The sequence below is a fragment of the Celeribacter sp. ULVN23_4 genome (genome assembly GCF_054788345.1).
This window is the reverse complement of sequence record NZ_JBTVYO010000005.1, coordinates 220,524-263,516: the sequence shown is the minus strand read 5'-3', so window position 1 is coordinate 263,516 and position 42,993 is coordinate 220,524. Positions and strand designations below refer to the sequence as shown.

Genomic DNA, 42,993 nt, shown 5'->3' with positions numbered 1-42,993 from the left:
GGCCGTTTCCCAGAAATCTCTTTTGATCGCGCTTTGCTTGATCCTCTCAGCCACGGAATTTCCGGAGCCAATATAGGTGCGGGTTGCACCGGCTTTTTCGGGATCAGGACCCGATAGGATATAGATACCGGTCCGATCAACTTCTTCACGAGTGGTCAGGTCGCCGAAAGCTGAAGCGCCGCTTACAAAAAGCAAACCTGTCCAACCATGGATTGTCGCTTTTCGCAGCCCAGTTGGCTTTCCGTCGACGAGAAAAAGCTGGATTGTTCGGCCGAATGAACCCTCTGCTTGCACGATTTTTCCCCTGAAAACATTATTCTAATAATTTCTTGTACAGCACACTTTAACCACGAAATTACATGATTGTCGTCCCGTCGGGACGGCTTTTGAAAACGGACTGCACCGGAGCTCAACGGGCTGTTGGCCCGCTCACCCCGATCCAGACATCATTCTTTTTGTTTGGTCCGCCCAACATCCCTGACCGTGGCGGTCAACCTTAGTCCATCCCCAAAATCAGCCACCAATTTCCCCTGTCTCACAGGCGAGCCATTCCTCGCGAGGCAAATTGGCGTCTGATTTTGGCGCAGACATTTTCTTCGCAAATGTGGCCGATTGACAGCCCCGTTCAGGGCCGTGGGTCGGGCTTTGCCCTCTCCCACTCTGTTCCGCCGAATACATGCGTATTCGGTCAGATCAGGTGGCCGAGGCGCAGCCCATCGGCGGTAGGGGGCGCGAAGCCTCACCCGCGTCACTTTGATCGAGGAGGCCACAAATGGCACCGAAGTTTGATGTTTATGCCCATGTCACCGACACTATTATTGCAGAGATCGAGGCGGGCACGCCGCCATGGCGCAAGCCGTGGACCGGGAGTGCGTCCGGCATTGCCCTGCCGACACGGCACAACGGCGAGGAGTATCGCGGGATTAACATCCTGATGCTCTGGGTCATGGCGGCCAAGCATGGTTATGTGTCCAGCCGCTGGATGACCTACAAGCAGGCCCAAGAGCTGGGCGGCCAAGTCCGCAAAGGCGAAACGTCGTCGACCGTGGTCAAATACGGGACGTTCACCCGAGAAAACGAACTGGGCATTGAGGAAGAACTGCCCTATGCGCGCGCTTACCGCGTCTTCAACGCGGATCAGATCGAAGGTTTGCCGGAGGATTACTACATCCGGCCCGAGGCCCCGCGCGATCTTGGCACTGAGGCCGATCCCGAGCTTGAGGCGTTTTTTGCTCGCACGGGTGCGGAGATCGTGACCACCGATGAGCCGCGAGCCTATTACAGCCCGGCCAAGGATCACATCCATATGCCGCCCGTGGCGACCTTCCTTAGTGCGAAAGGGTATTTCGCGACCCTTGCCCATGAATCAATCCACTGGACCGGTAGCAAAAAGCGGCTTGAGCGGATCACGAAATTTGCGAACCGCGAGGCCTATGCCTTTGAAGAGCTGGTGGCGGAAATCGGCGCTTGTTTCCTTGGGGCTCAGATTGGTGTCGCGCCGGAATTCGACCAAAGCGCCGCCTATGTTGAAGGGTGGTTGAAAGCGCTCAAAGAGGACAAACGGGCGATTTTTCGTGCGGCGTCCGAGGCGCAGAAAGCTGCCGACTTTGTTTTGAACGCTGCAGGTCAAAGCAAGGAGGTGGCAGCATGACCCCTGATTTTCACAGTGATGATTTTGTGACCGCGCGACTGGAAGACACCGTGAGTTTGGGAAGCGCCGCCCGTGAGGCCCGCGCCACGCTTTACGCGGTGTTGAACCGGCTGGAGTTGAACGATCTCGACGGCGAGGAGCAGCCCTATATTGACGATTGTCTTGGGGCGCTCGCAATCCTTGAGGAGGCGTTGCGATGACCTTGGAAGAGATCAAAAAAGCAGTGGACGCGGGCAACCGCGTTCATTGGGTCAACAGCGGGTATGTGGTGACACGTGACGGCCTCGGGCAATACCTCATCACCTTCACCCGGAATGGGTCAGCTATCGGCTTGACCAGTCGGGATGGCACTCGCCTGAACGGCGAGCCTGACGAATTTTTCATTAGGGAAAGTGCAGAGGTTCAACATGAAGTATTCTGACATCAGGCAGGCGGCCCGAGAGGGCCGCGCCAGCGTGCATCTTCACGGGTTCTGCAATCTGCCTGATGGCGGGCAGGAGTATTGTGATGATCCAGAACTGATTGATGGCTGGGCAATCTATGTCCGAGTTGAGACCCCGGACGACCCGCAACAGCCCTTTGATCTGCAAGAGCTGCCCGATCATCAAACCTATGCCAGCGCTGAAGGCGCGGCCCGCGCAATAGCGCTGCAATTGCTTGGCGATGCTGAGGCATGGAACCACGATTAGTGGTGCCATGCCTAGCGCATGTGGCCGGGCTTTGCCCGGCGGTCGCAGCCTATGGCTGCTCCAAACGGAATACAGGCAGTTGATGCAATATTATAATATTGAATCAATTATGTCGAAATGCCATAACAGAGCTGCCTGTATGATGTTGGCAAGAAATAGGGGTGATTACTTCACATGGGCCGACCGCGCGCACCACGGCACAAGCGACTGACGCAGAACCAGCGTTTTGCCATCGTGCGCAAGCGTGCCGAAGGAGTGCCAATCGAGGATCTGGCCCATGAATTCGGCGTCACGACCCGCAGCATCTTCTACACGCTGAAGGCCGATCAAAGCCGAAAGCTCGACGCGCGCGTGCGCTCTGAGCTGGTGAATGTCCGGCTGACGCCTAAGGAGTTGGCGAGCTTTGATGCGGTGCTGACGCGGCATGATATCGCCAGCCGGGCGGAGGGGCTGCGGCGGCTGGTCCAAGCGTCGAACGATCTCTTCGTCCCCGACGATGAGCTGGCTAATCAGATGCAGGGGCTCTCGGCCTCGCTCAATCGCACCGGCAACAACATCAACCAGATCGCGCAACGCCTGAACGAGGCAAAGCGCCAGGGAAAGACGCCGCCCTATGGCAATTCTGCCCAAGCTCAAGTCCGCGCCTTGGCCGGGCTGATCTTCGACATCGCTGACCAAGTCCAAGACATGGCGCAGCGCCGCCGCAGCGCGCTGTCCGGCGAGGTTGCTCGCGTACTGGGAGGCTTTGCCGATGGCCCGGAATAGCGCCGTTGCCGCCGCGCAGGAGGCCTTCTTCGATCGCGACTGGAGCCGCATTCGCGGCAGCGTGCCGCGTGCCCATGCCAAGCAAATGGCGCGCGCCGCCATGGGCCATTCACCCGCGATTTTCAAAGCCATTCGCGGCGGCGGCACACACAACAAAGCGCAGCTGCGCAACCAGCTGGAATACCTAACCACCAAGTCGAGCTTCATCATCGACAGCCGTGGCACCTATGACGGCCAAAGCGTTCTGTCAGCCAAAGAAATCGAGCAGGTCACACGCCGGTTTTCTGCGCAGTGGAATGAGGGGTTCCACCCCAAGCTGGGGCACACCTCCCATCTCTTGATGGCTTTCCCGATTGGCACGCGCGGCGAGGATGTTGCCGAGATCACGCGTGAGATTTGCGAGCGGTTCTTTCAGGGCGAAGGCAGCCACTTCGACTACATCGCGGCCGTGCACGAAGACCGGGACCACCCGCACGCGCATATCGTTTTGAACCGGCGCAGCAAGGATGGCGAGTTCTTTTTTCTGAAGGAAGGCCACCACTTCAACTATGACGGTTTTCGCGAGGCCATGGTCGAGGTGTCGGATCGCTATGGGCTGCGCCTTGAAGCGACCCGAAAGCTCGAGCGTGGGATCACGACGAAGAGGCCAAGCGATGTTGACCAGCGTCGCGCAGAAGCCACGGGGCAGAAGCTGACCGCGCGTGACCGCGTGGGGCCGGAGCTCGACCGCGCTTTGGCTGAGGTGGCGCAGAACGCGCGGCTTTTTCGCGGCCTGGCTGCCGAGGCCTCGCGCGAGAACCAGCATGACATTGCAGCTGCCTTGGACAAGGCCGCGACTCTCTTGGCGCAGGGCAAACCGATTGAAGCAGATGGAAAGGTATATGGCATGGCCGAAGAACAGCATTCCTTTGATGAGGCCGTGGATGCCTTTCACGACAAGATCAACCAAGCCGAACGCATTGTTGCTGAGGCACCGGTCGATCGGCGCACGGCGCTCGAGCATGAGCTGAACGACATCTATCGTTCACTGTCACATCTCAGCCCCATGGGAGCGCAGTCCCACACCTTGCTTGAGGATGCGTCCAAGAGTGGGATTTATTCTGCCGCGAATATAAGGGCCGAGGCCCAAGGCGCTTTGCAGGATCCAGCTCTTTCCGAACGTCTTCAGCAGGCTTTAAAAGGCACCGGAATTGACGCGCAAGAGGTGACGCGCCGCGTTGAAATCGGCGCGGGCAATGCCGCGCTGGAACGGCAATGGCTTGGGCAGGATTTGAAGGCAATTGCCGAGAAGGACGGCTTTGACTTGTCACGCGCCGATGAGTTGGAGAAAGCGATCGACCGCCTTGACCAGGTGCACAGTGATCTGGGCCGTATGTTGGCCGATGCTGAAGTTCTCAAGGACAGTGGAGCGGTGGAGGCCGACCGGGAGGAAGCCATCATCGACGGGTTGCCGCCAACCACCTCTGACATCCTGAGCCGTTTGAGAGATGATCCAACCGCAGATCCATTCCGAAACGATCTGGAGCGCGAGACTTTGAGGGCCGAACTGGAGGGTCTGGCCGGTGAAGAAAATACCCTGGACTTGGCAATTGGCGATGAGACCGCGCTGGAGGAACATATCGAAGACCGCCTGGACCGGCTCTATGCGGCCAAAGCCTATCTGCAGAGCGATGCCGCTCTGGCGAACAGTGTGGCGATGGAGCATGTCCTAGACGAGATCGCCAATGAAGAAATAGACCTCCAACGCGAGCGGCATGTCGATAGCGATGGCGAAAAGGGTGTGACGCATGGGTAAGACGCGGATCGCACTCGGCGTCATGAGCTTTGCATTTCTCGGCGCGGTGCTGGGGTATGTTCTAGCGTCAGCCTTTCTGACCTTCCGCTGGTTCGGGGTTGGGGCGGATATCGACTTCCTGATGCTGGCGCGCGGTTACGGGGATCTTCGAACGACCCATCCGAGCGATATGCAGATCATTCACTTGATTGTCGGGATCAGCACCGGTGTCGGTGTTTTGCTCAGCGCCGTCTTGATGAACGATGCGCTGACCAAATTTGGGGAAACCCATTGGCAGCAAATGTCCGAGATGAAGCGAAACGGTTTCTTCGGCAAGCCTGGCCACGGCTTTGTCCTCGGCAAAATGGGAAAGCCCAAGAGCCGCAAACCCTTTGTCATGTCCAAGGTTTTTCCCCATGCTTTGATCGTGGCCCCGACCGGACGCGGGAAGACCACGGGTTTCGTCATTCCGAACCTTCTGACTTACCAGGGCAGTGCCGTGGTGCTGGATGTGAAGGGCGAGAATTTCGAGGCGACGGCGCGCCACAGGGCAGCGCAGGGCGACAAGGTGTTCCGGTTCGCGCCAACAGATTGGAAGGATGGCCGCTCGCACCGGTACAATCCTTTGCTGCGCATATCGGCGCTCGAAAACGTCGACCGCCAGCAGATGGAGCTGCAGCTCCTGGCCTCGCTGTTTCTGCAAGCGGATAACGACCGGGTTCAAGGGCTCCTCGATGGCGGTATTGATCTATTCGTGGCGGCGGGACTTTTGGCGTTCGAGCGCAAACGGCCGACACTGGGCGAGATTTACCGCATCACCGCATCAGGCGGGGACAAGCAAAAGGAATATCGCCGCCGCGCCGACGAAGTGGTCAACCCGGCTGCCAAGCTGATCTTCATGCGAATGGCCTCGACCAACAACGACACGCTGACCTCTTACCTGTCGCTCTTGATGACATCTGGTCTCAAGCAGTGGTCGAACCCTGCGATCGATAGGGCAACCGCAACGTCTGACTTCGATTTTCGCGACATCCGAAAAACGCCGTTTTCGGTTTACCTCGTGGTCGAGCCGCTGATGGCGAAACCCCTGGCTCCGCTGATCCGTCTGTTCTTCTCGGACTTGCTGGCATCGCTGCAGGACCATGAACCTGGCAAGGACGAGCCTTGGCCGGTGATGATCATGCTCGATGAGTTCAATCGGCTGGGCAAAATGCCAATCGTTCTGGACAGCATCGAAACCCTTCGATCCTACCGGGCTAATCTGGCGATCGTCACCCAGACCATCCCGGCGCTAGATGAAATCTACGGCGAAAATTCCCGCCGCGCCTTGCAGGGTAACGCGGGCATCAAGCTCTATCTGACCCCCTCAGATGAAAAGACCATCGAAGAGCTCAGCAAAGCCGTCGGCAAAACCACCAAACGCGTTGTGACCCGTTCGCGCTCGGTCGGCCGCAACCCATTCGCGGGGCGCAGTATGTCTGAACGGACGGAAGAGACGCCTTTGTTACCTGAGGATGAAGCCCGTCGCATGGATCTTGATGACATTGTTCTGGTGGTCGACGCGCAAATGCCCGTGCGCGCCAAGCGGATCAAATACTATGAGGATCGGTTCTTTAAGCAGATCTTCGACAAGCAAACCGGCGATCTGCCATATCCGTCAGCTGGTGACCAGATGCGCGGGCTGCAAGGGCAGATCAAGGCACTGGAAGCGAAGATTGGAGCGCTTGAGATGCCGAGGGCGGTTTCAAATGAGGGCTCTGACGATGGAGGGAAGCGGCGCGAAGAGATTGAAGAATTGGCGTCCGGCAATCAAAATGCACAGTCAGGTGATCAGGCCAGTTTGGGCGACTATCAGGCAGGAACTGAAAGGGTGGAAAGGTTTATGGAAGAGGCTGCTCGGGGATGAGGGGGCAGGCAAACTTTTCTGCGCTGAGATCTAAGATACTCGTTTGAACAAATCGTCTTCTCGGTCGCGGCAAAAAAGTTCGCCTACAGTGAACTTTTTCCCTTGAAAGCTGACGCCCCCGTTCCCACATACCTAATGTGTAACAACGGAAGAAGTTCCTCATACCCAGCTTGGACTTGTTCAAGCGCGGAGGGTTTTTCCCCTCTACCACTTCTACCGCAGACGGCCTGGAGGCCCCCGGAGGGGGACGAGGGGACGGCGGCGGGCGAAGCAGACGCGATAGCAAGGACAGCTATCGCGTCTAGGCAACGGGTTTAGTCGTCGGTTTCCGTTTTCTGTTGGGTGAGGACCCTTGGTTAGTGGCATCCGCTGTGGATGTTGCGCCGGGGCCAACAGAAAGGAGGAGCAATATGGCTCTCTCTGAAGATACACACCGACGGCGGCGGCGACGTCGGTTTTGGAGGAAACTCCGGAACCCTCGCACCGTGATGGTCATCCTTAGGGTGGCTATCTTCATCTACCGGCTTATCCGGTGGTTGATGGCGATTTTCGGATCGCCCGGCTAATCGCCGCCCGCCTAATGTCTAAGCGGGAAAGGCAAACGGGATGAAACTATGATACATGAAGCACTAAGGTTGATCCGAGTGTTCCATGACTTGAAACAGGTCGAACTGGCGGAAAAACTCGGCGTCTCGAAGTCCCATATTTCGGAGATCGAAAAGGGTAACAAATCCCCCTCGCTCGATCTGATCCAGAGATATGCGACAGAGTTCAAAATTCCGGTTTCTTCTATCATGTTCTTTGCGGAAGAGCTGCCTAACGCCAAGTCTGGCGACAAAATCCGTTCAAAAATTGCAGGCAAGGTCATCGACATTCTGCGTTTCGTTGAAAGGAAAGCAGATGCCGAAGACGCAGCCTAGAGAGGGTTACCAACTCAAGGATAGCCCGTTTTTCCGCCTCAGAAGCCGGAAGCAACTGGCCAAGCTTCTAAGAGTGTCCGCCGATACCTTGGATGAGATCAGCCACCGCAATGACCTCTACGTCCGCCGCTGGAAGCACAAGAAGCTAAAGGATGATGAAAAAGGCGCGTGGCTGAAACACCCTCCAACGCCGGAACAGGCGGAGAACTACCGCCCTATCGGCATTCCCGACCCGAAGCTTAAAGCGATGCAAGGCCGCATTGGTGATCTTCTGGGGCGTGTCAAAGCCCCAGAGTTCCTTTTCAGCCCTGTAAAAGGACGCTCATACGTCGAAAACGCAGCGCACCACAAAGAGGCCAAGGCGTTCTGGCTACTGGACGTCGCGGACTACTTCCCAAGTTGTTCAGCCAACAACGTCGCCCGATTTTTCCATCGGGAGCTTGAATGCTCTCGGGACGTAACCGCCGTTTTGGTTCACGTCGTAACTCTGGGTGGATGCCTGCCCCAAGGCTCTCCTTGTAGCCCGATCCTAGCCTACTACAGCAACAGCCATATTTGGCTTGCCGTCGAAAAGATGGTGAGGGCGAAAGGGTGTAAACTAAGCCTCTATGCAGACGATATAACGATTTCTGGCGACGTAGTGCCTAAAGCGCTGATCTGGGAGATCAAAAAGCTCATCTTCAGCAACGGGCTTCGATTGAAGGACGCGAAGGAAGTGAGTTTGATCAATGCTCCCGCCGATATAACAGGAGTTATTGTAAAGGATGGAGCTACCCATCTACCGAACCGTCAACTAAAACGGCTTGCCGAATTGAAGCAACAACGCGCGTTGATTAGAAATCCAAAGGTCCGGGAGCGAATCGAAAATCAAATCGCAGGGCGCATTTCTCAACGGAAACAAGTGGAAAACCCGAAGTTCTGACGGGCTCACAGCTAACCTTTGTTTGGCGGCTTTTGAAGGCCATTTCGGGCTGAGAGCTCTATTCCAACCGCTTCGCACGCTCAGCCACCCGCTGAACCATCGAGACGGTCGCACCGCTCGCCTGGCGTAGTCCAGCCCCGGCGATCTCAGCATTTGACCTCGTCCCAAACCGCGCCCGCGCCCGTGAGCCCTTGGTTCCGATCAAACCCTTGGCGAACCCGCCAGGACTGGGAATGCTCGGCGTTCCGGCCATCATGAAGTTGCCTGAGATTGAGCGGACGATCAGCGGGGTGGCGATGATCATGCCGCCTGCGAGGAACATCATCATGAAGAAGGGCACCAGCGCGCCGATGTTGCTCGCGCCAGAGGGGTCTCCTAGCTCAGTCATGAGCGAGCGGGACATGCCAACGACCGTGGAAAACACCCCGGCGATCACGAGGGGGTAGAGAGCATAGGATACCGTGCTGGACAGCCAGCGATGGAAATAGTCCTTGCTGACATCAAACAGCGACAGTGCGATCATGATGGGGGCGATGCCGATCATGAAGGCCAGCATGATCTTGGCGAAGATCAGGACAAGGCCGCAGAGCGCGCCGATCACGCCGAGGAGGAAAGCGCCGATCGCGCCGATCAGGGCTCCGGCCATCCAATGCATGTTGTCACCGGCCGCGTTCAGATAGTCACCAAATTCTTCGATAAGATCGTCGAAGGCCTCTGCAAAATAGGATGCACCTGCACCGCCGCCGCCAAGCCCCGCCACCATGCCGCCTGCGAGTTGGTCGAGCCCATCGATCAGCGCGCTCGCTACCGCATTGAATTGGACCCAGTTCATCGCAAAGAGGGAGATCAGCATGAGCTTGAGGGCGAACCAGAAGGCAGTCCGCCCATCCATGGATTTGTACTGAAACACCATGTTGAGGAAGACGCCGATCACAGCCAGCGTCGAGGCTACGGCAATGACGCCGCCGAGCTGACCCGCGACGTTTCCAAAGGTGGTTTGGGCCGCGTCGTCCAGAAAGTTGTCGGTTGTCTCAACCATCCAGGTGACGACGCCCATAGGATCCTCCTCAGTTAGGTTTAGGCGCTCGCGCCGGTGCGACGTTTCAGGAAGGCCTTCAGGATGTGCTCGCCGTCAAAATCCGGCACGACGGAGACCAGCTCCCAGCCATCTTGGCCAAGGGTGGTCAGCTGCGCTTCGATCTTCAGTGGCTTAGTTTTGGCGGTGTTGATCAGTTCAATTTTGTATTCAAACATGGGCTGTTTCCTTTGAATGGGCCGGATCAACCGGCAGGTAGAATTCGGTGATGCCGCGCGCGCCTTCATGGCGACCGGCTTGGATAATCACATCGATCGAGCGGGTGATGTAGTCGTTCATGTCCTGGTAGGTCATGGGCACGTCCGTTTTCAGGGCGGCGATGGCGAGACGCTGGACCGCCAGCTGCGGCGTCTCAGCGTGTAGCGTAGTTAGCGAGCCACCATGCCCGGTGTTGATGGCTTCAAGGAAGGTCATGGCCTCTTTGCCGCGCACTTCGCCCAATACGATACGGTCCGGTCGCATGCGGAGGGTAGAGGTCAGCAGGACATCAGCGCTGCGCGTGGCTTCATCGCGATCAGACATCAGCGTGACGACATTGGGCTGCGTCGGACGCAACTCGGCTGCCTCTTCGATCGTGATGATGCGCTCCTCGGCGGGCACGAAAGAGAGGATCTTGCGCGCCGTGACGGTCTTGCCGGTCGAGGTGCCACCGGACACGATCATGTTGAGCTTGTGCGTGACGCAGAACTTGATCGCAGCGTCGATATTGCCGGTGGCCACGACACTGCGCAGCTCGGCATTGCGCTTGCGCCGCGCGCCCTCGTTGCTGCGCTCTTTTCCGAAGAGATAGGACAGCTTGATCCGATCCAATGGCAGTTCCGCAAAGAACCGCAGCGAAATCGCGTAACCGCCATCAACGGCGGGGGGCTGGATGACTTGCGCGCGGATTGGGCGGTCACGGTAGGCGATGCTGACTGAGACGATGGGTTTCATCCGGCTGAGCGTGGTGTTCGCGGCTGAAGCAATCTGATTACCCAAGTCTTTGATCTCGTTGGGCGAGAGCCGACGACTGAGGGACCGCATGAAGTGATCGCCCTGAAACTCGGCCCACAGCGTGCCGTCAGGATTGATGCAAAGCTCGATAAGCTTTGGGTCACGCGCCTCGGGGATCTTGTCCATCGAGCTTTGCAGGTAGCTGGCTGCCATAATCAGAAGATCTCCAGATCACGGTCGACCATCACGGTAACGCGGGCACCTTGATCGACATAGATCACGGGCGAGACGGAGAGGTATTCTCCAATCACGCTTTGCGCGCTGTTTTGCAGGTCTTCACCAATGCTCTCGAGCACATCAGAGGCAATCTCATCTTCGGTATTTTGGGCGGCGACGGCAGGCAAGGCTCCGATCAGCGATATGAGAGCGGCTGACCCGAACCGCGTGCCAAAACGGCTGTCGACAAAACCGGTTGTGCCGGACCGCCCCAATTCATCACCACCGAAGGCGCTGATTTCGACTGTCTGGTTGCTGGGCAGAATGATCCGGTCCCATGCGATGGTCACGCGTTGCTGCGCAATATCGAGACCAGATTGATACCGCCCGATCAGGCGGGCCCCGCGCGGGATCAGGATCCGCGAGCCGTCATAGGCGTGGACATCTTCCGATACCATCGCGCGGACCTGACCGGCGAGCGAGCTGTCGATCGCTGTCTCGAGCACGGCCTGGATCATCGTGCCCTGAACAACGGTGTTTGACGGGTTCACGATCAATTGGGCCTGCGTCACCTCAGCGGGTTGAGCGCCATTGCGGACAAATTCGGTGTCCCCATCAAGCCGCCGCTGCTGCGCGGCGGTTTCATTGTTGCCGCCTCTGGTGCCGCCAAAGGCGATGATAGGACTGGCGATGCGGGCTTGGAGTTCCTCAAGTTCGGCTTGCCGCCGCCGCTCGAGCTCCTGAAGGCGCAGTTCTTCGGCCGTGGGGCCGGTTGGTGCGGGCGAGCGCGGCGTTTCCAGGCGTGCAAGCTCTAGATCGTTCTGCAGTCGCTGGATTTGTCGTGCACGTTCTTCCAACTCTTCGCGCAAGGCGGCTTGCGTTGCTGCTGCCTCGCTGCGCAGGGCATCGATCTCTGCGCCCAAGGTATCCAATGCTTCTGTGTCGACGGCCGGTGCTTCGGGGGCTGGTGCGTTTCGCAGGGCTTCAAGCTCGGTGCGCATGGCGTCCATCTGGGCGCGCAGCTCCTCTGTTTCGCTGGCCGGTTCCGGCTCCGGCGGTTGGGATGTGTCGATCGGTGCAGGCGCGGGCTCGAGCGCACCAAAGCCCGGTCCCGCCGCTTGGAACTCATCAGGGGAGGCGGTTTCCAGGCTTTCGGGTTCAGAGCTGCCAGAGAACAGCAGCAAGAGACCACCAAGGACTGCGATTGCCCCAATGCCCAGGGCGATGGCGACAAAAGATGGCCGCGCTTTTAGGTTTTGTGGTTTTCCTTCAAGCGCTTCGAGGCGCTTCTTAAGCTCAGCTGTTTCACTCATCGTGGTTTGCCTCGCTCATCTCTTGGACGCAGATCTCGTCCTCCCCAAGCCTGAGAACCCATCGATCGCTGACACCCGATACGCGGATCACGCCGTCTGGCCGGGCTAGAGCATTGACACTGCGCTCATTGCCAGCAGACCAGCGAAAGATCGCGGGCAATGGTGCGTTTGCGGCAAAGCGGAAGTAGGTGAAGGTGCCGTCGTCCCAAATCTCGCGCGGGGTGATCTCGGATCGCGCGCAGACGCCATAAGCATGGTTTGCAGGTTGGCTTGCGGCTACTCGGGATTGCCGAGGGGTTGCATCCGGATAGGTGAAGCGGATGACGTAGAAGGTCGGTGAGCTCGCCTCAGTCACGTTGAAATAATAGCTGCGCCGGTTGGTGTAGACGGTGATGTTGGTATGCACGCCGCGCGTGACGGGCTTGATGGCAAAGGCCTGGCCGCCGGGCACGCCGTCCAGAAGGAAGCCTTCGGTATCGCCCGCGATGATCGAGCGGATGGTCTCGCCTTGGCCGAATTCAATGCTGGTCACATGGGTCAGGCTGGTGCGGATACGGTAGACCTGCCCATCCTGATAAGTAGCCAGCCGGACGCGGGCATCATAGGGGCCATGGCGCGGCTGCGTTTCGGCATAGGCGGTGCCAGCAAGCGGAACCAGGAAGACGAGGATCAGGAACAGGCGGCGCATGGGTTACTCCAAACGATCCGAGCGGATCGCGTATTCGGTGACAGTGAAGCCAAAAGGGTTTTGCCAGACATCGTCGATCGACCGGCTATTCTCCGGCCGAAATTCAAACATCAGCGTTGCAGTGAAGAGCCCATTTTGAGAGCCGCGTGGCGAGTTGAGCCGCTTGCGAAGGCGCACCTGAGCACGATTTGCGCTGATATGGGTGATCGAGAGCACCTCGACCTCAAGCCGCGCATCTGTGCCGTAACTGTCGGGCGGATAGGCCTCATGGCCGCTGGTCCATAATGCACGCAACCCTGCGGCGGCTGCGCCGTTCGACTGGTCCAGGACCCGCCGCACACGCACATCATTGTCGAGCTGGTTGTATGTCTCTCGATCGATGACATAGCGGTAGACCTGTGCCTCGATGATAGCGGGGCGTTCCGTGAGTGAGACCGCTTCAACCACGGCATTGGGGAGGGCCATGCCGGTTTCGCTATCAAAGGGCACGATCATGGGCGGCGGGTCCACGTCGAGCAGGGCGACAAGAGCAGCGGCGAGGCAACCTGCCATGCCAAACGCCATGCCTGTCAGCCCCAGTTTCTGCCACATGAGCTCGCGTCGTCGTGCGCCGTAGACGAGCTCTTCTTCGATGATTTCTGCCTCGCTGTTCATGGGGTCAGTCCGCGCGAAGCTCTGGCAGGGTGAAATCCATATATCGGCGCTCTTCGGCCAGCGTGGCGGCATCCACCACGCCAGATTGGCCCGCGCTGACGGTCTGAATGGCTTCGAGCTCCCACATGCGGGTCATGGCGATGGCCAGCTCGGCCGTAACGCGTGTGTTGTGATCGACGGCTTCCTTCAGCGTTTCCATGTCCGGGATCAGGGAAACCAGCTGTTCGACCCGTTTAAGGGATTGCGCGGCCTCTTCATAGCTGTTCTCAGCCGCAGCAGACATCACCGCTCCGGTGCTCGCTTGGCTAGCGATGCGTTCCGCGCCCGGATTGCCGCTGCTGGCCATGTCGGACAGGCTGTCTTGGTCAAAGCCTGCATCCTCCAAGGCTTGCGTCATGCGACCTTCCATCTGAGGGGCCGCGTTGCCGATGAGGCCGCTGAAGTCGCCGCTTTGGATTTGCCGGATGGTGCCCAGGAGATCGCCGAACTCCTGATCGAGAAGCCCGTCGAGATCGCCGCCCATGGCCATCTCGATGATATCCGTCGCGCCGGTCAGGGCTGCGTAGGTCTCATTGAGTGTGTCGAGTTGCTGCTGCACCAGGTCGAGCTGCTCGAGAAGCGTGTCGAGCTGGTCGGTTTGGATCCCGAAATCCTCCAGCATCTGCTGCAGCTGGCGAATTTCCTGGGCGATGTTGCGCGTATCGACCGTCGGAACGCCTTGGGCAGATACGGGTGAGGTGACCAGCAACGCGCAGGTGGCAACGGTAGAGAAAAAGCGGATCATCGGAGTGCCTCCAGATCGAATTGCATGAAGTCTTGTTCGCGCGCCTGTGCGGCCGCCATGGCCAGTTCTGCCGCGCTAAGCGGGCGGGTATGGGCGGCCATGAGGCGCGTGCGGATGGCGATCAAGCGGGCGAGTTCGGCCCGCGCATAGGTGTTGAGCGACATGGCAGCGTGAATGTCATCTGTCTCGCCAATGCGGGTGATGATGTCCTGCACGCGCTGCGCGGCCGCTTGCACCGAGACCATGGAATAATCGCCATAGACCCCTGCGCCGAAGGAGGTGAGGCTCATGGTCGAGTTTGCGAGCGGAACCGGATCAATCGTGCCGAGTGCATCAACACCGCCGACGCGGGCAAGGTAAAGGTTGTAGCGCTCCGGGATCACCTGAACGTAGTGCTGGGTCTCGGCAAAAGGGGGTACACCGCCGTAGCGCTGCACATTGCCGGGACCGGCATTATAGGCCGCGAGCCCGTGAATGATGTTGCCATCAAACATGGCCAGCATCTGCGCCAGATAGCGCGCGCCGCCCGTGACCTGGATATAGGGATTTTCATAATAGGCGGGATAAATCCCGAGATCCTGCGCCGTGCCAGGCATAATCTGGGTCAGGCCGAATGCGCCGACAGGGGAGCGCGCGCCGATGGTGAAACGGCTTTCTTGCCAGATCAAGGCCTGCAACAGGCAGCGCCATTGCTTGGGGGACAGGCCCGCTGCGCGAACGCCGGACATATGGTGTGTTTCTTGCGCGGCACGAATGATCAGCTCTTCAATCGATCCCGAGGCATCACCGAACATCTGGGCTGCGCCTGGGTTCGGGTCGACCGAACCATAGAGCGTGTCTGCGGCGCTTTCAGGTGATGAACCAGCTTCCAAGCTCGCGACCAGCGCGCCGGAACTCCCACTGGCCAACGACGCGGCATCAAGGATGTCTTCCAGGGCTCGAAGTTGTTCTTGTTCGAGCTCTTCAAGCTCTTCTTCTATGGTCAACCGGTCCCGCTGGAGCGCCAGATCCTGTTCGCCTTGCTGCAGCACGCGCTCGCGCTGCAAAAACATGCCCGCATCAAACGTGGGCACGCCTTGGGCATAGGCCATTGGCGCGGCGAGCGACACCAAGCCCGCAAAGATATGCAGGCGGTTCCTACTCACCGAGACCACCAATCGGCCCGAGCAACTCGAAATTGCAATTGCTGCGGCTGACCTCGGCAAAGGAGTTAAAGCATTCGGCTTCAGACGGCCGATATTCCGCGCAGGCTGTCAGGGTCAAAAGGGTGAGGGTTAGCATGCAAAGTCTACGCATCAATCTGTCTCCAAAAATCGGGGTTCTGGCGATAATCCGCGCCGACGAGCGCCTCGCCTTTTTCCATGCCGCCAAGGATCGTGAGGTAGGGGCCGAGCGCGCTGAGATCGGCGTCGATCACGACCGAGCCTTGATCGTCACGTACCAGCGCCAGGCGAGAGTTGCTGCCCGTGCCGAGCAAAACGCTGAGCTCTTTCTCAGAAAGTCCCAGCATGGTGTAATCGCTGGCCGAAGCGCGGATGTTGGGAAGCAGGAGCTGCGTCGGCACGGCCTCGACAATCGTTTTGCCGGTGCGGGTCTTTTCAAGCTGGCTTGCGTATTGGGTCATCATCACGACGACGGCATTCTGTTTCCGTGCCGTGACCAGCCAGTTGCTCAGCCGGTCGGCAAAATACGGGTTGTCGAGCGCTTTCCAGGCTTCATCAATGATGATCAGTGTCGGCTTGCGGTCCTCGATCACTCGTTCGACCCGCCGAAACAGGTAAGAGAGGACCGCCATGCGTTCCTTCTCGCTTTCGCTGTCGAGAATGCCGGTCAGGTCGAACCCCACGACATCTCCGTCGAGCGAGAAGGTATCCTCAGCGCTTTGACCGAAGATCCAGCCATAGCGACCATCTGCGGTCCATTCCTGTATCCGCTCGAACAGATCCCCTTCGTCAGCTCCCGCTACAAATAGCGACGCCAAATCCTGCCAGTTACGAAGGGCGGCATCGCTCGCCCCGGCGTTCTGGCGCACTACCTCTTGGACGCGGTTGATCTGAACCGGGCTCAAGGGCTTGTCGGCGCGATGCATCAGCGTGGCGAGCCAATCGGAGAGCCAGGCTTGGCCGCGCCCGTCGATTTCAGTGCGCAGTGGATTTAGGCCGGTTGCTTCACCCGCCTTGATGGCGCTGTAGCGCCCGCCATTGGCCCGCACGGCCATTTCCATACCCGCGCGGTAGTCAAAGACAAATACGCGCGCTTCACAGCGACGAGCTTGGGTCATGAGGAACGCCGACAACACCGACTTGCCAGAGCCAGGGCGGCCCAGAATCAATGTGTGCCCGCCGGTCGGTTCTTTGTCCGGTTGGCCCGTCTCGTGGTAGTTGAACATGAAACCCGAACGCTCAGGCGTCGGGAAGAGAGTGATCGGCTTGCCCCAAGGCACTTTGTGTCCGGGTTTGCCCAGTTGACCGCGATGCAGCGCTGCGAGATCGGCAAAATTCGTGTTGGTGATGGCGGCCTTGCGGCTGCGCATCTGCCCATTGCCCGGATGCTGCGCGAAATAATGCGTCCGAGCTGCAAAGCTCTCGTTCACCAGATTGACGCCTTCACTGGCCGCGATGTTGCGCACTTCTGCGGCAATTGCTTCCAGCTTTTCCTCGGTCTCGGCGAAAACCGTCACCGTCATGTGATGATCGCCAAAGCTGAGGCGCTTGGATTCAAGATCGTCAAGCGCGTCGACCAATTCGTCAGCAAGAGAAATAGCACCATCATCACTGGCCTTCATCAGACGCTGTTGGCGCTTGATCCGGCTGGCCATGATGTTGCTGTTGATCGGTGTGAAGGAATGCGTGACCACCATGTCGACGGGCAGGTTCAACTCATCGAACATGGTGCAGTTGGTTTTGGCCGGATAGGTCTTGATCGCAAAGCTAGTGCCAAACCGCTTGCCCGTCGTCCCATCGTCGAGCGCAAAACCTCGCCCCTGAAATGTGACACGCGTATTGGCCACATCATCGGCAATGACGCCAAAGCGGGATTTCGCGAAGAGCGGTCGCTCTTGGCCAATATTGAGTGCCCCGAGGAACCCGAGTAATTCGCCGCTTTCAGCTCCAAGAGGGCGCGGGCTCATCTCTGCGAAAGACGAGAGCAGAAAACCGACGACCTCCTCGAGTTTGCGCAGCTGCTTGGCTGTCTGGTCTTTCAACTGTGCGATCGAGTCTGAACGCTTCAGGCGCAGCCGCGCGCCGAGGGGCGGACGTTTCAGCACTGTGAGCGTGAGCGTCTTGTCCCGCAGGCCCGCCCGTGCCATGGCCGTTTGCCATCGGCTATCCAGCTCTTGCGCAAACCCCTCATTGGGCACCGGTGACAAGGCGTTCTCGATCGCTTTTGAGACCTTGTGGACGTAGAAACTGTACTCTGGTCCGATCTGCGCGATGATCGCTGCGAAGAGCGCGCGGAACTTCTCCAGATGCGCGTCATCGCTGGTCATGCTGTTGACCCCATCGAGGCGGATGCATTGGAACAAAGAATTGCCGCGCGTGCGGATCGTCACATCATTCACCAGGCTGACATAGGGCAGCATGCTGGCCATCTGGCGCTCTTTGCGGGCCCAGTCTGGCAGCGTTGCAAGATCATCCGAAGGATCACGGTGCATAGCTATCCCCCGAATGGATCTTGCGGTTCGGAGTGGGTGGCGTTTCCTGCAAGGCGGTGACCAACACCTCAAGAAAGGCGGGATCCCAATCTGCCGCTTTCCACAGCGCGGGATAGGCCAGAGCGGCGATGATGATCACCGGCCAGCTCTGGACCCACAGAAACAGCAACACAAACCCGAAGAGCCAAACCATGGCATACATGATTGGTAAGCCGATGAGCTTTGGCGGCCGGATCAGGCCCAGGAAGAGGCGGGTTTGCGTTGCCATGCCGGATTTATGCGCCCCAGATGGCGGTCACGATGGTCGGCGCAGCTGCGATGCCTGCGATAGCGACCAGCACCCAAAGAGCCTGGCGGAAATCCAGAATGCCAAAGAGCCAGGAGAGGAACACGCCAATCAGGGCCAGGGTGCCGATCACAATGCCCAAGGGGCCGGTGATCGTGTCGACAATGCCTTGAAGAAGGTTCTGCACCGGGGAGAGATCGATGCTCTGTGCAAGGGCCGGGTTGGCAATCATCAAACTGGCCAGAGCCAGCGACAGGATGGTGCGGAGTTGTGTTTGCATCAGGAGGCTCCAGTCAGTCGGTCACGCACGGCCATGACCCGGCGCACGTGATTTTGGGTTTCTCGGTAGGGAGGAATGCCGCCATAGCGCGTGACCGCGTCTGGTCCCGCGTTATAGGCAGCGAGCGCGAGTTCGGGCGTGCCGAACTGCGCCAGCATCATCAGAAGGCAACGGGCTGAGCCGTCGAGGTTGGCCTGCCAGTCATGCGGATCCACGCCGAGCTGCGCGGCCGTCGCGGGCATCAGCTGTCCAAGGCCAATCGCGCCTGCGGAACTGCGCGCATTTGGGCGATAGGCGCTTTCGATCTCGATATTGGCTTGGAACAGCGCCTGCCATTCGGAAACGGAGAGGCCAGCACGGCGCAGCGCGGGGTGCCCGCCATAACGATGCGCAGTGCTTTCAATGGCTGACAGGACTTCGGGGCGGGGAACGGCGCGGGCGGGTGCAGGAGGCGGAGCTTCAGGCTCAGGCGCTGCAAAAACGATCAGCTCTGGCGGGTTTTCACCAATCCCGTCGACATAGCTTTGCGCAAAACCTGATTGGGGGGATTTGGTCTCCAGCTGGCCATCGGCTCGCATGGAAAGCACGAAGCCTTCGGAATAGGCCGGGGCAGCTAGGAATGCTGCGAAGACGGCAAGTGGCTTAGCCCGCGTCGTCCAACTTGTGAGAGGCGATCTTGCCTTCGAACATGGGGATCGAGACGATCGAAACACCAAGCCCGGCGAGGAAGCTGGATAAGCCGTTGATTGTCTTGAACTCTCGGGCCGCCATGTTGTTACGCGCGGTGACGAGCAGGCGACGCGTCTCGCCATCTGGCGAGACGCAATGCACGGTCCAAACTCCGGACCACTGAGCACCTGTACGTTTGGGCGTAACCCGGCACACAACATCCGCCGAATGACCCTCGGCAAGTAGTGTGCGCAGCCCGTCTTCACTGACAACATTAGGGGCGTCTTGCATCAAATTCATAGGATCGAGCCTTGCAGAATTGTGCATTGGCCCGGCAGTCCCTCATGGACTACCGAACCGATACAATATTATAATCTTGCAATCAATAGGTGCAATTTGAGTTGTTGCGCCCTTCATGCGTTGAAACAAATTTACTGCAACGGAGTGGCTGAGCCAAGATAATATGGGGCTTTTGAAACAAACATGCGTGGCTATGGTCGTTCTGAGCTGGGGATCTGCCGCGATCGCGGGCAGTTGTTTGCCGCCTGCGCCGCCGTGGATGCCGACCGATGCCGATGACGTGCAGGCCTATGCGGATCTGTTGAAGCGCGATGCGGAGGCTTATTTTGCGGATGTCGAGAATTATTTCCGTTGCCTAGATCAGCAGAGGCGAGAGGTCTTCGAGCAAGCGCGCGTGGTCAGTGGAGACTATGCGCGCGTTCTGGAATTCCTGAACGACATGAGGAAATGATACCCGTCCTCAAGTAGAGAAAACTGCCGTTCAACAAAGCTGCCGCGAAGGTCGCCAACGCGGGACGAAGCGCCACTTCGCCGCGGTTGCGCCGATGGTCGCTTTCGAACGCAAAGCGGCCTACACGAGCAGTTGGGGCGGCAAGCCCATCTCGTTGCGGACGGATGGCAAATCGACCATACTCCGTGAAAAGAAAAGCACAGCCCAAGTGAGGAATAAAACGGTGGTTTCCAGCACATCCTATAATAGAGGGACCATGATGGCTGTCGTTACCACCGGCAACGGCGACTATGACAAGCTCGAGTATCGCGAAGTTCCCATCCCGACCGCAGGTGACGATGAAGTTCTGATCCGAGTGCTGGCTGCGGGCATCAACAACACAGAAATAAACACCCGACTTGGTTGGTATTCCTCTAGCGTGACAACCGATACCGATGCCATGTCGCAAGCACAGGCGGCTTCGGCGGAAAGTAAGGCCGATGGCGGCTGGAGTGCGGCGACGCCTTTCCCGCTGATTCAAGGAACCGATTGCTGCGGTGAAGTGGTTCATTCAGGTGGCTCCGCCGGAGCCGACCTGATTGGTAAGCGCGTTTTGGTGCGAGCGTGCATGCGACCGAACGGTTTTGACGACATGGAGAGTATCTGGATGGCGTCCGACTTTGATGGGGCGTTTGCGCAGTACGTAAAGGTGCCTGCCAGCGAGGTCTTTGCTGTCGAGTGCGACTGGTCGGATGCGGAGCTTGCGACGATCCCTTGCGCCTATGGCACCTCGGAAAACATGTTGCACCGCGCGGGGGTTGCTGCGGGCCAGCTTGTGCTGGTGTCAGGTGCCTCGGGCGGTGTGGGGTCGGCGACGGTGCAACTGGTCAAACGTCGCGGCGCGCGGGTGGCCGCGATCACCAGCGCGGGCAAAGCCGATGCCCTGCGCGCGCTTGGCGCGGATATCGTCGTCGAACGCGGGGCCGATCTGGTGGGCGAACTTGGAGAGAAGTCCGTCGATGTGGTCGTTGACAATGTAGCTGGCAACAGCTTTCCCCAGATGCTGAAGGTGCTGAAACGCGGCGGGCGGCTGGTGTCGTCGGGGGCGATTGCGGGTCCGATCGTCGATCTTGATATGCGGGACATGTATTTGAAGGACATCACCCTGATCGGCACTACGGCGTGGGATGAACCTGTGTTCCCCAACCTTGTGTCCTACATCGAGCGCGGAGAAATCCGCCCTGTATTAGCCAAGGTCTTTCCCTTGGGCAACATCGTCGAAGCGCAGAAAGAATTTCTCACGAAAGCCCATATCGGGAAGTTTGTTCTGGTGCCGCCGGAGGTGTCGGGCGAATGAGGTTTGTGCTCGCGTGGGGCGATGGGCGGTCTATTTCGCGGCGCTCAACATCAGCAACTTGTCTTTATAAGCCGCAAGGCGGGCGCTGGCTGTGCTGTCGACGGCGATGATGACGGCCAGCATGATGATTGCCGTGATCAGACTGGCCTGCCACACAGGCCCGTTCACAACGAGGATCAGCGCGGCACAGACGAAAATGATCGCTGGCATCACCTTGAACGCAGCCACAGCATACTGCGCCAGAGTGCTTTCGACGCGCACAATTTCTCCAGACACGAAGGCTGACGGGTCATGCGCAACGGCCGTGCCAAAACCCGCGAGGCTTTTCCATGTCCCGTAGAGCAGCCCGCCCCCAAGGATCAACAGCAGCCCGCCCGCCACGAGGGTTGGGGTCACAAAGGCGCGCGCCATATCAGTTTTGCCCATCCGTGACACACCAAAGCTGACGGCGACAAACATGACGCCAGCCAAGATGAACATGGCGTTTGAGAGCAGTTCAGCCTTGGCCCATTCAGTCGATGTCTTGAGAATATCCATGATAATCCGCCTTCTGTCCTGCGTTACATCAGTCGCGCCGGAGCCTGCGCCGAATGGCTCCACTCCCGGGGCGACTGGCCATACATGCGCTTGAACTCTCGGCTGAACTGGGACGAGCTTTGATAGCCGACGTCCCAGGCGGCTTCGGACACGGTCTTGCCCTCGGCGATCTTCATCGCGGCGTTGTTCAATCGCATCGACTTCATGAACTGGATCGGCGACATCGTGGTCGCCTCCTTGAACCGGCGATGGAACACGGCGCGGCTCATCCCGACATGATCGGCCATGTCGTCAATTGTGACCTGCTCGTTCAGATGGGTGGACAGATAGTCGATGGTGCGTGCGATTTCATTGCCAACACCAAAGGCGCGCCGCGCGGCACTGCCCGCTTCGCCCTTCAGAACGGCATAGTAGAGCTCCCGCAAGCGTCCCGGCCCCAGGATCGCCATATCGAACGGGCTATCGAGCAACTCCAGCAACCGGAGCAGCGCCTGGGTAAAGTTGGCATCCCACCCCGCCAGTGTCAGCGCCTGCTGAAGCGCGATGTCTGCCTTGCGCAGGGCACCCGACGTGGTTTCCATTTCGATGGCAAGATCGCGCATGACCCGAGGCTCCAGCGCGATAATCACGCCAACCAATGGGTTCGCCGGTGAGGCCTGGGGCGCCCCGGCCTCGACCGGCAGAGTCATCGGGCAAACCATGTATCGGCTGCTGTCATAGACATGGTGTTGCCCGTCCAGAATGGCTTCTTTGGCACCGCCGAGGATTGCCACGACCGTGGGTTCGTAGACAGCCGGCACACATGGCACGGACTCTGTGACACGGAAAAGCTGCACGCCTTTCAATGGGGTCTCGATCAGGCCTGCTTCGGGCAGGTGATGATCGATGAGGTCTTTGATTTGATCCTTGGTCATGATGGCAAGCTGGCAGGGCAAATCACACAAATCAATAGGGTTGATACAATCAGGCAAGTAATCGAGAGAAACCGACCTGTTTTGGCACCGTCGAGGCATTAAACTTAACTCAAGTCAATCAGAGAAAAGCCGAAACAACCTGCATTCGGAGAGAGTGGGGACACATGGCCGACACGACATTTGGTCCAAGGGGCTGGACCCCTGATCGCCTAGGTACCCTCGCGAGCAAGACCTATGTCATCACGGGTACGACCACGGGCACAGGGTTCGAGGCCACTCGCGTCTTGCTGTCGAAGGGCGCAAAAGTCGTGATGCTCAACCGCAATGGCACCAGCTCAGCTGCCGCCATCGCCAAGCTGAAAGAGGAATTCGGGCCAGCTGCCGATGTCTCGTTCATTCACATGGACTTGTCGATGATGAGTTCTGTTCGTCATGCGGCAGCGACAGTGCTCGAAACCGTGCCCCAAATTGATGCACTTATTTGTAACGCGGCGATTTCACAGATCGCGAAGCAAGAGATCACCATCGACGGTTTTGAAAGTCATCTCGGGGTGAACCATTACGGGCATTTCCTGCTGTGCTCCCTGCTTTTTGAGCGGGTCGAAGAATCGAGCGGGCGCATCGTGATTGTCGGTAGTATGGGCTACAATCTGGGCCTGAAGCGGATCAAGTTCGAAGACCTCAATTTCGATGAAGGCTACAACGCTTGGAACCCCTATGCGCACAGCAAGCTAGCCATCATGATGTTCGGCTACGAGCTTCAGCGACGCGCTGCCGCTGTAGGCAGCTCTGTCAATGTTCAGATTTGCCACCCCGGCGCGGCGCGCACGGACCTTATCAAGGGCGAGAACCTCAATCGCACGATCAAGCTGCTCTGGGCGATTTTCGCACCAATCATCGGGCAGTCTGCGGAAAAAGGCTCTTGGCCGCTTGTTCTGTGTGCCACGGAAAAGGGGCTGAAACCGCAGGCACTCTATGGCCCGACACAACGCGGGAATCTGGGTGGTGCGATCGGGCAGTGTGAACTCAAGCCACACGTGTTGGACGAAGAAGCCTGCGCCAAACTCTGGGCAGTGTCCGAGGAACAGTTGGGCATCGACTGGCCCCTGAAGCACGATCTAGAGGACATGAAACATGCCTGACATGCACAAATACCATTATAATGTCGTGACGGTTTATCCGGGCTTCGAGCGGCAGAAATACTGGGACATGTTCGTTGACTACGAAGGCTGGACCCAGTCTGACATCCTGGCGGGCGAGATCTCCATTCTTGAACCCGGTGAAGGCCATCCGATGGGCAAAGGCGCGGTGCGATCTGTGGTTTCGGGGTCGATGACCATCACCGAGGACATCACCGCATACCAGTCGCCCTCCTATTTCGCATATGCCAGCCGCAACGGCGTGATGCCGGTGAATGATTTCGTCGGAGAGCTGTTTTTGGAACAAAGGGCCGGTGATCTGGTTGTCACCTACAAGGCAGGGTTCAATCCCAGGTATTTCGGCAGCGGCTGGCTGTTTCGGATCGTTTTCCGGCGGGCCCATGTCTCGTTCTTCGAGGCGCTCGGGAAGGCTTATAAGAGCCGCTATGGCGTACCACCCCCGCGCCCTGTGAAGCCGACATAATTCACCATCAATGATACAATCAGGCAAGTAAGCGCGATGATCGCGCCTGTTTTCGTGCCTGAGGGGAGAATAAATATCTCTCTTGAACAAACAGACACCCAATCAAATCGCCAGCCGGAGCTGGCAGGAGAAAGACAATGGCAGACACAACATTCGGACCAAAGGGCTGGACGCCCGAACGTCTTGGCAACCTCAAAGGCAAAACCTTACTCATCACGGGGGCCAATGGGGGCGCTGGATTTCAGGCGGCGCGCACGCTGCTCAAGAAGCGCGCCAAGGTCGTGATGCTCAACCGCAGTGTCGCGAAATCGCAGGCAGCAGTGTCGGAGCTGAAACAAGAGTTCGGTATGGACGCGGATGTCAGCTTCATCCGCATGGACCTCGCGTCGCTCGCCAGTGTGCGTGAGGCCGCGGCAGAAGTTCTGGAAACCGTGCCTCAGATTGACGCGCTCATGTGCAACGCAGCCATCGCGCAAGTGCCGACCCAGAAGTTCACCGAAGACGGGTTCGAGAGCATGATGGGCACGAACCACTATGGCCACTTCCTGCTGTGCGGGTTGCTGTTCCCCCGGATCGAGGCCTCCAAAGGCCGCATCGTCGTCGTCTCCAGCCTTGGCTACAACATGGGGATCAAGACGATCCAGTTCGACGACATCAACTGGGACAAGAACTACCACCAGAACAAAACCTATTCCCAAAGCAAGCTGGCGCAGATGATGTTCGCCTACGAGTTGCAGGACAAGCTGGCCGCGGCAGGCAAGACGGATGTGCAGGTCTATGTCTGCCACCCAGGCTCGTCGCGCACCTCGCTGATCACCACCAGCGGCAATGCGATCACGCGCTTCATGTTCTGGATCATGACCAAACTGCCAATCACCCAATCGGCCGAGAGAGGCTCTTGGCCAGAGGTCATGTGTGCAACCGAAGGCGGGCTTGAACAGCGCGCCCTCTATGGCCCCACGGGATTTTCGGAATTCGTTGGTCCTGTCGGCAAAGGCACCTTGCACGCCCACGCCTATGACAAAGACGTCATGGAACGTCTTTGGGACCTGTCCGAAGAGGCTGTCGGGTTCGACTGGCCGCTTTAATACCCTGACGGTTCCCGCCCCCGCGAGGAGGTAGGGCGCTTAAGGGCTTACAACAATTGCAAGAACTCCCCGTGATAGGCGCTGGATACGCGCCATCGCGACTGGCTCCTGCATGTCTCGCAAAGGAGAAAGGTATGAAAGATTTCAAGGATAGAGTCGTCGTTGTGACGGGCGGTGCGACCGGCATTGGTAAAGCAATGGCAAATCGGTTCGGCGCCAAAGGCGCGAAGGTTGTCATCGCGGCGCGGCGTGAAGAGCGCCTGCAAGAAGCCTTGGCCGACCTGACCGCCAAGGGCATCGAGGCCCGCTACAAGGTTTGTGATGTGTCGGACCTTGAGGACGTCAAGGCGCTGGCGGACTTCGCCTGGGACGCGTTCGGGCAGGTCGATGTGCTCGTCAATAATGCGGGCACAACTGGCAGGCCTGTTGCCGTGCTGGATGCGTCGACAGACGACTATCAGGGCGTGTTCAATGTGAACATCTTCGGCATGCTCAACGGCCTTTGGACCTTTGGAAACCGCATGGTCGCGCAAGGCACACAGGCGATGATCCTGAACGTCAGCTCTGAGACAGGGCTATACGTGCCTGGCCCGATGATGGGTGGCTACGCGGCCTCCAAACACGCATGCCGCGCGATCAGCGAAGTGCTTCGACTTGAAGTGCCCGAGCATGTACAGGTCGGTGTGATCTATCCCGGCATGGTTCAATCCGAGCTGGGAGGCAGCAAGGAACTCACCCAGGTTGGCATGCCGACGGAAGAGTTCATCGACATCATCTGGCCGCAGATCGAGAATGGCGAATTCCACATCGTTTCTCACCCGTGGGCCAAGGATTACGCAGCCGAGGACGCGGCCGAGCTTGACCGAGCCTTTGACCGCTACGCCCCGCATTTCGAGGGCGATCAGAAATACGATTCCAAATGGCTGGCAAGCCAAGCCACAGCGAAATCGTGACAGGGAGGGGCATCCGGCACGGGTGCCCCTTTGTCATTTGGCAGGCGTGAGAACCGCAGATTGAAGGAGCACATGAGATGCGCGTCACAAAAGACTTGGTGCATAGAGATTTGCAAAGCCGTTACCGGATGCTGAGCGCTGCGCGGCACTTGTTCCGCAGGCGGTTCCCCCTTTCGGTTTTCAACGCCTTACTGGGCGGCATGTTTCGGGGACGCAATGTCGATGGGTTGATATGCGACGAAACGCATGTCCCGAGCCACGACGGCACAACACATATCCGCACCCGCATCTATCGCCCTGCCAACTACGACGGCCCATTGCCAGCGTTGCTCTATATTCACGGCGGCGGCTATATCACCGGCCTTCCCGAACAGTCCGGCAACGAGATCAAGCGCTTCATCGAAACGCGACCCTGCGTCGTCATTGCTCCCGATTACCGGCTTGCGCTTGACGCGCCTTACCCCGCCGCCTTGGACGATTGCTATGACACGCTGCTTTGGGTGCGGGACAATGCCGGTCAGATTGGGATCGATCCGGACAAGATCATCGTGGCTGGCCACAGCGCGGGCGGTGGCCTGACCGCTGCAGTCACGCTCAAGGCGCGCGATACCGATGATGTGAACATCGCCTTTCAGATGCCGATCTATCCGATGATCGATGACACCCAGCCGGATGATCCCAGCCGCGAGGTGCTGGGCGGCACATGGGATAGCCGGACCAACCGCTTTGGATGGGGGCAGTATCTGCGGAGCTTGCACGCATCTGGGCAGGACATTCCTCCCTATGCCGCAGCAGCTCGCAACACAGACTATTCCGGCTTTCCGCCGACCATCAGTTTCGTCGGCACGCTTGAACCCTTTTTCTGGGAAACCGTTGCCTACATGGACGCGATCAAAGCTGCCGGTGTCGATACCCGCTTCGAGGTTTTCGAGGGCTGTTTTCATGGCTTCGAGATTGTCGCCGGCGACACGCCAATTGGCCAAAAAGGCCAGCGCTTCACCTATGACAGCTTCGCAGAGTTTTACGATGCCTATGCAGCCTGAAGCCCCCCTCTCAAACGTGAATACAAGGAGTCGCAGATCATGACCTATACCAGATTAATGAACACGCCTACCGACTACGAAAAGCTCGGTGTGAACCCCGATCGGATCGAGATGTGGGAGGATGGCCGCCGCGATGACGGACGCCCCGGCGCGTATGAGTGGTGGTATTTCGACATGCTCCTCGACGATGGCAGCGCGGTCGTCATAATTTTCCACGACAAGGATGCGGCGAACCCTGACCTGCCCATGAAACCCTACGTTCAAATTGGGGTGACACTGCCTTCGGGGGAATATCTCCACGAGAACTTGGTACCCGAAGAAGGTGAAACCACGTTCAGCACCGAAGGCTGTGACATCCGCATGGGACCTCATTCCCTGATCGGTGACCTCAAGCAGTACGAGATCGAGATCAGCCCGGTGAACGGGCTCGGCGCAAAGCTGGCCCTTGAAAGCACCAGCTCGCCCTGGCGGCCCGGGACGGGCTACATCGGCTTTGGCGAGAACGACAAGGATTATTTCACCTGGCTGTGCGCCGTGCCACGCGGGCGCGTTTACGGGGAGTTGACGGTCAAAGGCGAGACCCGCGAGATCACGGGCTTCGGCTATCACGATCACCAATGGGGCACGGTGCCGCCCTTAGTGGTCTGGAACCACTGGTTCTGGATCCGTCAGGCCTATGACGACTACACGATCCTCATCTTCGATCTGGTAGCCAATGCGGGCCATGACTTTGCCCGCTACCCGCTTGTGTTCGTTCAAGACGCCGAGGGCAAGATCGTCTTTCAGAGCGCTGGCGACATCGGCGAGGTCAGCTTCGAGGTAGGCAGCGAATACGAGCAGGAGGCCACTGGAAAACGCGTCCCACTCGCCTTTACCTACACCTTCCGCGATGGCGACAATTCTGTCGTCTATTCAATGGAGACGACCTCGGAGCTTGATGCGCAGGACAACTATTCGATGGCTCCTGCCGAGGTGCAGGTGCTGTTCGATCAGGCCGGGATTCGGCCGTCCTATACCCGGTGGGTTGGGCGCGGCGCGATGGAGCTTGACCTCGATGGTGTCACGCTCGAGCGCGAGGGAGACGCAATCTACGAGATGATCTTCAGCGCGACCGAATATCAGGTCGACGAGGCCCAAAATGGAAAGCAGTCATGACCTCCACCAGATTGATGAACACCCCTGAGTTTCTTACGGACGGCGTTCCGAAGACGAGGCGGCCATCCTCGACGGTCTGACATCGCGCGCCGATGAGAACCGCACCAATTGATCGAATTTAACTGAAAGGAGCTCAACATGACACGCAAACAGGTCCTTATTATGCTCGCACTATCAAGCTCGATGCTCGCAGGGCAGGCCATTGCACAGGACTACACCCCCGCTGAAAGTTACTATGATCTGAGCGATCAACCCGAGACGGGCATGTTCACTCAGGGCGGCTCCAAGCCAGGCGAAGGCGGTACTGGCGGCCCGCCCCCGCCGCGAGATGTTCAGATGGAAGAGATCGTCGTCGGCCCCGCCACCTTCACCGTGAACTATCCGATCTTCGACAGCTTCGACACATTGCCTGACGACGTGGTCTTTACCCGGGAGCCGATCCAAAGCTTCGAGCGCCCCGAGGGTGGCACCCACTACTATGAGGTCGTTTTGGTAAACAGCATGAACGTCAGCTGGGTGCAGGCCGCCATTCTGGCCGAGTCAGAAGGCGGCTACCTTGCTTCGCTGACCAGCGCCGAAGAAAATGCCTTTGTCTTCGATCTGGTGAATGACGATAAGTATTTCTGGGAATTCCCGGACGACTACACCCCGGATAGTCACTATCGAATAAAGATCGGCCCGTTTCTGGGAGGTGTGCGTGTGTCGGACACCGAGGACAGTTTTGACGGCTGGCAATGGCTGTCGGGTGAGGAATGGGGCTACACCAATTGGGTCCAGAACCTTGACGACGGCGTGATTGACCGCGACCCGCGCAACAACACCCAGCCCAACGGTGGCGGCAATCAAAACGCCATGGGCTTTGGCGAGTTGAACGTGCCAGTGTCCACATGGGGCGACTATTGGGATACCGTTGCCCAATATGGTGAGCGCGGAATGCCGTCCGGCTACAACATGGGCTTTATCATCGAATACGATGCGATGCCGGGCTGAGAAATCCGGCGCGGCGGGCTGCGCATTGGCAGCCTGCCACCAGACAATCGCAACGAAGACGCCCAGACGAAGATCCAGGATCGACAACGCAAGACGGAAGCCATCTCGGAGATTCAGGCTCGGACAACCTATAATCTCAAGTGCCTCTCTGATTAAACAAGAATTAATGAGTGTGCTGGCTAGTGGAATGAAACTAGGGGCAGGACTCCTAGCCCATAGATGACGGTTGTCGCAAGGGCGATGGTCTGCTTACGGATCGCAACCGTTTTGGCTGAGATGCGTTGCGCGGCGACTATGAGCTGGACAATGATCGGCTCGGGCATTTCTTTTCCGGCCACGCCACCTCTCCGAGCGGGTTGCTACCGTACTCCATGATTGCCAGCGCGCTGAACCCGATGGCAGAAAGATCGAATAGTTAAAGCGATTTCTCAGGTCGCTTTCTGGAAAAGCAGCCATTCATCCATCGCGCAGCATTTGTCAAAATGGGCTCTTTCCGGCCGTTAGCTGCGTTTTCCACCAATGTCTGGTTCAGTGGTAAGCTCTGAGTTGTGTTGCGCTATAGGCTCGCCGTCATTGTGCAACGCAGCCTGCGTCTCGCCGTTGTCCCAGCGATACAGAAGGCCGATTTCTTCACCTGTTTTGATGCATGAAATACGGCCGATGGCTTCGGCCGTTGTGCGAACACTCGTAATTTCGGGCAATATCAGCCCCTCTTGTTTAATAACTCTTGTGGGTCGATTTCGAGAGCAAGTGCGATCCGCTCCAGAACATCGATTGATGCTGAATTTTTGGCGAGTTCGATCTCGCTGATATAGCTGCGATCTACATCCGCAGCCAAAGCTAGCTGTTCTTGGCTCAATCCTCTGGAACTTCTTAGATTCCGGACATTTAACCCTACTCGTTCCCGTAATTTCATGGCCTCTATTCGGCCAGATCACAAGAACCGCTCTACGGAATATATTCCACAAAACGCGCGCGAACATCATAAACACTATGCTCGCATATGGTGTGGAGATTGAGATTGGAGCTAGTGTATCAATAATGCAGTAATGTAGTCAGAAGGCATTTATTGATATGTGGTGCAGACTTATCAGAAATTTGAGCGCCGGAGCTGTCGTGGCTCTTCTTTCAACCGTGGCCCCGCAGGCGGCAAAGGCCTATCAGGTCGATTGCGCCATTCTGCTTTGCTTGGCCGGTGGTTGGCCCGCGTCAGCAGAATGTGCCCACGCCCGAGCAGTGTTTATCCGGCGGATCACGCCCTGGCCGATTGAGCCGCCGTTGCAAATCTGGCGTTGTCCGATGGGTGTTTCTGAGCGTGTGCCTTTGCAAAGCACGGCCCCGAAAATCTGGGAGGCCAGCAACCAATCAGGTCAGCAGCTCGCACAAGTCATTCTGGCACAGGTGGTCGAAGGTGGTGCCGATATCGACATCAGTGGTCTGGAATTCGATTTCGTACGCTCGATTCGTGTCTGGGATGTTCGGCACTATAGCCATCGCGAACGCGGTCGCGATGATGATTGTTCTGAGAGTTACAACATGCGCCTCGGGACCTACGGCACGCAGGGCGAATTCGGCTGGCAACGCACGACACCAGCGGCCGCCCCACAATGGGTGCTGCCGTCACGGCGCTGTTCGTCATCGAGTTGGCGGCGTGGCGTCGGTGTTGAATGGGAAGATCACGAGGGCAACCACGGATATGAGTGGGTGGCCTACTAGGGTTATTCGCCGATGTCCTTCATACGTTCCGCGATATCGCTCGCAATGCGCTCATACAGGGCGGCTTGCTTATCTCTGGGAGTTCCGGGCTTCGGGTTTCTTCGACGGATGCGTTTGGCAAGCCAGAAGAGCATCCGGGCCGCTGGATCCGACGTGGCGTCCAGTTCTGCAGCCGGATACTTCTCCTCAAGGGCGACGACGATTTCCTGAGACAGGCTGCGCCGGTTCAGTGTGGCATGTGTTTCCAGACGCTTCTTGAGCGCGGCAGGAAGCAAGAGTTTAAATTGGACCAAGGCTTCTTCTTTCATGATTCCATGATGGACAATATTTGTCCTCAATGATATGGACATTTTATGTCCTTTTGTTGAGGTGTAAATATGAAGACAACCCAGTTCAAACTTAACCTTCCAGCGGACGTGAAAGCCTGGCTCGAAGAGGAGGCTGTGCGGAACTTACGCTCACAGGGCGCTCAGGTGGTGTCTTGTTTGCGGGCAGCCATGTCGCGGCAAGAAGCCGTGGGTGAGAGGGCTGAAAAATGAGCCCAAGCCATATCCAGCTGATTCCTACCCCAGAGCTTGCGCTTCTCTTCGGCTACAGTGAGCCGAGCGCGTCCTTCTATGACTTCTGCCGTAGGACGGGTATCGCTCCGGTGCCAGGACGGCGCGGGTGGTATGATCCGAAACTCATCCGCGCGCGATTGGATGCTGTTCAGGGCATCAGCGCAGCAGAACGCGAGGCTACTTCGCAACCGAGCCTCGTTGCACAGCGGAGAGCGCGTCGTGCCCAGAAATAACCTCCCCAAGGGCGTCCACCGTGTCCGGCGCAAGGTCGTGTCCGGTGTTCGCTACCATTTCTATGCTTGGCGGGGTGGCCCTAAATTTTGGGAAGGGACGGCCCCAAACCCAAAGGAACCCGAATTCTTCCATGCGTTTTCGCAGTGCGGTGCGCCCGTGAGCCCGGCCGAATATCTGACGACTCACTTGGTCGACGATTTTCTGTCCAGTGCGTCACTGCCCAAGGCTGAGCGTTCAAAGGCGGATATCCGCAAATGGCTGGAGTTGTTCCGTGAGGAGTTTGGTGCAGATCCTGTCGCGATGTTCGAAGAACGCGCCTCGCGGGGCGAGGTTAACAATTGGCGCAAGAAGTGGCTTCATTCGCCCAAGCAGCACGATATGGCGGGCACCCATGCGACGCGCGTCCTCAATTGGGCGGTGGAAGAGGGGAAGCTGAAAGAGCATCACTGCCACAAGCTCAAAAAGCTCTACCAATCGAACCGCACAGAAATCATTTGGACTAGCGGCGACATCTCTCAGTTCAACAAACATGCACCCAAGTGGGTCCAGAGGATACTGACCGCCGGATGCGAAACCGGCTTGCGAGCGGCCGATTTGGTTCAGGTCAAAATGGACCAATTCGAAGACACGCCGCACGGCAAGCGCCTTCGTTTCAGGACCAGTAAGCGGGGCCAGATCGCATATATCCCCGCCACTTCAGCTCTTGAGCAACTGATTGCAGAGACGCCGGAGGGCCAAGATGTGCTGCTGGTATCAGAGCTTGGCAGGCCTTTGACGGCCCGTTGGGCATCGAACCAGATTACCAAGTGGCGGCGCGAAGCTCAGATCCCCCCTTGGATCGACGGCAGAGAGAAGACTCTGTCTGACACGCGCGGGACGGCGGCGACAAGATTGCTGAATGCCGATCTGTCCTTGCGCCAAATCGCAGTTCTGATGGGTTGGTCGGTTCGCTACGCGGCGCAGGTAATCGAGCATTATGCGCAGGTTAGCCCGGACGAAAGCGATGCGGTTCTGCGCAAGCTCAATCGAGCAAAATCACTGTCTCAAGACACAAAAATGTAAACGCCCCTGTAAACGCGGGGCCACAAACACGGCAAGGAGTGATGTAAGTGATTGTTTCTAAATGGAGGCGAGTACCGGAATCGAACCGGTGTACACGGATTTGCAATCCGCTGCGTCACCACTCCGCCAACTCGCCGAAATGGGTGAGGCGGTGTCTATACTAAGGGTGAGACCTGCGCAACCCGCCTTTGTGCAGATTTCGTAACTGCATTGTGATGTTGCTCCGTTCGGGCGCTTGTGGCAAAACGGCGCTGAACGTCCTTGAACGAAAGAGTTCAGCCCATGCCCGATTTCACCCAGCTCCGTACCACCATGGTCGACACTCAGGTCCGTCCCTCCGATGTGACCAAGTTTCCCATTATTGAAGCGATGCTCACCGTGCCGCGTGAGAATTTCGTGCCCGCTGCCAAGCGCAACGGGGCCTATGTCGGGGAGCATGTCGAGCTGGGCGGTGGGCGCGTGGTGCTTGATCCGCGCGTTCTGTCGAAAATGCTTGATGCTTTGAATGTGCAGAACGATGATCTGGTGCTCGATCTGGGCTGCGGCCTCGGATATTCCTCGGCTGTGATTGCGCGTATGGCGCAGGCCGTTGTCGCCGTAGAAGAAGACGAAGACCTCGCGCAAGAGGCTCAGGCGGTTTTGTCGGAGAATGGATCCGACAACGTGATCCTCGAAACCGGCCCGATTGCAGAAGGTGCGCCGCAGCACGGTCCTTATGATGCTGTGATTTTGCAGGGGGGCGTTGAGGAAATTCCTGAGGTTATTCTGTCGCAGGTGAAGGAAAATGGTCGCATCTGTGCTATTTTTCTCGACGGAGCCCTTGGCATTGTGCGTATAGGGTACAAAATAGACGGCGAAATGAATTGGCGCATGGTGTTCAACGGCACCGCGCCAGTGCTTCCGGGATTTGAAAAACGCGCGAAATTCGCGCTATAATACGGAACGTGTGATAGGTCGGGACGGCCCCGGCGTTCGAAGATAACAAAGGGGCAGAGGCCTATGAGCATGAACAAAAATATGAAGAAGACCCTACTGGCAGGTGTGGCAATGATGCTTGCGGTCACGGGCACAAGCGGGGCATGGGCGGAGACCCTCGGGGACGCACTGGCGTCTGCCTATAAAACCTCGGGACTTCTGGAAGAAAACCGCGCCACGTTGCGGGCTGCTGACGAGGGGGTGGCCTCCGCGCTGTCCGATCTGCGTCCGGCGCTGTCCTACTCCTACGATGTTTCCAGATCGAAATCCTATACGACGGACGCATGGAGTGACTGGAGCGACACGCTCTCCTTCATCGCCTCCATGGATATCTACACCTTCGGTCGCAACAAGCTTTCCATCGACGTGCAAAAAGAGGTCGTTCTGGCCACGCGCGCGTCGCTTCTCAATGTTGAGCAGGAAGTGCTTGCCGATGCGGTTGACGCCTACATGAGCGTGCGCGAAGCTCAGGCGCTTTTGAACCTGCAACAAAGCGCTGTTCGGCTGAACCAGCAGAACCTTAGAGCGGCTCAGGATCGCTTTGAGGTCGGTGAGATCACCCGGACCGAAGTGGCTCAATATGAAGCGCAGCTTGCCTCCGTGCGCGCCGATCTGGCCTCTGCGCAAGGCACGCTGTCGGCTGCACGCGAAACCTACAAGGTTGCGGTCGGTCATTACCCGCAATCCCTGTCGACCCCGCCGAACATCAAGCTTCCGGTGGCCTCGCTTGAGGCGGCTGTGACCAAAGCCAAGCAAATCCATCCGGGCATCATCGCATTGCAGCACCAGGCCGCGGCGCAAGATCTGGCTGTGACCATCGCTGAGCGCAACATGCTGCCGACGGTGTCCGGTTCCGTGACGCAAAGCTATAGCGATACGAACTTTGATAATGACAGCACCTCTGTGAGCCTCGGCGTCTCTGGCGTCATCTACTCTGGCGGTGCGGTGGCCTCCGCTGTGCGCGGCGCGATTGCAGATCGTGATGCGGCGCGTGCCGAACTACTGCAGACCACGCGTGAAGTGGAGCAGGGCGTGCGCACCAACTGGGCGATGCTGTCGGTTTATTCCGCGTCCGAACAGGCCTCCAACGCCTATGTGAAAGCGCAGCGTGTGGCCTATGATGGTGTGAAGGAAGAGGCCGATCTTGGCGCTTCCACCACGCTTGATGTGTTGAGCGCGGAGCAAGACCTTCTCGACGCACAGGTTGCCGCCATTCAGGCGCGCATCGCCCGTGAGACGCAGGCCTATTCGGTGTTGCAATCGCTCGGTCTTCTGACCGTCGAGCAGCTCAAACTGGACGTGCCGGTTTACGACCCGTCAGCCTATTACAACGCTGTGAAAAACGCGCCGACCAGCTATGTCAGCCCGCAGGGTGAAAAGCTGGATCGCGTGTTGCAGGGGCTGATGAAGCAAAATCAGTAAACCTGCCAGAATTCTGTTAAGCCCCGCGCAGCCTCAACTGCGCGGGGTTTGCTTTTTGTGTTCGGTTGTAACGACCTATTGTGTGCATGGCAGAAGCTGGCTACCATTTGAGCCAATTGTAAGGGGGCAGGGCTGGAGACTCGGAATGTCTGATCCGATGACGAATATCGACGCAGATGATGTGCTTGCTTCGATCCGCCGACTGGTGGCCGAAACCCATGGCCAGCGGGCCGAGACGCCTGTGCCTTCTGAGGAAACATCTCTCGACAGTCCTGCTGACGCCGCGGACGCTGCTTCTGCCGTGGCGTTGGATGAGGGGCAGAAGCAGAGCGATATGGCGGAGAGCGATTCTTCTCCGAAAGCCGAAGCCCCCCCGCAGATCGAAGCGCTCGTCCTGACGCCCGCTTTCCGAGTGGCGCAGCCTGCCGCGGAAGAAGAGACCGAGGTTTCCGCAGAGGCCGCGCCGGAACCTCTGATTCTATCGCCGGAATTGGCGGTACCTGTGAGTGAACCTGTGGTGAACACAGTGTTTAAGCCGGTCTCTGAGCTTGAAGAGGCTTTGGACGAGGCGGCTCTGGAACGTGCACCAGAGGCTCCTACGCTTGAAGTCGACGATGTCCGGGCCGAGCCTGAAGCCGCCGAATTTGAAGCCGCTGAACTTGAAACTGATGCGCCGACCGTTGAGGCGCGGCTTGAAACGCTGATCTCCGACGAGGTCCAGTCCGCCGCGACGGATCATGCCGAAGCGGTGGTCGAGGACGCGATGAAAGCGGATTGGGCCGCGAGCTTTGATGACACGCCGAACGAGGTTGCGGCAGAGCACGCTTCCCGGCTGACGCTCGAAGAGCGGATCGCAGAGCTTGAGGCTGCCGTCGGGGCGCAGGCGGCGGAATGGGAGCCGGATGGATCCGAGGAAATGGATGTGGAAATCCCGCATGAGATGCCGCGCGCCTTTACCGAGGCCGGCGCGCGCGTTCTGCATTTCCGCAGCCGCTCTACGCCCCGTGATGAGGATCAAACTGCGATGAGCGACAGCGACAAGGCACAGCCTGTATCCGAAGAGATCAACGAGGCCGAAGTGGTCGAGGACGCGCTTTCATCCGAGGCGGAGATGATGTCGCCCGCCGTTGAGGATGTGGAGGCGTTCGAGGAGGTCTCGTTCGAACACACGCCGTTCCGGCATTCCGTCGCGGACAGCGCTGAGGCCCCGGCTGAGGAGAGTTCCGTCGATGAAGCTGAGGTTTCTGAGGTGAGCGCAGAAGACGAGCCGACTGAGACCGATGCACCGGAAGCCATTGCGGACGATCTGCCGGAGACGGAGGAGGGAGCCGAGGAGTTTGCGGCTTTCAAGGATGCTGAGGACGAAGAGGGCGTGGCCGCTGATGTCGATCCGAGCCTTGAAGAAGAGTTGGCGCTGGCCGGGTATTCCGACGAGGACATCATGGATGAAGATGCGCTGCGCGATCTCGTGGCGCAGGTCATCCGCGAAGAGCTTCAGGGCGAGTTGGGGCAGCGTATCACGCGCAACGTCCGTCGCCTTGTGCGCCGCGAGGTGCAGCAGGCCCTGTCGCTGCGTGATTTCGAGTAATCAGACCTCTTCGCTCAAGGCATAAAGCGCATCGAGATCCAGATGGGCCTCGATATGATCCGCCAGAGCGTCAAGCGTAGCGTCGACCCCGCCTTCGAAATTCGTCAGCCCGCCGTTCAACCCGAATCTGCTCAGATAGGCCGCCCGGAACGCATCGGAGCTGAACAGCCCGTGCAGATAGCATCCGCGCACCCGCCCATCCTCTGATTGCGCGCCTTCCGCTCGCCCGTCGAGACGAAGCCAAGCGCGCGCCACATCCGGCCCGTCGGTGCGCCCGATGTGGATTTCATAGGCCTGTACCTCGGCGCCGGAGGTGAGATCGGTGGCACAGACCTCGGCCAGACGCTTGTCCCCCTGCATCCGCGTCCCGACATCGAGCAGCCCGAGCGCGTCGTAGCGTCCGGGATGACCCTCGATCCCGTCCGGGTCGTCGATCCAGCGGCCAAGCATTTGATACCCGCCACAAATGCCAAGCACATGCCCGCCGCGCCGGAGATGCGCGTGCAGGTCGATGTCCCAGCCCTGATCACGAAAGAAGTGCAGATCGCCGATGGTCGATTTCGTGCCGGGGATCAGCACAAGATCGGCGTCGCCGGGCAGGGGATGGCCGGGGTCGATGATTTCTACCGTGACATCCGGCTCCGCCGCGAGCGGATCGAGATCGTCGAAATTGGCGATCCGGGACAGTTTCGGCACCGCGATTTTGATCCGCCCGTCGCCGCGCGAGGCGATGTCCATCACATCCTCGGCGGGCAGGCGATGCGCCTCGTTGAACCATGGCAGGGTGCCGAGATCGGTCCAGCCGGTGCGCGCGGCGATCTCTCTGGACCCTTCGGCAAACAGGCTCACGTCGCCTCGGAATTTGTTCACGGCAAAGGCTTTGATCCGGGCGCGATCCTCGGGGGGAAGCACGGCATGGGTGCCGACAAGCTGGGCGATGACGCCGCCCCGGTCGATGTCGCCGATCAACACGACGGGCACGCGCGCCGCTTCGGCAAAGCCCATGTTGGCAATGTCGCCCTTGCGCAGGTTGATCTCGGCCGGGCTTCCGGCGCCCTCGATCACCACAAGATCAGCGCTATCCGCAAGGCGGTGAAAGCTTTCTAGCACTTTCGGCATCAGGTTGGGCTTTTCCTGCCCGTAGTCGCGCGCCTTGAGCGTTCCGACGCGCTTGCCCTGAACGATCACCTGCGCGCCTTGATCGGTTTCCGGCTTCAAGAGAACGGGGTTCATGTCGGTGTGGGGGCGCAGATGACAAGCCCGCGCCTGAAGCGCCTGCGCACGACCGATTTCGCCGCCGTCCTCTGTTACGGCGGCATTGTTCGACATGTTTTGCGGCTTGAATGGTGCGACTTTCAGGCCCCGGCGCGTGAAAGCGCGCGAAATTCCCGCGACCAACATGGACTTGCCCACATTGGAACCCGCCCCCTGTATCATGATCGCTCGTGCCATGTGTCGCCTCTCCTCTGATCCTGAGCCTTATGAGTATTTAAGCTGGGATGAAGAGGGAAGGGGAGATGCGCGGCGCGTGGCGCGCAAAAGAAAAGACGCGCCAGCGAGCAGCATGGCGCGTCTTGTTCAAAATGGCAGTGCAGGGCCTTATGCGGCTTCCGCAGCTTCCAGGGCATGACGACGTTCGCTTTCTTCGCGCGAGAGCGCAACAGAAGTACGAATGCCTTTGGAAACGAATTCCATCAAACCGGAAACAACACGTTCACACGGGTCAATCCCAGCGCAGGACAAAACTTCGCGTCCATCGCGAGAACGAGCCCAACGTGCGATTTGTTCCGGGCCGTTGCCATATTTTTTATCATCGGCGATCGCATCATCAAGAGCGGCCAAAACAACCGCAGCAAACAGCTTGCGGGAGCGTTGTCCTTGCTCGTAATTGAATGCGGTGCCATCCACGAACTCAGCCATGAGTTATCCTTGTTTTATTGCTCTTGTCTTTCTGGCGTGCAGGCCCTTATGACAGGTTTATGTCGATTCGGGTACGTCTGAATTGCATGGCTGTTATGCATTCAATACATGCCTTTTCCCGCCGGGATGACGACCCGAAGCGGTTTTAACGACAATCCTCCATTTGACGAGCGCCTTGTCAGCCAGCGACTCGCCAGATATAGGGTGCGCTGACCTTTCTTCAACCAATCGCGTTAGTCTTATGCCCAAAATCAACGGTAACGAAATCCGCCCCGGCAACGTGCTGGAGCATGACGGGGGCCTCTGGGCCGCCGTGAAAGTCGATCACGTCAAGCCCGGCAAGGGCGGTGCTTTCGCTCAAGTCGAGCTGAAGAACCTGCGTGACGGCCGCAAACTCAACGAGCGCTTCCGCTCCGCCGACAAGGTCGAGCGCGTGCGTCTCGAACAGAAAGACATGCAGTTCCTCTACGAGAGCGACGGTCTTCTGCATATCATGGACACCGAGACCTATGATCAGGTCACGATCCCGGCCGATATTCTCGGCGAGCGTCGCCCGTTCCTGCAGGACGGCATGACCATCGTTGTGGAATTCTACGAAGAAGAAGCGCTGAACGCGACCCTGCCGCAGAAAGTGGTTTGCAAGATCGTTGAGACCGAGCCGGTCGTCAAAGGTCAGACCGCTGCGAACTCCTTCAAACCGGCCGTGCTCGACAATGGCGTGCGCGTCATGGTTCCGCCGTTCGTCGGCACCGAGGAAGACATCGTCGTGAACACCGAGACTATGGAGTATTCGGAGCGTGCATAACGCTCCGAAACGCACCTTTGGTGCGACGGAATATTCAGAACGCGCATAACGCCCCGAAGCGCACCTTTGGTGCGACGGAATATTCGGAACGCGCATAACGCTCCGAAGCGCAGCTTTGGTGCGATGGAATATTCGGAGCGCGGCATAACGCGCGACCGGACATCGCCAAAGACAAAGAAAGCCGCTCCTTTCGGGGCGGCTTTTTTGTTTTCAAGACACCGGGTGTCAGCCCGCCCGAAGGCCGAGCATTTTGCGCGCTTCCGCCGGTGTGGCGATGGGGCGGCCATAGCGCTGCGCGGCATTGACGGCGCGTTCCACCAAAGCGGCGTTGGACGGCGCGAGGCTGGTCTTGTCGAGGCGGATATTGTCCTCAAGCCCGGTGCGCAGATGCCCGCCCGCAGCGGCGGCCCAGTCATTGAGCTCAAGCTGATGGCGCCCGATTCCGGCGGCGCACCACGGGGCATCCTCGCCGAAGAGGAGTTTCACCGTCTCGACGTAATAGTCGAACACCCGTTTGACGGCGGGCATGGCGTTTTTCACGCCCATGACGAATTGCACATAGGGCGTACCGCTGATCTCGCCTTTGTCGACCATCTCTTTCGCCTTGTAGATATGCGAGAGATCGAAGGCTTCGATCTCCGGCTTCACGCCGTAGGTCTGCATTTCTGAGGCGAGCCAGTTCACCAGATCGGGCGGGTTCTCATAGACACGGGTCGGAAAGTTGTTTGAGCCGACGGACAGGGACGCCATCGGCGGGCGCAGGGGCAACATGCCGCCGCGCGCCTGACCCGCACCAGATCGACCGCCGGTGGAAAGCTGAACGATCATGCCGGGGCAGTGGAGCTTGATGCCTTCCATCAGCTGCGCGAAGCGTTCCGGATCGGAGGTCGGTTTGCCCTCACCGTCGCGGACATGGCAATGCGCGATGGAAGCGCCGGCCTCATAGGCCTCATGGGTGCTTTCAATCTGTTCCGAAATGGTGATCGGCACCGCCGGGTTGTCCGCCTTGGTCGGCAGAGAGCCGGTGATCGCCACACAGATGATACAGGGTTTGCCCGCAACGTCGCTCATGTCCGTGAAGTCCTTTCCTGAAAATGTCTTAGCATTTCGCCCTCCCAAAGGCGTTCGTGCCCATCATGCCGCGCGATGCATCCATTGAACAGGAAAGAGTTTTCCGTTCGGTTAAGCGCGGATCACGGCCTCCCCGGCTTTGAGCGGCGCAGTGGCGCGATCAAAGCGCAAATAGGCGATGGCTTTGCCGCCCGATTGGGTGAACAGCGTGCCCGCCGCTTTGCCGTCCTCGGTCACAATCTCTGTGCCCACCGGGGTCGCGCCCTCGATCTCGACGGTCTTCAGGCCTTTGCGCAGCTCGGTCTTGTGTTTCATCCGGGCGGTGACCTCTTGGCCGACGTAACAGCCTTTCTTGAAATCGACACCGTGGAGGCGCTCGAAACCGGCTTCGAGGATGAACGTGTCCGGGGTGAGTTCAGCGCCAAATTCAGGGATGCAGAGTGGCACGCGGATCGCGTCCCAATCCACAGCGACCGACGGGCGACCGTCATAGGCGCGCCAGCCCATCTCGGGGGCGCGCGGATCTTGAATGGCACCCTCAGATGCCTCGCCCGGACCACGGGACACAGGGCGTTCAGAGAGGCTCAGGGTCACTTTCGCGCGCAGTTTATACAGGCTCAGGCGCTTCAAAAGCCCCTCTGCCTGTGAGGCGGGAACATCCATCAGGATCACATCCCCTTCCGGCACGAGAAAGAAATCGACGATGAACTTGCCCTGTGGCGTCAGAAGTGCGGCATAGACCGGACCACTGTCCAAACGGTTCGCATCGTTTGTGATTAGCCCCTGTAGGAAATGCAGCCGGTCTTCTCCGGCGATTTCAATGACTTTTCTGTCGGTTTCGGTCGCCACTGTGTCGCCCCTGCACTTTTTCTTACGTCACCTCTTCATATAGGAAGGGCAGTAGAAACGAAAAGCTGCAACCTTGCCGGACCCCCTATGCGCGCACCGATCTCTGTCATTATTCCGACCCTGAACGTCACGCCGCAGCTGCGCGAGACGATGCTCTCTTTGATGGAGGGGCTGGATGCTGGTCTGGTGCGCGAGTTGATCCTGACCGATGGCGGGTCCACCGATGGGGTCGAGAAAATGGCCGATTTCGTCGGGGCGGAGCTGCTGATCGGTGAGCCGGGCCGGGGCGGGCAGCTCAAACGCGGGGCGGAGAAAGCCGAGGGTGACTGGCTTTTGTTCCTTCATGGCGACACGTGGATGCCCGAAGGCTGGGCCGAGGCCGTGGTGCAGCATCTGGCGAAACACTATGACACGGCCTTGGTGTTCTCTCTGTCCTTTCGCGACGCCAAAGGCATGGGGCCAAAGGTGACGGCGCGTTGGGCAAACCTGCGCACCAAGCTTTTTGATCTGCCCTATGGCGATCAGGCGCTGTTGATGTCACGCGAGCTTTATGACGAGATCGGAGGCTTCGCCGATATTCCGTTGATGGAGGACGTGGAGCTTGTACGACGCCTCAAGGGCAAGATTGCACTTAGTCCTTTGAGCGTCCAAACAGACCCATCACGTTTCCAAACATCCGGCTGGTGGCGGCAAGGAGCCCGGAACCTTTTTCGTCTTCTCCGTTTCCGTCTTGGATCTGATCCCGCGACACTTTCCCGGGGGTACCGTCCATAACGGTCCGACCGTCGGAATATTGCAGACGGTAAAGATCGGCATAAAGCCCGCCACGCGACAGCAATTCGTCATGGGTGCCTTCGTCCATGACGCGGCCTTTGTCCATCACCACGATCTTGTCGGCGTTCTTGATGGTCGAGAGACGGTGTGCGATGACCAGCGTGGTGCGGCCTTCCGACAGTTTCTCCAGCGCTTGCTGCACGATTTTCTCGGATTGCGCATCGAGCGCGGAGGTCGCTTCATCCAGCAGCAGGATCGGTCGGTCACGCAGCACGGCCCGTGCGATGGCGACGCGTTGACGTTGGCCGCCTGAGAGGCCCGAACCGCGCGGCCCCACGGAGGTGTCGAGCCCGTGGTCCAGATTGTCGACGAAATCGGCGACATGGGCGGCTTTCAGGGCCGTCTTGAGTTTCTCCTCATCGGCCT

Annotated in this window: 49 protein-coding genes, 1 tRNA gene and 1 pseudogene (1 of these 51 cut by a window edge); 25 read left to right on the top strand and 26 right to left on the bottom strand. The window is 58.6% G+C overall.

The features are described 5' to 3' along the window. A partial coding sequence (locus tag ACYBHZ_RS13285; protein WP_460274761.1) for a GIY-YIG nuclease family protein occupies positions 1 to 294 on the bottom strand: 294 nt, incomplete at its 3' end. Between the two features lie 478 nt (positions 295 to 772). Here ACYBHZ_RS13285 and ACYBHZ_RS13280 point away from each other — a divergent pair. From ACYBHZ_RS13280 to ACYBHZ_RS13240, 9 genes are all read left to right on the top strand, one after another. Then, entirely contained in the window at positions 773 to 1,651 is an 879-nt protein-coding gene (locus ACYBHZ_RS13280; RefSeq protein ID WP_460274760.1) for an ArdC family protein, read from the top strand. Next, on the top strand, positions 1,648 to 1,851 hold the full coding sequence (locus ACYBHZ_RS13275) for a hypothetical protein (RefSeq protein ID WP_460274759.1): 204 nt from the start codon (positions 1,648 to 1,650) through the stop codon (positions 1,849 to 1,851). Before ACYBHZ_RS13280 ends, ACYBHZ_RS13275 begins: the two co-directional genes overlap by 4 nt. Continuing rightward, positions 1,848 to 2,072, top strand: a complete 225-nt coding sequence (locus tag ACYBHZ_RS13270; RefSeq protein WP_460274758.1) for a hypothetical protein — start codon at positions 1,848 to 1,850, stop codon at positions 2,070 to 2,072. Before ACYBHZ_RS13275 ends, ACYBHZ_RS13270 begins: the two co-directional genes overlap by 4 nt. Further along, entirely contained in the window at positions 2,059 to 2,340 is a 282-nt protein-coding gene (locus ACYBHZ_RS13265; RefSeq protein WP_460274757.1) for a hypothetical protein, read from the top strand. The genes ACYBHZ_RS13270 and ACYBHZ_RS13265 overlap by 14 nt, the downstream gene beginning before the upstream one ends. A gap of 174 nt (positions 2,341 to 2,514) precedes the next feature. After that, positions 2,515 to 3,105, top strand: coding sequence for a hypothetical protein (locus ACYBHZ_RS13260; protein WP_460274756.1), 591 nt, complete (start codon positions 2,515 to 2,517; stop codon positions 3,103 to 3,105). Next, positions 3,092 to 4,900 carry a relaxase/mobilization nuclease domain-containing protein gene (locus ACYBHZ_RS13255; RefSeq protein ID WP_460274755.1) on the top strand — a complete coding sequence of 603 codons (1,809 nt, stop codon included), beginning with the start codon at positions 3,092 to 3,094 and terminating at the stop codon, positions 4,898 to 4,900. The genes ACYBHZ_RS13260 and ACYBHZ_RS13255 overlap by 14 nt, the downstream gene beginning before the upstream one ends. Then, positions 4,893 to 6,785, top strand: coding sequence for a type IV secretory system conjugative DNA transfer family protein (locus ACYBHZ_RS13250; protein WP_460274754.1), 1,893 nt, complete (start codon positions 4,893 to 4,895; stop codon positions 6,783 to 6,785). Before ACYBHZ_RS13255 ends, ACYBHZ_RS13250 begins: the two co-directional genes overlap by 8 nt. 614 nt (positions 6,786 to 7,399) lie before the next feature. Continuing rightward, positions 7,400 to 7,705 carry a helix-turn-helix transcriptional regulator gene (locus ACYBHZ_RS13245; protein WP_058239044.1) on the top strand — a complete coding sequence of 102 codons (306 nt, stop codon included), beginning with the start codon at positions 7,400 to 7,402 and terminating at the stop codon, positions 7,703 to 7,705. After that, positions 7,686 to 8,627: a reverse transcriptase family protein gene (locus ACYBHZ_RS13240; protein ID WP_460274753.1), complete on the top strand. Its 942-nt coding sequence runs from the start codon at positions 7,686 to 7,688 to the stop codon at positions 8,625 to 8,627. Before ACYBHZ_RS13245 ends, ACYBHZ_RS13240 begins: the two co-directional genes overlap by 20 nt. 58 nt (positions 8,628 to 8,685) lie before the next feature. On the opposite strand, the gene ACYBHZ_RS13235 is transcribed toward ACYBHZ_RS13240, so the two are convergent. The 14 genes from ACYBHZ_RS13235 to ACYBHZ_RS13170 all read right to left on the bottom strand — a co-directional run bounded on the left by ACYBHZ_RS13235 (position 8,686) and on the right by ACYBHZ_RS13170 (position 19,501). Continuing rightward, positions 8,686 to 9,684 (bottom strand): TrbL/VirB6 family protein, encoded by a 999-nt coding sequence (locus ACYBHZ_RS13235; RefSeq protein ID WP_460274752.1) that lies wholly within the window; start codon positions 9,682 to 9,684, stop codon positions 8,686 to 8,688. Between the two features lie 20 nt (positions 9,685 to 9,704). Continuing rightward, positions 9,705 to 9,881 carry a hypothetical protein gene (locus tag ACYBHZ_RS13230; RefSeq protein WP_460274751.1) on the bottom strand — a complete coding sequence of 59 codons (177 nt, stop codon included), beginning with the start codon at positions 9,879 to 9,881 and terminating at the stop codon, positions 9,705 to 9,707. Next, the gene (locus ACYBHZ_RS13225; RefSeq protein WP_460274750.1) at positions 9,874 to 10,869 is read right to left on the bottom strand and encodes an ATPase, T2SS/T4P/T4SS family; all 996 of its coding nucleotides are present in this window, start codon (positions 10,867 to 10,869) and stop codon (positions 9,874 to 9,876) included. Before ACYBHZ_RS13225 ends, ACYBHZ_RS13230 begins: the two co-directional genes overlap by 8 nt. A gap of 2 nt (positions 10,870 to 10,871) precedes the next feature. Further along, entirely contained in the window at positions 10,872 to 12,185 is a 1,314-nt protein-coding gene (locus tag ACYBHZ_RS13220) for a TraB/TrbI/VirB10 family type IV secretion system protein (RefSeq protein WP_460274749.1), read from the bottom strand. Then, positions 12,178 to 12,873, bottom strand: coding sequence for a TrbG/VirB9 family P-type conjugative transfer protein (locus ACYBHZ_RS13215; protein WP_460274748.1), 696 nt, complete (start codon positions 12,871 to 12,873; stop codon positions 12,178 to 12,180). The genes ACYBHZ_RS13220 and ACYBHZ_RS13215 overlap by 8 nt, the downstream gene beginning before the upstream one ends. 3 nt (positions 12,874 to 12,876) lie before the next feature. Then, on the bottom strand, positions 12,877 to 13,527 hold the full coding sequence (locus ACYBHZ_RS13210) for a VirB8 family type IV secretion system protein (RefSeq protein ID WP_460274747.1): 651 nt from the start codon (positions 13,525 to 13,527) through the stop codon (positions 12,877 to 12,879). Positions 13,528 to 13,531: 4 nt separating this feature from the next. Continuing rightward, positions 13,532 to 14,311 carry a type IV secretion system protein gene (locus ACYBHZ_RS13205; protein WP_460274746.1) on the bottom strand — a complete coding sequence of 260 codons (780 nt, stop codon included), beginning with the start codon at positions 14,309 to 14,311 and terminating at the stop codon, positions 13,532 to 13,534. Continuing rightward, complete coding sequence (locus tag ACYBHZ_RS13200; protein WP_460274770.1) at positions 14,308 to 15,402, bottom strand: lytic transglycosylase domain-containing protein; 1,095 nt, start codon at positions 15,400 to 15,402, stop codon at positions 14,308 to 14,310. Before ACYBHZ_RS13200 ends, ACYBHZ_RS13205 begins: the two co-directional genes overlap by 4 nt. A gap of 46 nt (positions 15,403 to 15,448) precedes the next feature. Continuing rightward, positions 15,449 to 15,592, bottom strand: a complete 144-nt coding sequence (locus tag ACYBHZ_RS13195) for a hypothetical protein (RefSeq protein ID WP_460274745.1) — start codon at positions 15,590 to 15,592, stop codon at positions 15,449 to 15,451. 7 nt (positions 15,593 to 15,599) lie between these two features. Continuing rightward, a complete protein-coding gene (locus ACYBHZ_RS13190) occupies positions 15,600 to 17,966 on the bottom strand; it encodes a VirB4 family type IV secretion/conjugal transfer ATPase (protein ID WP_460274744.1) in 2,367 nt (788 codons plus the stop codon). Then, positions 17,956 to 18,234: a VirB3 family type IV secretion system protein gene (locus ACYBHZ_RS13185; RefSeq protein WP_460274743.1), complete on the bottom strand. Its 279-nt coding sequence runs from the start codon at positions 18,232 to 18,234 to the stop codon at positions 17,956 to 17,958. Before ACYBHZ_RS13185 ends, ACYBHZ_RS13190 begins: the two co-directional genes overlap by 11 nt. A 7-nt stretch (positions 18,235 to 18,241) precedes the next feature. After that, positions 18,242 to 18,532: a TrbC/VirB2 family protein gene (locus ACYBHZ_RS13180; RefSeq protein ID WP_460274742.1), complete on the bottom strand. Its 291-nt coding sequence runs from the start codon at positions 18,530 to 18,532 to the stop codon at positions 18,242 to 18,244. After that, positions 18,532 to 19,110, bottom strand: a complete 579-nt coding sequence (locus ACYBHZ_RS13175; RefSeq protein WP_460274769.1) for a lytic transglycosylase domain-containing protein — start codon at positions 19,108 to 19,110, stop codon at positions 18,532 to 18,534. The genes ACYBHZ_RS13180 and ACYBHZ_RS13175 overlap by 1 nt, the downstream gene beginning before the upstream one ends. Positions 19,111 to 19,174: 64 nt before the next feature. Beyond that, on the bottom strand, positions 19,175 to 19,501 hold the full coding sequence (locus tag ACYBHZ_RS13170; protein WP_058243064.1) for a hypothetical protein: 327 nt from the start codon (positions 19,499 to 19,501) through the stop codon (positions 19,175 to 19,177). A 193-nt stretch (positions 19,502 to 19,694) separates the two neighbouring features. Between ACYBHZ_RS13170 and ACYBHZ_RS13165 the strand changes: the two genes are divergently transcribed. Both ACYBHZ_RS13165 and ACYBHZ_RS13160 read left to right on the top strand, forming a co-directional pair. Continuing rightward, positions 19,695 to 19,952 carry a hypothetical protein gene (locus ACYBHZ_RS13165; RefSeq protein WP_082638140.1) on the top strand — a complete coding sequence of 86 codons (258 nt, stop codon included), beginning with the start codon at positions 19,695 to 19,697 and terminating at the stop codon, positions 19,950 to 19,952. Between the two features lie 256 nt (positions 19,953 to 20,208). After that, positions 20,209 to 21,288 (top strand): alcohol dehydrogenase family protein, encoded by a 1,080-nt coding sequence (locus ACYBHZ_RS13160; RefSeq protein ID WP_460274741.1) that lies wholly within the window; start codon positions 20,209 to 20,211, stop codon positions 21,286 to 21,288. Positions 21,289 to 21,318: 30 nt separating this feature from the next. Here ACYBHZ_RS13160 and ACYBHZ_RS13155 read toward each other — a convergent pair whose 3' ends face one another. Together ACYBHZ_RS13155 and ACYBHZ_RS13150 are read right to left on the bottom strand one after the other, a co-directional pair. Continuing rightward, positions 21,319 to 21,825, bottom strand: coding sequence for a hypothetical protein (locus ACYBHZ_RS13155; protein ID WP_460274740.1), 507 nt, complete (start codon positions 21,823 to 21,825; stop codon positions 21,319 to 21,321). A gap of 23 nt (positions 21,826 to 21,848) precedes the next feature. Further along, entirely contained in the window at positions 21,849 to 22,739 is an 891-nt protein-coding gene (locus ACYBHZ_RS13150; RefSeq protein ID WP_460274739.1) for an AraC family transcriptional regulator, read from the bottom strand. Between the two features lie 164 nt (positions 22,740 to 22,903). Here ACYBHZ_RS13150 and ACYBHZ_RS13145 point away from each other — a divergent pair, with 164 nt between their 5' ends. From ACYBHZ_RS13145 to ACYBHZ_RS13115, 7 genes are all read left to right on the top strand, one after another. Beyond that, positions 22,904 to 23,881, top strand: a complete 978-nt coding sequence (locus ACYBHZ_RS13145; protein ID WP_460274738.1) for an SDR family NAD(P)-dependent oxidoreductase — start codon at positions 22,904 to 22,906, stop codon at positions 23,879 to 23,881. Further along, on the top strand, positions 23,874 to 24,362 hold the full coding sequence (locus ACYBHZ_RS13140; RefSeq protein WP_460274737.1) for an SRPBCC family protein: 489 nt from the start codon (positions 23,874 to 23,876) through the stop codon (positions 24,360 to 24,362). The genes ACYBHZ_RS13145 and ACYBHZ_RS13140 overlap by 8 nt, the downstream gene beginning before the upstream one ends. A 137-nt stretch (positions 24,363 to 24,499) precedes the next feature. Continuing rightward, positions 24,500 to 25,450: an SDR family oxidoreductase gene (locus ACYBHZ_RS13135; protein WP_460274736.1), complete on the top strand. Its 951-nt coding sequence runs from the start codon at positions 24,500 to 24,502 to the stop codon at positions 25,448 to 25,450. A gap of 134 nt (positions 25,451 to 25,584) precedes the next feature. Then, positions 25,585 to 26,403, top strand: a complete 819-nt coding sequence (locus tag ACYBHZ_RS13130; RefSeq protein ID WP_460274735.1) for an SDR family NAD(P)-dependent oxidoreductase — start codon at positions 25,585 to 25,587, stop codon at positions 26,401 to 26,403. A gap of 77 nt (positions 26,404 to 26,480) precedes the next feature. Beyond that, complete coding sequence (locus ACYBHZ_RS13125; RefSeq protein ID WP_460274734.1) at positions 26,481 to 27,446, top strand: alpha/beta hydrolase; 966 nt, start codon at positions 26,481 to 26,483, stop codon at positions 27,444 to 27,446. 57 nt (positions 27,447 to 27,503) lie between these two features. After that, positions 27,504 to 28,601 carry a hypothetical protein gene (locus tag ACYBHZ_RS13120; RefSeq protein ID WP_460274733.1) on the top strand — a complete coding sequence of 366 codons (1,098 nt, stop codon included), beginning with the start codon at positions 27,504 to 27,506 and terminating at the stop codon, positions 28,599 to 28,601. Between the two features lie 138 nt (positions 28,602 to 28,739). After that, positions 28,740 to 29,591, top strand: a complete 852-nt coding sequence (locus ACYBHZ_RS13115; RefSeq protein WP_460274732.1) for a C-type lectin-like domain-containing protein — start codon at positions 28,740 to 28,742, stop codon at positions 29,589 to 29,591. Between the two features lie 500 nt (positions 29,592 to 30,091). Here ACYBHZ_RS13115 and ACYBHZ_RS13110 read toward each other — a convergent pair whose 3' ends face one another. Both ACYBHZ_RS13110 and ACYBHZ_RS13105 read right to left on the bottom strand, forming a co-directional pair. After that, positions 30,092 to 30,292, bottom strand: a complete 201-nt coding sequence (locus ACYBHZ_RS13110; protein ID WP_058260737.1) for a hypothetical protein — start codon at positions 30,290 to 30,292, stop codon at positions 30,092 to 30,094. 2 nt (positions 30,293 to 30,294) lie between these two features. Beyond that, positions 30,295 to 30,507 carry a helix-turn-helix domain-containing protein gene (locus ACYBHZ_RS13105; RefSeq protein WP_170349196.1) on the bottom strand — a complete coding sequence of 71 codons (213 nt, stop codon included), beginning with the start codon at positions 30,505 to 30,507 and terminating at the stop codon, positions 30,295 to 30,297. Positions 30,508 to 30,665: 158 nt separating this feature from the next. Here ACYBHZ_RS13105 and ACYBHZ_RS13100 point away from each other — a divergent pair, with 158 nt between their 5' ends. Then, positions 30,666 to 31,307 carry a hypothetical protein gene (locus ACYBHZ_RS13100; protein WP_460274731.1) on the top strand — a complete coding sequence of 214 codons (642 nt, stop codon included), beginning with the start codon at positions 30,666 to 30,668 and terminating at the stop codon, positions 31,305 to 31,307. A 2-nt stretch (positions 31,308 to 31,309) separates the two neighbouring features. Here ACYBHZ_RS13100 and ACYBHZ_RS13095 read toward each other — a convergent pair whose 3' ends face one another. After that, positions 31,310 to 31,615 carry a hypothetical protein gene (locus tag ACYBHZ_RS13095; protein WP_460274730.1) on the bottom strand — a complete coding sequence of 102 codons (306 nt, stop codon included), beginning with the start codon at positions 31,613 to 31,615 and terminating at the stop codon, positions 31,310 to 31,312. Between the two features lie 642 nt (positions 31,616 to 32,257). Here ACYBHZ_RS13095 and ACYBHZ_RS13090 point away from each other — a divergent pair. Next, positions 32,258 to 33,163: a tyrosine-type recombinase/integrase gene (locus ACYBHZ_RS13090; protein ID WP_460274729.1), complete on the top strand. Its 906-nt coding sequence runs from the start codon at positions 32,258 to 32,260 to the stop codon at positions 33,161 to 33,163. A 62-nt stretch (positions 33,164 to 33,225) separates the two neighbouring features. On the opposite strand, the gene ACYBHZ_RS13085 is transcribed toward ACYBHZ_RS13090, so the two are convergent. Beyond that, positions 33,226 to 33,299, bottom strand: a tRNA-Cys gene (locus tag ACYBHZ_RS13085). 146 nt (positions 33,300 to 33,445) lie between these two features. On the opposite strand from ACYBHZ_RS13085, the gene ACYBHZ_RS13080 reads away from it, so the two are divergent. The 3 genes from ACYBHZ_RS13080 to ACYBHZ_RS13070 all read left to right on the top strand — a co-directional run bounded on the left by ACYBHZ_RS13080 (position 33,446) and on the right by ACYBHZ_RS13070 (position 37,148). Continuing rightward, positions 33,446 to 34,099 (top strand): protein-L-isoaspartate O-methyltransferase family protein, encoded by a 654-nt coding sequence (locus tag ACYBHZ_RS13080; protein WP_460274728.1) that lies wholly within the window; start codon positions 33,446 to 33,448, stop codon positions 34,097 to 34,099. A 63-nt stretch (positions 34,100 to 34,162) separates the two neighbouring features. Then, entirely contained in the window at positions 34,163 to 35,560 is a 1,398-nt protein-coding gene (locus ACYBHZ_RS13075; RefSeq protein WP_460274727.1) for a TolC family outer membrane protein, read from the top strand. 145 nt (positions 35,561 to 35,705) lie between these two features. Further along, on the top strand, positions 35,706 to 37,148 hold the full coding sequence (locus ACYBHZ_RS13070) for a hypothetical protein (RefSeq protein ID WP_460274726.1): 1,443 nt from the start codon (positions 35,706 to 35,708) through the stop codon (positions 37,146 to 37,148). Here the strand turns inward: ACYBHZ_RS13070 and ACYBHZ_RS13065 are convergent, their stop codons facing one another. Together ACYBHZ_RS13065 and ACYBHZ_RS13060 are read right to left on the bottom strand one after the other, a co-directional pair. After that, positions 37,149 to 38,600 carry a cobyric acid synthase gene (locus ACYBHZ_RS13065; RefSeq protein WP_460274725.1) on the bottom strand — a complete coding sequence of 484 codons (1,452 nt, stop codon included), beginning with the start codon at positions 38,598 to 38,600 and terminating at the stop codon, positions 37,149 to 37,151. A gap of 147 nt (positions 38,601 to 38,747) precedes the next feature. Continuing rightward, positions 38,748 to 39,068 carry a DUF6280 family protein gene (locus tag ACYBHZ_RS13060; protein ID WP_460274724.1) on the bottom strand — a complete coding sequence of 107 codons (321 nt, stop codon included), beginning with the start codon at positions 39,066 to 39,068 and terminating at the stop codon, positions 38,748 to 38,750. Positions 39,069 to 39,309: 241 nt separating this feature from the next. Between ACYBHZ_RS13060 and efp the strand changes: the two genes are divergently transcribed. Further along, complete coding sequence (gene efp, locus ACYBHZ_RS13055) at positions 39,310 to 39,873, top strand: elongation factor P (protein WP_460274723.1); 564 nt, start codon at positions 39,310 to 39,312, stop codon at positions 39,871 to 39,873. 225 nt (positions 39,874 to 40,098) lie between these two features. Here the strand turns inward: efp and ACYBHZ_RS13050 are convergent, their stop codons facing one another. Continuing rightward, positions 40,099 to 40,944, bottom strand: coding sequence for a beta-keto acid cleavage family enzyme (locus ACYBHZ_RS13050; RefSeq protein ID WP_460274722.1), 846 nt, complete (start codon positions 40,942 to 40,944; stop codon positions 40,099 to 40,101). Positions 40,945 to 41,055: 111 nt separating this feature from the next. Beyond that, on the bottom strand, positions 41,056 to 41,793 hold the full coding sequence (gene ygfZ, locus ACYBHZ_RS13045; RefSeq protein WP_460274721.1) for a CAF17-like 4Fe-4S cluster assembly/insertion protein YgfZ: 738 nt from the start codon (positions 41,791 to 41,793) through the stop codon (positions 41,056 to 41,058). On the opposite strand from ygfZ, the pseudogene ACYBHZ_RS13040 reads away from it, so the two are divergent. Beyond that, positions 41,737 to 42,498: pseudogene (locus tag ACYBHZ_RS13040) on the top strand (glycosyltransferase); the annotation flags it as partial. The gene ygfZ and the pseudogene ACYBHZ_RS13040 overlap by 57 nt on opposite strands. Here the strand turns inward: ACYBHZ_RS13040 and ACYBHZ_RS13035 are convergent. Further along, positions 42,425 to 42,993: the final stretch of an ABC transporter ATP-binding protein gene (locus ACYBHZ_RS13035; protein WP_460274720.1), read on the bottom strand. 1,357 nt of this gene lie beyond the right edge of the window; the window shows 569 of its 1,926 coding nt (coding positions 1,358-1,926); its start codon lies off the right edge, out of view; the stop codon is at positions 42,425 to 42,427. The pseudogene ACYBHZ_RS13040 and the gene ACYBHZ_RS13035 sit on opposite strands and share 74 nt — an antisense overlap.

Excerpts from the sequence above, each read along its gene's own strand:
- ACYBHZ_RS13280 (WP_460274760.1), top strand. The coding sequence starts at position 773 with ATGGCACCGAAGTTTGATGTTTATGCCCATGTCACCGACACTATTATT.
- ACYBHZ_RS13275 (WP_460274759.1), top strand. The coding sequence starts at position 1,648 with ATGACCCCTGATTTTCACAGTGATGATTTTGTGACCGCGCGACTGGAA.
- ACYBHZ_RS13270 (WP_460274758.1), top strand. The coding sequence starts at position 1,848 with ATGACCTTGGAAGAGATCAAAAAAGCAGTGGACGCGGGCAACCGCGTT.
- ACYBHZ_RS13265 (WP_460274757.1), top strand. The coding sequence starts at position 2,059 with ATGAAGTATTCTGACATCAGGCAGGCGGCCCGAGAGGGCCGCGCCAGC.
- ACYBHZ_RS13260 (WP_460274756.1), top strand. The coding sequence starts at position 2,515 with ATGGGCCGACCGCGCGCACCACGGCACAAGCGACTGACGCAGAACCAG.
- ACYBHZ_RS13255 (WP_460274755.1), top strand. The coding sequence starts at position 3,092 with ATGGCCCGGAATAGCGCCGTTGCCGCCGCGCAGGAGGCCTTCTTCGAT.
- ACYBHZ_RS13250 (WP_460274754.1), top strand. The coding sequence starts at position 4,893 with ATGGGTAAGACGCGGATCGCACTCGGCGTCATGAGCTTTGCATTTCTC.
- ACYBHZ_RS13245 (WP_058239044.1), top strand. The coding sequence starts at position 7,400 with ATGATACATGAAGCACTAAGGTTGATCCGAGTGTTCCATGACTTGAAA.
- ACYBHZ_RS13240 (WP_460274753.1), top strand. The coding sequence starts at position 7,686 with ATGCCGAAGACGCAGCCTAGAGAGGGTTACCAACTCAAGGATAGCCCG.
- ACYBHZ_RS13235 (WP_460274752.1), bottom strand. The coding sequence starts at position 9,684 with ATGGGCGTCGTCACCTGGATGGTTGAGACAACCGACAACTTTCTGGAC.
- ACYBHZ_RS13230 (WP_460274751.1), bottom strand. The coding sequence starts at position 9,881 with ATGTTTGAATACAAAATTGAACTGATCAACACCGCCAAAACTAAGCCA.
- ACYBHZ_RS13225 (WP_460274750.1), bottom strand. The coding sequence starts at position 10,869 with ATGGCAGCCAGCTACCTGCAAAGCTCGATGGACAAGATCCCCGAGGCG.
- ACYBHZ_RS13220 (WP_460274749.1), bottom strand. The coding sequence starts at position 12,185 with ATGAGTGAAACAGCTGAGCTTAAGAAGCGCCTCGAAGCGCTTGAAGGA.
- ACYBHZ_RS13215 (WP_460274748.1), bottom strand. The coding sequence starts at position 12,873 with ATGCGCCGCCTGTTCCTGATCCTCGTCTTCCTGGTTCCGCTTGCTGGC.
- ACYBHZ_RS13210 (WP_460274747.1), bottom strand. The coding sequence starts at position 13,527 with ATGAACAGCGAGGCAGAAATCATCGAAGAAGAGCTCGTCTACGGCGCA.
- ACYBHZ_RS13205 (WP_460274746.1), bottom strand. The coding sequence starts at position 14,311 with ATGATCCGCTTTTTCTCTACCGTTGCCACCTGCGCGTTGCTGGTCACC.
- ACYBHZ_RS13200 (WP_460274770.1), bottom strand. The coding sequence starts at position 15,402 with ATGGCCTATGCCCAAGGCGTGCCCACGTTTGATGCGGGCATGTTTTTG.
- ACYBHZ_RS13195 (WP_460274745.1), bottom strand. The coding sequence starts at position 15,592 with ATGCTAACCCTCACCCTTTTGACCCTGACAGCCTGCGCGGAATATCGG.
- ACYBHZ_RS13190 (WP_460274744.1), bottom strand. The coding sequence starts at position 17,966 with ATGCACCGTGATCCTTCGGATGATCTTGCAACGCTGCCAGACTGGGCC.
- ACYBHZ_RS13185 (WP_460274743.1), bottom strand. The coding sequence starts at position 18,234 with ATGGCAACGCAAACCCGCCTCTTCCTGGGCCTGATCCGGCCGCCAAAG.
- ACYBHZ_RS13180 (WP_460274742.1), bottom strand. The coding sequence starts at position 18,532 with ATGCAAACACAACTCCGCACCATCCTGTCGCTGGCTCTGGCCAGTTTG.
- ACYBHZ_RS13175 (WP_460274769.1), bottom strand. The coding sequence starts at position 19,110 with ATGCGAGCCGATGGCCAGCTGGAGACCAAATCCCCCCAATCAGGTTTT.
- ACYBHZ_RS13170 (WP_058243064.1), bottom strand. The coding sequence starts at position 19,501 with ATGAATTTGATGCAAGACGCCCCTAATGTTGTCAGTGAAGACGGGCTG.
- ACYBHZ_RS13165 (WP_082638140.1), top strand. The coding sequence starts at position 19,695 with ATGGTCGTTCTGAGCTGGGGATCTGCCGCGATCGCGGGCAGTTGTTTG.
- ACYBHZ_RS13160 (WP_460274741.1), top strand. The coding sequence starts at position 20,209 with ATGATGGCTGTCGTTACCACCGGCAACGGCGACTATGACAAGCTCGAG.
- ACYBHZ_RS13155 (WP_460274740.1), bottom strand. The coding sequence starts at position 21,825 with ATGGATATTCTCAAGACATCGACTGAATGGGCCAAGGCTGAACTGCTC.
- ACYBHZ_RS13150 (WP_460274739.1), bottom strand. The coding sequence starts at position 22,739 with ATGACCAAGGATCAAATCAAAGACCTCATCGATCATCACCTGCCCGAA.
- ACYBHZ_RS13145 (WP_460274738.1), top strand. The coding sequence starts at position 22,904 with ATGGCCGACACGACATTTGGTCCAAGGGGCTGGACCCCTGATCGCCTA.
- ACYBHZ_RS13140 (WP_460274737.1), top strand. The coding sequence starts at position 23,874 with ATGCCTGACATGCACAAATACCATTATAATGTCGTGACGGTTTATCCG.
- ACYBHZ_RS13135 (WP_460274736.1), top strand. The coding sequence starts at position 24,500 with ATGGCAGACACAACATTCGGACCAAAGGGCTGGACGCCCGAACGTCTT.
- ACYBHZ_RS13130 (WP_460274735.1), top strand. The coding sequence starts at position 25,585 with ATGAAAGATTTCAAGGATAGAGTCGTCGTTGTGACGGGCGGTGCGACC.
- ACYBHZ_RS13125 (WP_460274734.1), top strand. The coding sequence starts at position 26,481 with ATGCGCGTCACAAAAGACTTGGTGCATAGAGATTTGCAAAGCCGTTAC.
- ACYBHZ_RS13120 (WP_460274733.1), top strand. The coding sequence starts at position 27,504 with ATGAACACGCCTACCGACTACGAAAAGCTCGGTGTGAACCCCGATCGG.
- ACYBHZ_RS13115 (WP_460274732.1), top strand. The coding sequence starts at position 28,740 with ATGACACGCAAACAGGTCCTTATTATGCTCGCACTATCAAGCTCGATG.
- ACYBHZ_RS13105 (WP_170349196.1), bottom strand. The coding sequence starts at position 30,507 with ATGAAATTACGGGAACGAGTAGGGTTAAATGTCCGGAATCTAAGAAGT.
- ACYBHZ_RS13100 (WP_460274731.1), top strand. The coding sequence starts at position 30,666 with ATGTGGTGCAGACTTATCAGAAATTTGAGCGCCGGAGCTGTCGTGGCT.
- ACYBHZ_RS13095 (WP_460274730.1), bottom strand. The coding sequence starts at position 31,615 with ATGAAAGAAGAAGCCTTGGTCCAATTTAAACTCTTGCTTCCTGCCGCG.
- ACYBHZ_RS13080 (WP_460274728.1), top strand. The coding sequence starts at position 33,446 with ATGCCCGATTTCACCCAGCTCCGTACCACCATGGTCGACACTCAGGTC.
- ACYBHZ_RS13075 (WP_460274727.1), top strand. The coding sequence starts at position 34,163 with ATGAGCATGAACAAAAATATGAAGAAGACCCTACTGGCAGGTGTGGCA.
- ACYBHZ_RS13070 (WP_460274726.1), top strand. The coding sequence starts at position 35,706 with ATGTCTGATCCGATGACGAATATCGACGCAGATGATGTGCTTGCTTCG.
- ACYBHZ_RS13065 (WP_460274725.1), bottom strand. The coding sequence starts at position 38,600 with ATGGCACGAGCGATCATGATACAGGGGGCGGGTTCCAATGTGGGCAAG.
- ACYBHZ_RS13060 (WP_460274724.1), bottom strand. The coding sequence starts at position 39,068 with ATGGCTGAGTTCGTGGATGGCACCGCATTCAATTACGAGCAAGGACAA.
- efp (WP_460274723.1), top strand. The coding sequence starts at position 39,310 with ATGCCCAAAATCAACGGTAACGAAATCCGCCCCGGCAACGTGCTGGAG.
- ACYBHZ_RS13050 (WP_460274722.1), bottom strand. The coding sequence starts at position 40,944 with ATGAGCGACGTTGCGGGCAAACCCTGTATCATCTGTGTGGCGATCACC.